The organism is Dactylosporangium maewongense (genome assembly GCF_039531485.1).
GTDB lineage: Bacteria > Actinomycetota > Actinomycetes > Mycobacteriales > Micromonosporaceae > Dactylosporangium > Dactylosporangium maewongense.
Genome location: NZ_BAAAQD010000016.1, coordinates 287175 through 341568, shown reverse-complemented (window position 1 = coordinate 341568; position 54394 = coordinate 287175). Strand labels below are relative to the sequence as shown.

The following is a 54394-nucleotide window of genomic DNA, read 5'->3' as shown; positions in this document are numbered from 1 at the left end:
CCAGGGCGGCGGCGGACCCGGCGGCGAGCAGCCCGGCCGCGGTGACGGCGGCGGCGGACCGGCGCAGCCACGGCCCGCCGGACCCGGCCGGCAGGCCCACGACGCCGAGCAGCGCCGCGGTGCACCCGGCGAGGAACAGCAGCTGGGCGATCGGCAGGTCGGGCAGGTACCGGTAGAACGTCGCCACCCCCTGGTCGGCGCCGAGGTTCCAGGGGTTCGCGACCAGCGGCGAGATCTGCCAGTGCGAGCGGTCGCCGTGGATGAGCTGGACGGTGAGCTGCAGCGCGAGGAACACGCCGACGGCGGCGACGGGTGCGGTGAGCCGGCTCGGGCGCAGCGCCCCGGCGGCGAACCCGGCCGCGGCGAACGCCGGCAGGCTCGCGGCGCCGACGATCGCGGGCCACCACAGCGGCCCGCCCCACGCGCCCTGCGCGGCGGTCACGCCGTACAGGACGCCGACACACACCAGGTAGGCCAGCAGCGCCCAGCAGGTGGTGGCGGCCCAGGCGACGACCTGCCGGGCCCACCGCGGCCGGGCGGTGGAGGTCAGCAGGCCGGTCATGCCGTGGCGGCCCTCCCGCGACCCGATCCACGCGGCGACCCCGACGACGCTCGGCGCGAACACCGACACGGCGGCGGTCTGCATGCTCGTCGCGCGGATGTTCCACAGCGGCGGGTACGCGATGCCGCGCCGGAACGCGACGAGCCAGAACAGCAGGCCGAGCAGCGGCAGCATCCACACCATCGCGTTGCGGCGCAGCTCCAGCCGCAGCAGCCGGGCCGTCACGGCCGCGCCTGCGCCGGGTCGGTGCCCGCCTGCACGGCAGAGGCGAGGACGGCGCTGTAGCCGCGTTCGAGCGGGGCGTCGCCGGCGGCGTCGGTGCCCTCGCCCCGCGCGGTCAGCTCGCCGGGGGTGCCCCGGAAGACCAGCTTCCCCTGCCGCAGCAGCGCCACGTCGGTGCAGGCGGCGCCGACGTCCTCGACCAGGTGCGTGCTCACGATGACGGTGCCGGTCCCGCCGAGGTCGCGCAGCAGCGCCCGGAACGAGACCCGCTGCTCCGGGTCGAGGCCCGCGGTGGGCTCGTCGAGCAGGATCAGGTCGGGCTCGTTGACGATCGCCTGCGCGATGCCGACCCGGCGCAGCATCCCGCCGGAGAGCGTCCGCAGCTTCGCGCGGGCCTGCCCGCCCAGGCCGACCCGTTCGACGGCGGCGGCCACCGCGCGCGGCACGGCGGCGGCCGGCATCTCCTTCAGCAGCGCGAAGTACTCGACGAACTCCACGACCGTGAACCCCGGGTAGTAGCCGAGGTGCTGGGGCAGGTAGCCGAGCCGCCGCCGGATCCGTCGGCGCTCCCGGTGGTCGCCGGGGTCCAGGCCGAGCAACCGGATCCGGCCCGACGACGGCGGCAGTACCGTGGCGAGCATCCGCAGCAGCGAGGTCTTGCCGGCCCCGTTCGGGCCGAGCAGCCCGACGACGCCGGGGCCGGCGGCCAGCGTCACCCCGGCCACCGCCTGGGTGCGGCCCAGCCGCCGGGTCAGGTCCGTGATCTCGACGTTCATGACGCCTCTCTCGTGATCCGGGTGGCGAAGAGCGCGACGGCCGCGCAGCAGGCGGCGACCGTCAGGTACGGGACGACCAGCGCGGCCTCGGTGATTGCGGCCGTCATCCGTCCGGCGGCGACCCGCCCCGACAGGACGGTGATGACCCAGCCGGCGACGCCCGCCGCCACGCCGGCGTTCGCCGAGCGGGCGAGCGTCGCGGCGGCGAGGGCGAGGGCGCACACCGCGGTCATCGGGACCAGCCAGCCGAACGTGACCGCCGTGGCAGTGCCGGACGCGACCGACGCGCCGAGGCCGAGCAGCGCGTTGAGCCCGAAGACGGCGAGGGCCCGGACCAGCAGCACGAGCCGGTCGCTGACCGCCATGCTGCACGACAGCTCCCACGCGGGATCGATGCCCGGCCCGTACGCGTAGGCGATGCCGGCGGCGGCGACCGCGGGTGCGCACAGGGCGACGTACGGCGTCCCGGTCCCGCGCGTCGCCAGGACCCCGGCGGCGAGCACGACGACCGTGGCGATCACCCAGCCGAGCAGCAGCGACGGCGTGGTGACGAGGGCCCGCGCCAGCCCCGCCGAGCGCAGCAGCCGCCCGGCGAGCCGCTCCACGGGGCCCGGCCGTCGCCGCCACACCTGCGCGGCCACGCCGACCCAGACGCGACCCAGGTCGACGTCGTCAGGCTCAGTCACTGTGCACCTCCGCCCTGCAGCGCGGCCCGCAGCAGCCGGCGGATCTGGTGCGCGCGGCTCTTCACGGTGCCCGCCGGGACACCCATCAGGTCGGCCACCTCGGCCACGGTGCGGTCCTCCTCGTACATCAGCCGCCACGTCTCGCGCTGCGGGCTGCCCTCAGGTCCGAGGGTCTCGACGGCCCCGGCCAGCTCGACCCTGGACAGCGCCGCGTCGATGGGGTCGGGTTGCTCCTCGACCGTGGCGAGGACCGTCTCCGGGCGGCCGCGCCGGCGCAGCCACAGGGCGGCCTGCCGCCGGGCGATGCCCCACAGCCAGCCGCCCGCGCCCTCCCGCCGGTAGCTCCCGGCGCCCCGCCACGCGCCGAGGAACGTCTCCTGCAGCACGTCCTCGACGTCGGCGGCGGGCAGCGCCGCGCGCAGCCGGGCGGCCAGCCACGGCGCGTGCCGTGAGAACAGCACCCGCAGCGCGGTGTCGTCGCCGCCGGCCATCGCGGCGATCAGCGCATCGTCTTCCATCACCTACTCTGTTGCGTGTCGGCGGCGTCAGGTTCGCCGATGCTCTCAGTTTTCCGTTCGCCGTTCTTCCGGTTGCCGTCGCAGGTGTCGTACCGACGACGGCGCCAGCGACAGAAGCACGGTGGCGGCCATGACGGTCGCCGCGACCAGCAGCCAGGTGCGCTCGCCGGCCGCCGCCGCGACGGGTCCGGTGAGCGCCAGGCCGAGCGGGCGCATCACGAACGAGCCGACCTGGTCGAAGGCGAACACCCTGGCGAGCTTGTCGGGTGCGACCTGCTGCTGGATGGCCAGGTCCCAGTTGACGCTGAACACCTCCAGGCCGAGCCCGTGCAGGAACGCGCCCGCCATCACCACCGGCAGCGGCACCGGCAGCGCCATGGCGAGGGGGAAGCAGGCGGTCAGCGCGAGGAACGCGGTGCCGGCGAGCAGCATGCGGCGCGGCCGGTACCGCAGGGTGACGACCCCGCCGACCATGAAGCCGGCCATCAGCGCGGCGAGGGCCCAGCCCCAGGCGGCGTCGCCGAACCGGTGGGTCATCAGGACCGGCCCGAGGACGCCCTGCACGCCGCCGTAGACCAGGTGGTAGATCAGCGCCTGGACCAGCAGCGTCCACAGCCACGTGTGCCGGAGGACCTCACGGGCGCCGCCGGCCAGGTCGTCGAGCATCGAGCGGGCCTCGGCCTTGTCCTGCCCCGTCACCCGCATGGCGGTGAAGCAGGCCGCGCCGGCGGCGAACGTCGCCGCGTCCACGGCGATCGCCCAGCCCGGCCCGAACAGCCCGACGAGCAGGCCGGCGAGGCTGAAGCCGAGGATCATCGCCGTGTTCTGCGACAGGCGCAGCACCGACACGGCGGTCGGCAGCGCCGCGGCCGGCACGGTCTGCGGGACGACGGCGCGGGAGCTCGGGCCGGCGACCGCGGCGAGGCCGCCGTTGAGGGCGCTCATGACGGCGAGCATCGGCACGGTCGCCGCACCGGTCGCCAGGCTCACCGCGACGGCGGCCTGCGACAGGCACGAGAGCGTGGCGGCGACCCGCATGAGCAGCGCGCGGGAGAACCGGTCGCCGAGGACCCCGGCGAACAGGGTGGTGACCACGTCGACCAGCGCGTACGCCGCCACGACCAGGCCCAGCTCGGTCGCCGACCCGCCCAGGTGCAGCACCGCCAGGGCCATCGCCACGGGGGTGATCGCCGACCCGAGCCCGATCAGCGTCCGCCCGGTGAGCAGCCACCGGAAGGGCACCGAGTCCCACGGTCTCGTCGGGTTCTTCGCCTGCCTGTCGAGGACGTCCAGCATGTCCCGACGGTATTTCGCTGACGAATTATTTGTCAACGAACTATTCGCCAGCGAACGAATGCTACGATGCCGGGATGGGGCAGGACTTCGCCGACCGTCACGTCGCCCGCTGGCGCGACCACTGGATCGACATCCCGTTCGACGACGCGATCGAGGCCGCCACCGTGCGCCTGGCCCGCATCTCCCGCCACTTCCGCGACACCATCCAGACCGCCGCGGCGGAGGTGGGGCTGCAGCAGTTCGAGTACGAGACGCTGCACCACCTGATGGTCCGCGACACTCCCGGCCACGCCTCACCGCGCGCGCTCGCCGACGACCTGGGCGTCTCCCCGGCCGGCATGACCGGCCGCCTCGACACCCTGGAGAAGGCCGGCTACATCAAGCGGACCCCCAGCCCCACCGACCGCCGCGGCGTCGACATCGAGGCCACCACCGCCGGCGTCGCCATCTGGCGCCGCGCGATGATGCTCCGCGGCCGCGCCGAGGAGGAGCTCCTCGGCGCCCTCTCCGAGCGCGAGCTCGCCACCCTCAACCGCCTGCTGAAGAAGCTCACCACCGCGACGGAGACCCAGTAGTGCCTCTGCGCCTACGGTCCGGCCTGCCGATCGGCCACCGGGGCCGTCGTGAGCTCCTCCTCGGGCACGGGCCTGGCCGGCAGCTCGTCGGGGTTCAGGGCGAGGAACACGGCGCCGGCCACGGCACCGGCGAGCAGCTGGAAGCCGATGTAGAGCGCGGCCGTGTACCACGTGAGCAGGCCCATCAGCCAGACACCGACGGTGACCGCCGGGTTGAACGCGGCACCGGAGATCCGACCGACGGCGATGGCGCCCGCGGCGACGGTGAAGCCGATCGCCAGGCCGTAGAAGGAGTTGTTCGGGTTCGTCTTGCTCGTGGCCACGTTGAGCATGACGTACACCAGCGCGAAGGTGAACAGCACTTCGACCAGCAGCGCCGTGAACAGTTCCCGGCCGGACAGCTGCAGTGAAGCGACGTTGCGCGGATTCACCACCCACCGGGTCACGACGGCACCGACCACCGCCGCGACGGCCTGCGCGACCCAGTAGGCGATCGCGTCGGGCAGCGCCAGCTTGCGCCGGACGAGGACACCGGTGGTCACCGACGGGTTGTAGTGCCCACCGGAGACATGCCCACCGGCATAGACCATGACCATGAGCACCGCGCCGATGGCCAGCGGAGCGAGCGGCGTCCCGGTCAACACACTCGTGCCGACCGTGAACACCAGGAAGAACGTCCCGATGATCTCCGTGATGTAGGCGGCGTGCTTGTGCATGACTGCCCTCCTCGGCACAGACGGGTCTCGCTCCGGTGCCGCGACCCAGACCGGCGGGCAGCCGGAGCGTGCTGACCTCCTGCCCCCGCCGGCCTCAGTTAGGCCAGCCGGCGCTCACGAAGTACCCAGAGCCACTCCCCGCGGTGCTCGCGCCAGCCAGGATCGTCGGTGTCCACGACGCGGGAACCATGGCGGGCGAGTTCGCTGCGCGCCGACGACTTGCCCGTTCCTGACATGCCGGTTATCAGGATCTTCGACATCGGGACGGACGCCACCCCGTCACGGGTGGGTGTTGGTGAGGACGGCGTCGAGGGGGTGGGGGACGCGGTCGAGGTCGACCGTCTCGACGAGCAGGCCGGCGTAGCGCAGCTTGCGGCGGGAGCCGCTGGCGAAGAAGCGGCGCAGCTGCGCCTCGGGTGGGCGGTCGCGCCAGACCGGCTGGTGCTGCATGGTGCGGAACGGGCCGAGGTCGCCGTGCTCGTCCAGGAGGCCCTCGATCGCCGGTACGCCGATCGCGCGGATCAGCTCGTCCTCCAGATCGGCGACGCACACGTGGAACCCCAGCGCCGCCATCTCCGCACGCGTCGCCGGGGTGCCGATCCCTGCCCGGGCGAGGCCGCGCCGGAAGACGTGCTCCTCGCCGGCGTCGCACAGGCCCGCCAGGCGTACACCCTGCGGACCGAACCTCGCCAGGAACCTCGGGACCGCGTGCGCGCCGCCGGCCGGCAGCACCACGACCCGCTCGGCGTCAAGGTCCCGGCCCCGGCGCCTGGCCAGGGCCTCGAGGGCGATCTGGTCGCTGAGGCCCTCCACCAGCAGGATCGCCGCGGCGCCCTCGACCTTCGCCATCGCCCGGGCGGTCGCCACTACGCCGGCCTCCGGGCCGCTCAGCTCCGCGTCGTCCACCTGCTCGATGCAACGCCCGCGACCGCGGTCCGCGCCACCGAATTTTCCGGCGGCCGCCGGTCAGCCCGGCCAGCCCGGCAGGGTCGGCAGGATGCGCTCGGCGATCTGGGTGGCGCGGGCCTCGTCGCCCGGGTCGTGCGACTCGCGGATGATCGCGATCGAGGCGGTGCCGCCGTGGTCGGTGGGGTCCCAGGCGACCAGCAGCGACGCGCTCTTCAGCGGGATGTTCACGATCGGGACGGGGTCGAGGAGCCAGAGCGCCGGGCGGCCCAGCACGGTCCGCGGCTGCGCCTGCTCGAACAGCCCCTGGTAGTCCGCGACCCGCAGCCGGTCGTGCGCCACGTTCAGCCGCAGCGACGCGTATTGCAGCGACACGGTGCACTGGTGGGAGTCGCCGCCCGGGTCGTACGTGGTGCCGATGCCCTTGACCTTCGCCCCCGGCTCAAGGATGTCGAGGAACTCGCGGTGGTCGACGAACGGGCACAGCTCCTGCGACTTGCGCATCTCCGGGTCGGTCGAGTCGACCTTCGGCACCACGTCGGCGTCGGCGCGGGTGGGGTTCGGGTCCCAGCGGCCCGTCATGACGCCGCCCGCATAGACGGCGATCGCCACGGTGATGATGGCCGGCGGGATCCAGCCGAGGAGGGCGCTGCGTCGCATGGCCGGTGAGCCTACTGGAGGGTAACCCTCAGTCGATCAGGCGGTTGATGATCTCATCCGGGTCGGCGTCCTCGGCCTCCGCCTGCACGTCGATCTCCCAGCTGCGGGCCTCGGCCCTCGCGCCGGGCGCCAGGAAGCGTGAACCGCCCGGCGTCAGCTCCATCATGACGCTGTCGTCGCGCCAGTCGGTCGTCACCGTGACGACGCCGCGGTCGCCGTCCGCCATGCACGCCGCCATCCCGCGCAGCACCGTGCACGCCCACAGCAGCGTCGGCAGCCGGAAGTCGGCCCGCGACTCGAACTCGACGACGAGCGCGGCGGTGGCTTCGTCGTACCGCAGCAGCAAACCGTCCTGGACGAGGTCGAGCAGCACGTCGGCATGGTCGCCGTCGAGCCACGAGTCGCACTCGGCGATCGCGGCGGGCAGCTCGTCCCGGTCCTCCTGCCCGCCGGTGACGCCTGCCCACTCCGCCGGCGACCAGGCCGACGCCGGCTCGACCGGCGCGTTCAGGTACGCCCGCAGCCGGGAATGCTCGATCCTGACCGCCGCCGTCACGCAGACTGACTCTGACACGGCGACACTGTAGACCGTCACCCCCGACCGCGTCGCCGGGCACTGGGACGCCTCCGAGGACGGCGGCGTCACCTGGCGCAAGGACTTCGACCTGACCTTCGACCGGCTGTAGCGTTCACTGGCCGGCGTTCACTGGCCGGCGTACGGGTCGGCCCAGTCGAACTGGTCGGCGGCATCGAGACGGGCCAGCTGGTCGGCGCTGAGCGTGAGCGCGACGCCGTCGAGCGCCGCGTCGAGCTGGTCGACCTTGCTGCCGCCCAGCATCGGCCGGAGCCCGTGGCTGAGCAGCCACGCCAGCACCACCTGACCGCGCGCGGCCCCGGTCTCGGCGGCCACCGCGTCCAGGGCGGCGATCCTAGCGGTGTTGCCCGGGTGGTCGTACACGTCGGGAATCGGCTTCATCGGGTTGTCATACGCACCGGACAGCAGCGGCGTGTACGCCCACACGTCCATGCCGTGCTCCTTGGCGTAGTCCGCCTGCTCGTCGCTGAGCACCCCGAAACGGTGCACGACCCCCGGCGGCAGTGTGCCGGGCCGAGGCCGCAGGTAGGTCGCGTTGAGCTGCAGCGCGTCGAACGGCTTCGCGCCGGTCGCTTGTGCGTGCGCGCGACCGCGCTCCACCAGCCACGCCGGGTGGTTGGAGACCCCGAACCGGTCCGCGGCCAGGCCCTGCAGCGCGTCGACGGTGTCCTCGATGCGCACCGACCGGTCCTCCTGGTGCAGCCACAGCAGGTCGACCCGCTCCACGCCGAGCCGCTCCAGGCTCCCGTCGAACGCCTTGCGCACCGCGCCCGGCGACAGCCCCGCCCGCCGCTGCGGCCACGACCCGGGCTCGACCGGCTCGGCGCCGAGCTTCGTCGCGATCCGTACCGTCGTGCCGGGCCGCGCCTTCAACCACCGCCCGATGACCCGCTCGCTGTCCCCGCCGTGCCCGCTCTCACTGGCCCAGAACGCGTAGCAGTCCGCCGTGTCGACCCACACCCCACCCCGCTCGACGAACCGGTCGAGCAGCGCGAACGACGTCCGCTCGTCGATCGTCGTCCCGAACATCATCGCCCCGAGCACCAGCGGCACCTGCGTCACATCGTCCATACCGCCGACCCTGACACCTGGAGCGCGCTCCAGGTCAAGCCACGTGTGATCATGCCGCCGTGGGCTTCGCCACCGACGACCCCCAGGACGCCGACGAGGACGAGGACCGCTCCCCGTTCGTCGAGGACAAGGTGGACGACTTCCTCACCGCCCTGGGCCTGCCCCCGTTCCGCGGCTGACGGACCAGCGGTGCGGTAGCGTCGGGCGGCGTGGAGCCGGACTGGGTGACGGACACGCGGGCGTCGTACGACACGGTCGCGGTCAGCTACGGGGAGATGCTGAAGGACGCGTTGGACGGGCAGCCGGTGGTGCGGCACGTGCTGGCGATGTTCGCGGAGCTGGTGCTGAGCGCCGGAGGCGGGCCCGTCGTCGATGTCGGCTGCGGTACCGGCCGAGTCACCGCCAACCTGCGAACACTGGGCCTCGACGCGTCGGGTGTGGACCTGTCCCCGGGCATGGTCGAGGTCGCGCGGCAGGACCATCCTGGGGTCAGGTTCGACGTGGGCTCGATGACGGGCCTGGACCTCGCCGACGGGTCGGTACAGGGCATCCTCGCCTGGTTCTCGATCATCCACGTGCCTGACGACGCGGTCCGGCAGGCGTTCGGCGAGTTCCGGCGGGTGCTGCGGGACGGCGGGGTGGTGCTGGTCGGCTTCTACGTCGGCGACACCACGGTGCTGAAGACCGAAGGCTACGGCGGCCACCCGATGAAGGTGCACGTCCACCGCCGCCCGATCGAGCGGGTCGCCGGCTGGCTGACCGAGGCGGGCCTCCGCACCGACGTCGAGCTGCTGCACCACCTGACCGACACCGTTACCGGCGGCATGCTCATCGCACACGCCTGACGGCGCCGGCGATGATCTACGCTGATCCTCGTGGGCGCGGCGGAGGGTGGTCGGATTCTCGCAGTTCGCGTCAGCTTGTTGATGGGGCCGCTGGTCCTCATGTTCGGCGTCGCCGCGCTCGCCGGCATCGTCGGCCTGACCGCCGCGCGTGCGGAAGCGGTGTTTCTGTTCGGGACCATCGGCATCGTCGTGCCGATCGTCGTCCTGGCCGGGCGATGGGCCGCCCCGATGCTGGTCGTGGCCGCCGTGGTCGCCGGCTTTCTGGCGTCGGCCGTGCTGTTCACGTTCGTCCCGACGATGGTGCTCTCCGTGCGGGGGCGTCCGACGACAGCGGTGGTTGCGACGAGCACTGACGTCACGGTGCACAGCAGGTCAGGCACCAGCCACGAGTGGCGGTATCAGCTCGTCGACACGGCTGGCCGGCCGATCCCCGGCCGCCTGACCGCGACCGGACCGTACTGGCAGCCCGGCGACCAGGTCGACGTGCTGGTCGATCCCAGTGGGCGGATCGATCCGCACGAGGCCGGCGAGGTCGACGACTGGCCATCATCGGCCGTCATCGCCGGGTCGTTGATCGCCATCACGGCAGGCTTGGCGGTGCTGGCCGCCAGGCGAGGCAGGCGTCCCTCGTAGACAACCGGCCGGCCGGATCGAACCCACCGCAGCAGGATCGCTCAGCGGCGGCGGAAGAAGGTGCGCTTCGGCTGCACGAGGTTCTTGATGAGTGCGTGGATCGTGTCGAACGTGAGCACGGTCGGGTTCCGGTCGGCTGATGCGAGCAGGCCCAGGCAGCGCAGCACGAACTCGCGGGCGCCTCGCTGGTCTGCGGTGAAGACGGGACCGCCCGCGAATCCGGCGGGCAGCGTGCCCCGCCAGCGCACGACGCCGTCAGGGTCCCGGGCGATCGTGGAGGTGGCGATCGCCAGCGGTCGCGCCTCGCCGGGCTCGCCCAGCTCCCGGGTGACGTGGCCCAGGGCGTACGCCCCGCGCGGCTGCGCATCGACGGCGCGGACGTGCTCGGCCTTGGCGGCGGCGCCGTCGGTGATCTGCGTGGTCGCCCAGGACCAGCCCTTCCTCGCCGCGTGCTCGTGGAGGAACGACGTGCGTGTCACCGCCACACCGGAGCGCCGCGCCCACATCTGCTCGAAGTCGGGCCCGATCAGTTCGTCCGACGCCGCACCGGTGGGCTCGACCAGTTCGGGCCGCAACCGCACCTCGCCGAACCTGGTACGCGTCAACCGGTCGGCGGTCAGCCACCATTCCCGGACCTGCTCACCGTCGGGCGTGGACGCCACCAGCTCGTTGTAGAAGAACGCCGTCCCCGGGCTCGTGCGCGACCCCACCGGGAGGGTGCTCGCGCTCCAGTGCTCCAGGACCAGGTCGGCGAGTGGATCATCCTCTGTCACGGCTGACATCTTGCCTGCCGCACGTCCGCGCCGGAACCCCGTACGCCGCGGCTGAAGGCCGAAGCGGCGCCGCGGTCATGACGGGCGGAGCTGCTGTTCGATGCGGAGGAGCTTGTCGGCGTTGAGGTCGGTCTCGTAGCAGGTCGGTGCCGGGTCGGTGAAGAGCTCCGGGTACACGACGATCCGCCGCTCGCCGTCGAGTTTGGCCTCGATCGTGCCGATGACGAGGACCGCGCCGGGTGGGATGCGGTCGGGCTGGATGACGACGCTGTGCAGGGCGTCGGGGTGGGTGCGGCGGTACTCGAAGCTCTGCAACGCCGTGGACAGCGTCGACCAGGTGCGGCCCGCGCCCGGTCCCACAACAGTCGGTCGTCGTCATCCATCACCAATGTTCTGTCCGCCGCCGCCCTCCGCTTCCCGTGCCGGGATCACGGTTGCATGAACGTCGGGCGGCGGCGGTGTCACAGGGCGGCGGGCTGTCTCGTCCCAGAGGGGAGTACAGAGGAATGCGGGACGAGGAGGACGGTGTCATGCGAGTGTTCGTGGCAGGCGGGACCGGGGTCATGGGGCGGCGGCTGGTGCCGCTGCTGGTGGCGCGCGGGCACCAGGTGACGGCGACGACCACGACCGCGGCGAAGATCGGGCTGCTGGAAGGGCTCGGCGCGAAGGGGGTCGTGATGGACGGGCTCGACGCGGCGGCCGTCGGCGAGGCGGTGGCCGCGGCCGCGCCGGACGCGATCGTGCACCAGATGACCGCGCTGTCGCCCGGGCACTCCGGCAAGCCCAACCCGCGGCGACCCGACCGGTTCTTCGCCCTCACCAACCGGCTGCGCAGCGAAGGTATCGACCACCTGCTCGCCGCGGCCGAGGCCGTCGGCGGCGCGCACATCGTGGCGCAGGGGCACGCGAGCATGAACGGCGGGCGCGACGGCGGCTGGGTGAAGACCGAGGACGACCCGCTCGTGGTCGTGGAGGGGACCAAGGCGATCAACCACCTGGAGTCGGCGGTCGTCGCGGCCGGCGGCGCGATCCTGCGCTACGGCGGCTTCTACGGCGCCGGCTCCCACGACGACCAGGTCAACCTGGTCCGCAAGCGGCTCGTGCCGATCGTCGGGCGCGGCACCGGCCACTTCTCGTGGGTGCACGTCGACGACGCCGCGGCCGCCACCGTCCTCGCCGTCGAGCGGCGGGCGCACGGGATCTTCAACATCGTCGACGACGAGCCGGCCCCGGTCGCGGTGTGGTTGCCGTACCTGGCGGAGTGCGTCGGGGCCAAGCCGCCGCGGCGGGTGCCGGTGTGGCTGGCGAAGCTCGTCGCCGGGGACATGGCCGTCGGCGCGCTCGTCGAAGGCCGTGGCTTCTCCAACACGAAGGCGAAGCGGGAGCTCGGCTGGAAGCTGCGGTACCCGTCATGGCGGCAGGGCTTCAAGGAGGCGGTGGCATGACGAAGGTCGAGGAGTTCGAGGAGCTGCGGCCGCTGCTGTTCTCGATCGCGTACCGGATCCTCGGCAGCGTCGCCGAGGCTGAGGACGCGGTCCAGGAGACCTGGCTGCGCTACGAGCAGACGGGCACCCGGCCCGCGTCGGCGAAGGCGTTCCTGTCGGCGGTGGTCACGCGGATCTCGATCGACGTGCTGCGCTCCGCGAGGGTGCGGCGGGAGGCGTACGTGGGGGAGTGGTTCCCCGAGCCGCTGCTCGCCGACCCGTACGACGACCCGGAACGCGCCGCCGAGCTCGCCGACTCCGTGTCGATGGCGGCGTTGCTGCTGCTGGAGCGCCTGACGCCGCTCGAGCGGGCGGTGTTCGTGCTGCGGGAGGTGTTCGGGTTCGGCTTCGGTGAGGTCGCCGCCGCCGTCGGCCGGTCCGAGGCGGCGTGCCGGCAGCTCACCGTGCGGGCCCGCCGCCACATGGACGTCGGACGCCCCCGGTTCGAGGCCGACCGCCGCGAACGCGACGAGCTCGCCGCCCGGTTCTTCGACGCCCTCCACGACGGCGACGTCGACGCGCTGCGCGAGCTGCTCTCCGCCGACGTGCAGATGGTCGGCGACGGCGGCGGCAAGGCACCCGCCCTGGCCAACACGATCTTCGGTGCCGACAAGGTGGCGCGCCTGCTCGCCGCGTACTTCCCGGCGGTGTTCCGCGCCGACCTGGGCGTCGAGCAGTGCGAGATCAACGGCCAGCCCGGCGCCGTCTTCCGCGACGGGAACGGCAACGTCGCCGGCACGGTGTCGCTGGACGTGCTCGACGGCCGGATCCAGACGATCCGCTCGGTGGTCAACCCCGACAAGCTCGCTCACCTGGGCCCGGTCGCGGACGGCTGGGCCCTCGCCCGCGAGGTGAAACGGGCCCGGACGACAGGGGACTGACCCCCGCTGACGTACAGGCGGCGAAGGCGGCTCCCGACGAGCGTTGGGAGCCGCTGACCGGGTTGTGTGAGCTGGATCACTCGCACGCTGACGGGGTTGCCGGGGACTACCCTGCGAGCGCGCTGGATGGTGATCGGCGGCTCCCCGGTCTTCCCCTGAGGAAAGGTCACCGCCATGGCACCGTCGTCATCTCCGGCTCCCTTACCGATCCGATGGGCGGTGATCCTGCTTGCGGCGGTGGTGGCAGCGCTGGCCGTCGGTGGTCTCACCGTGCGTGAGACGGGTAGCTGGCCGGCCGCCCTCCTGGCCGGCGTCGGCGCCGCCGGCGCCACCGTCCCGGCCCTGCATCGGATGCTGGCCGGATGACCGGATGGACGACCGCGTCGGGGTGCATCGCCGGCGACCCTCCGGTCGTCGGGCCGGCACGACCTGAGACGGCGCTATGTTGAGCGGCGTCGCCACGGTGGCGTGGCACCCGTGGCACGTGATCAGGAGCAGCGATGCACGATGACGGCACCGACACCGGGACGACGGACATCGCGCCTGTCGCTGCCCGCCCGGTGGTCGACGTCGCGGCGAAGAACCTGGAGTTCACCCTGTTCTACACCGCTGACCTGCCGAAGCTGGTCGGGTTCCTGGTCGTGCAGGGCGCCCGGCCGGACCTCGCGGCCGACCTGGCACAGCTGGCGATGACCGATGCGTACCGTCAATGGGACACCATCGAGGCGCCCAGGGCCTGGGTCCGGACGGTCGCCACCCGCCATTGGTGGCGGCACAACGACCGGCACCGGCACGAGGTGCCGCTGGACTCGCTGCCCGAGCCCGGCTCGCTGCTGTCGCGCGACGAGGCGGCCGACATCGAGCACCGGCACACGTTTCTGGCGGTGATCGGCACGTTGCCGCCCGGGCAGCGTGAGGTCCTCGCCTGGACGTATGACGGATACCTGCCGACGGAGATCGCGGCCCAGTTGGGGAAGACCCCCGAAGCCGTCCGGTCCGCGCTGCGCGACGCCAGGGCGGTGTTGCGGGAGCGGTACCCGCGCGGCGAGGTGACCCCGTGAACACGCCCGACAGTCGTCTGCACGCGGCATTGCTGGCGGACCTGGCCCACACCCTGCGCCTGGGCGCGGGTCTCGGCTCGATCGTGACGACGGTGGCACCCGCCGCCGGCCATGAGGACGACCGGGGCGCGCACGATCGCCTCGTCGGACACCTCGCGAGCGGTCTGGACGTCCAGCACGGGCTGACCGCGATCCTCGGCGTCGAGGGCGGTCACGCGAGCCTGGTCGACGACCTGTCCGGCACCCTGGACGCCTCGCGCGGCCTCACCGCCATCCTGCGACCGGAGCACGGTCGGGCGCCCGCGGCAGCCCTCGCGGACGTCTACGCCGCACCTGATCCGTGCCGGCTCTCCACCCGCGCCCTCGGCCTTCACCACGCCCTCGACCGGGCGGTGCGCGAGCTGCGCGACGTGCGGGACCACCTCGCCGACGTGCCGCTCGACCTCGAGGACGGTGACTCCGACGCGGACCTGGCAGGCGTGCTCGTCCGCCAGCGGGAGCTCGCCGCGAAAGCGTCCCGGGCGCTCGGGACTGCGTTGACCACGGGCGATGAGGCGGCCAGCCTCAAGGTGACCATGACGTCTGACCTGCTCGACGTGGGCGTGGACCCGACGTTCCTGCCTCACCTGGATGCTCCGGCGGAGGCGGAGTCCACACCCGGCGATGAAGCACACCTCGCCGGCGCCATCGTCGTCGGGTCCGGCGGTGGCGGCTTCAACGTCATCACGCCTTCCGTCGCCCGCCTGGCGGAGCGGTTGTTCTCCCACGGCACGCCGGTCGCCTCGGAGGACGAGGTCGACCGTGGTGCCGTGGCCGAAGCCGGTGACGTGCTGCGGCAGGCGGCGGATGAGCTCGGCGAGCTCAACCTCCGGTTGGCGGACCGCTCCGGAGGCATGGGCGTCACTGCGTGGCGGCAATGCACCGGCCACGTCGACAGCCTGATACAGGCGCTGGACGAGCTCGGTGCGGCGCTGTCCGACTTCCGCGGCGCCGACCTGCGGGCGATGCAGTGGCAGCCGACCCTGGAAGACCTGGACGGCGTGCGCTGGTCCGACGCCACGGCGACCGGAGGTGCGACCCGCTGGCCGGAGGCGATACGGGAGGCCGTTGCGGATCCGCTCGTCTCGCAGGCGACTGCGGCCGTCGGTGTCTACGTGGTCAGGTTCGGCACGGTCGTCGGCACCAGCCGCTGACCTGCCCCGCACCGATCACTGACCGATCCCGCCGTCAGCCCAGGGCGCGCAGGACCATGTCGACCAGGGCGTCGACGTCGGTGGTGGTCATCGGCTCGCCGGTCATGCCCATGCGGTGCAGCAGGGTGCCGACGACGACGTCGATGAAGAACAGGACGCGGTGCTCCGGCTCGTCGAGGGCGTCCTGGAGCACCAGCCGGTACGGGTCCTGCAGCTGGGTGGACAGGACCTGCCGCAGCGCGGGGTCGTTGACGGCGTCGGTGAACACGCCCGCGAAGGCGGCGCCGACGCCCGGTTCACCGATCTTCGCGGCGATCCAGCGGATGGCGTTGGCGAGGACGGCGGACCGGTCGGCGCCGGTCAGGGGCACCGGGCCGAACGCGTCGACGAGGCAGGCGGTGATCAGCGCGCCCTTGGACGGCCACCGGCGGTAGACAGTGGTCTTCGCGATGCCCGCCGCGGCGGCGATCCGGTCGACGGTCGCGTGCGCGTAGCCCAGCTCGTGGACCGTGCGCAGGGTCGCGGCGAAGACGGCGGCGTCGACGCCGGTGCGGGGGCGGCCGGGCGGTCTGGTGGAAGCGGGCATGGCCAAACCATACCCAGTTGTGCTACTCCTAGTATCGATACTTCAAGTAGCGTAATTGAGAGGGCGTGCCATGAGAGCACCGCTGGGCATCCGGGTGTTGCAGACGCTGCGCAAGGAGCCGGACTGGCTGGCGATGCCGGCCGAGGACCTGGACGCCTTCCGGACCGCGGAGAACCGGCGCCGGTCCACGCCGCTGATCCGGGTCGTCACCGGCTTCCCCGCCCGCGGCGTGACGATCCACTGGCACGAGCTGCCGCTGCCCGGCAGGTCGCTGCGGATCCGCGTGTACCGGCCGGCGAACGACGACGCCGCGGACGCCGGGGACGCGCTGCCGCTCGTGCTCCACGTGCACGGCGGCGGGTTCGTCGGCACCGCTGTCCAGAGCGACTGGATCAACAGCCACCTCGCGGCGCGGCTGCCCGCGGTCGTCGTGTCGGTCGAGCACCGCCTCGCCGCCGCCGGGGTCCCGTTCGAGGCCGCCGTCGACGACGGGTGGGACGCGCTGCGCCACGTCCTGGACCACCCGGCCGCGCTCGGCGTCGACCCCGCCCGCGCCGCCGTCTTCGGCGAGAGCGCCGGCGGGCTCGTGGCCGCCCTCGCCGCGATCCGCGCCCGCGACGCCGGCCTCGCCCTGCGGGCGCAGGTCCTGGTCAACCCGTGCGTCGACCTCACCGAGACCGCCCTGGACTACCCGTCGATGACCGAGCACGCCGACAGCCCCACGCTGACCGTGCCGCAGCTGCAGCTGTTCCGCCGGCTCGCCGTGCCCGAAGGCACCGACGCCAGGGCTGTGTCGCCGCTGTACGCCGGAAGCCTCGCCGGCCTGCCCCCGGCGCTCGTGGTCGTGCCGACGCTGGATCCCGTGGCGGACCAGGGCCGCGCGTACACCCGCCGCCTCCGCGAACAGGGCACCCCGGCGCAGCTCACCGAGCACGCCGGGGCCCCGCACGCATTCCTCAGCATGCCGGGCGTCGTCCCGCACGCCAGGGCCGCCCGCGCCGAGATCACCGGCTTCCTCCACGGCCGCCTGACCTGACCGCCGTGGAGGAAGCCGAACCTCACCTCACGCCCACTTCTGGAACATCTGCTTGGTGTTGTTGCGCGCGTTGTTGGCCAGGACGAACCCGACACCGTCCGCGTCCGCCCCGGTCTCGACCGCGAGCGCCAGGCCGGAGAGGTCGTTGGTGATGCGCCAGATCTGCAGCCCGTTGTCGCGGATCAGGACCCACTTCTGGCTCGTCGTCTGGTCGCACGGGTTCTGCACCACCGGCGTCCCGGCCGTCGACCCGAGGCCACCCAGCGTGTCGAGGCACTGGTTGCTGTACCGGTTCTGGATGGTGTACCGGTCGTTGCCGAGCGGCGTGAACTTCCACTGCCCGTTGTAGGCCATGTTCCCGTACTCCGCCGTCACGACCTGCAGGTCGTTCGTGGTGTACGGCGCCGGCACGGCGGCCACCTTGTCGGTGGCGAAGCTGCTGAGGCGTTCCCACTCCCCGTCGGCCGCACGCGCCGGCGCCGACACCGCCACCACGCCACCGGCGGCGAGGGTCACGGCGAACAGCAGTCGCATGCTCTTGCTGACGATCGTCATCACTGACTTCCTTCCGTCATGCCCGCCTGCGGTGGCGGGTCATGACGGCCACTGTCGGCCGCCGACCTTCGCCGAACCTTCGGCAATCCTTCCGCCGGCCCTTGCCCGGCCCGACGGAATGGCATCATGCGGTGATGGAGATCGAGGTGGTGCTCGGGGACATCGTCGACGAACAGGTGGACGCGATCGTGACCGCGGCCAACGAGTCGCTGCTCGGCGGTGGCGGCGTCGACTGGGCCGTGCACCAGGCAGCCGGGCCGCGGCTGGCCGAGGCGGGCGCGGCGATCGCCCCGTGCGACCCGGGCGACGCGAAGGCCACGCCGGCGTTCGCGCTCGACCCGCCCGTGCGGTACGTCATCCACACCGTCGGACCGGTCTGGGACGGCGGCGCGTACGACGAGCCCGCCATCCTCGCCTCCTGCTACCGCCGCTGCCTGGCGGTCGCCGACGAGCTCGGCGTCCGCAGTCTCGCCTTCCCCGCCATCGCCACCGGCGTCTACGGGTTCCCGCCGGCCGCCGCGGCCAGGATCGCGGTCGACACGCTGCGCACCACCCGCACGTCGGTCGAGCGCGTGCGCCTGGTCGCGTTCGACGAGGAGGCCATGGACCTCCTGACCGCCGCCCTCGCCCGGGAGCCGTCGTGACGCTCGAGGTGCCCGCGTGGGCGGGGGAGGTCGCCCGCGGGCTGGAGCGGCCGCTGGTGTTCGCGACCGTCAGCGGCGCGCACCTGTACGGGTTCGCGTCCGTCGACTCCGACCTCGACCTGCGCGGCGCGCACCTGCTCGCCGCGGAGGAGGTCGTCGGGCTGCGGACCGGGCCGCAGACCCTGCAGCACGCCGGGGTCCGCGACGGCGTGGAGCTGGACGTCGTCAGCCACGACCTGCTGAAGTTCGCGAAGATGCTCACCGGCCGCAACGGCTACGTCCTGGAGCAGCTGCTGTCGCCGCTGGTGGTCGTGACGACCCCGGTGCACGCCGCGCTCAAGGCGCTCGCGCCGGGGCTGGTCACCCGGCACCACGCGCACCACTACCTCGGCTTCGCCGCCACCCAGGAGCGGCTGCACGCGAGGACCGGCGAGCTCAAGCCCGCGCTGTACACGCTGCGGGTGCTGCTGACCGGCATCCACCTCATGCGCGCCGGCGAGGTCGAGGCGGACCTGGGCGTGCTCGGCGCTGATCTGCCCTACGTGCCGGACCTGATCGCCGCGAAGCGCGAGGCCGAGCACGGGCCGCTGCCCGACGGTGCCGCCGCGCACCTGGCCGCGGACGTCCCGCGCCTGCGCGCCGAGTTGGAGGCCGCCCGCGACGCCTCACACCTGCCGGACCGCCCGGACCCGGCGGCCGTCGACGCGCTGCACGACCTGGTGGTGCGGACCCGGCTTCAGCCGAACCAGGTCATCGCCTGACCGTGCGCCCTGGTCCACGCGAGGGGTCGCCCGTCGAGGGCCAGCACATTGTGCAGCGTGTCGTCCGGTTCGTCCGGGATCCGCCCGTACGGCAGGACGTCCGCGCCCTCCACGGCGATCCAGTGGCCGGTCAGCCGCCGTACCACATCCGCGAACGCCAACCGGCGGGCCGACGGCACCTGGTAGAGCACCGAGGTGTGGAAGACGACGACGGTCGCGCCGCCGGGCGCCTGCGCCGCCAGGCCCGGCAGGTCGTCGACGAGGTCACCGCGGCGCAGGACGGGCGGGTCGGCGGCGGCGACGGCGGCCGCGGCGCGCAACCGGTCGCGGCGGTGCTGGTGCTCCGGCCAGATCAGCGCCTCCAGCCAGGCGACGTCGGCCGGGTCCGTGACGTCGAGCGGGTTCAGGTCGATGCCGGCCCGCCACACCACCTCCGGCAGCCGCTGCGGCGGTGCCGTGCCGGTGAGCGTGCAGTCGAGCACCGGACCGTCCTCGCCGATGACGTCGCCGCCGTTGTACCGGTAGCGGTACCGGTCCGGGTAGAGCCCCAGACCCGCGGACGCCCCCACCTCGAGCAGCGCCAGGGGCTGCGGCAGTGCGGCGAGGACCGGCAGCAGCAGCGCACACCGCCCCGCCTCGTTCGTCTGCGTGGCCCGCCGCCGCAGCTCGGTCTGCACCGCGGCCCAGTTCGCGACCGTGAAGTCGTGGAACGCACCCGGATCGTCCACCGGCCCGCCGAGCAGCCGCACCACGCCGAGCAGCAGGTTCGGCTGCCGCTTCGGCTCCGGCACCGTCTCCAGCAGCGCCACGACCTCGGCGTCCCGCGCGATGGCGTGGCACAGCCGCTCGTACAACGGCGAAACACCCCGCGCTTCCCTCGCCGCGAAGTCGGTGAACCTCGATGCAGTGCTCACCGCGTGATCGTCGCACGACTCTGTGGCACGATCGAGGTCGTGGATGACGTGTCGCGGGGACCTGTGCTGGTGATCGGGCTCGACCCCGAACGGATCCCCGGCTGGGACCCCGAGCCCGTCGTCGCGGCGATCGCCCGCGGCCAGGCCCACTTCGCCGAGCACGGCATCGAGGCCGACCTGTGCCTCCTCGCCCCCGACGAGGACCCCGCCACCGCGATGACCGAGGCCCTGACCGCCAAGCCCTACACCTGCGTCGTGGTCGGCGGCGGCATCCGCAAGCACGAGCCCCTCCTGCTCCTGTTCGAGCAGGCCGTCAACCTGGTCCGCCGGCACGCCCCGGCGGCGGCGATCGCCTTCAACAGCACCCCCGAGGACACCGCCGAAGCCGCCCTCCGCTGGCTGAAGTGACGACCTGCTGGTTCCGCCCGCTCGGCGATCCGGGCGAGGACCGGGACGTGCACCCGGACGACCTCGCGGCCGTCTACGACTCCCCGGAGGCGGGCCCGGAGTCGGCCTTCCGCTGCGCCACCGCCACGGCCGCGGTGATCGTGTTCCTCGTCGGCGACGCCCACTGCCTGGTCATGCTGCGCTCGGGTGGGACCGACGAGTTCCTGGTCGAGCCCGGCAACGACGACACGTCGGTGCCCCTGTCCGGCGTGCGGACGGCCGTGCCCGCCGGCGCCGTCGTGCCCCGCCGGCGAGGCCTCGAGGCCCTCCAGGGCGTCGACGACCCGGAGCGGCTGCGGGCCGCGCACTCCTGGCGGGCGGTGCCATGCTGGCTGCACGACCCGCTGCACGAGCGGCTCGGCGACGTCGTCGAAGCCCTGATCGACCGTGCCTACGCCGCCCCACCGGACGCGCCCGCCGCCCTGCTCCATGTCAAACACCTCATGCTGTTCCACAACGAGGCACAGGCCAACGGCTTCTCGCCAGAGTTGGCAGAGGACGCCGCCCTCGGCGCGGACCACCTCGACCTGCCCGATCTCGCCGCTGTCATCCGTGAGATCCACGCGGACGAGGATATCGACTGGCGGCGGCTCCACGAGAGGTACCAGGCCTGTTCAGGCCCGTTCGGCGACGACGCCGGGCTGATCCGGGCCGCGGTGGCGCGCCGGTTCGACGCCTTCCCGGGCGAGTTCGGCGCTGACGACCGCATGCCCCAGCCGTAGGCTGCTGCGGTGGTCGATCTCCCGCCGTGTGACGACGTGTGCGGTGCGCTGGAGGAGCACGTCCGGCGGTTCTTCAGTCCCCGTGGCGTCGAGGTGCTGACGTGGGAGGCGGGGCCGATCCGGGCCGTGAACCCGCACTTCCGGGTGCTGCGGGTCGCGCCCGCTGAGCCCGGCGGGCTGTGGGAGTACGTGTCGACGGGCGGCTGGGCCGCCACCGCCGAGCGTGACGACGGTCTGGAGTTCGTCCTCAGCACGCCGGTCGCGACGCCGTGGGCGGTCGAGCTGCTCGCGATGATGGTGTACTACCACCGCGGCGGCCAGCTCGGCCTCGGTCACACGGTCCCGATCGGGGAGCCGTGGCTGCCCGGCTCCCGCTGCGACCACCTGCTGGTCTCCCTGCCGTACCCGTTCGGGCCGGAGCTGGAGCTGTGCCACGTCGGCGACCGCCACGTCGAGTTCCTGTGGCTGCTACCGATCACCCAGGCGGAGCGCGACTTCAAGCTCGCGCACGGTCAGGAGGAGCTCGAACAGCGCTTCGAGGCGGCGGGCCTGCGGTACTGGGACGTGAACCGCGGCTCGGTCGTCTGATCCGGCACCGCCGCGGCCCGGTCCGCTCCTGGCCGGCGCGTCACCGGCCAGGAGCGGGGTCCGTCACCGATCGTCGCGCAGCCAGCGCCAGGCGACCACGCCGACCCAGACCTCGAACGCGAGGGTGCTCACCGCGAGCAGCGGGAACATCGCACCTGACACCAGGGTCGCGCTGCCGGCAAGGCTGAGCACGACGATGACGACGCCCGTGCGGACCAGCCACGGGTTCCTGCCCCCGGCCCGCAGCGCGAGCGCGATGGCCCCCACGAAGAACACCCGGGCGAACACCGAGAACGCCAGCCCGAACGGCGCGACCGAGTCCCACCCCGCGAGGATCCGCAGGTCCGCCCCGGTGGAGGCGGTCTCGAGGGCCACGTCGTGCAGCATCCCGCCCAGCGGCCAGATCAGCGCCAGCAGCGCACCGGCCGCGACCGCGACGGTGGCGAGGGCCCCGCTGCCGTCGGCCCGCCGCAGCCGCACGTGCACCGCCCCGAGAAACCCGAGCAGCAGCGTGCCCGCGGCCATGAAGGCGAAGTTGCCGATGCGGTACAGCTGCGCGGCGTCGAAGACGCTCTGCCCGCGCTCGATCGCGGGGTCGCTCTGCGAGCCGGCGTGCGGGAGGACGAACACCGTCATCGCCACCATCACGAGCAACTGGCAGACGGTGAAGGCGATCCCGAAGCGGGTGCTGGCACGGGTCATGTCGGCGGCCGGCGCCTGTGGACGGCCGGTTTCGGTCAAGGTCATGGTGGTTCCTCAAGGTTCGTCGGAAGGTCCGCGAGGTGCGGATGCCGCCACGGTACGAACGGCGCCGGCCGACCCGCATCGACCCACGGGCTGCTCCGACGATCAGCCCGTGGGATGAGGCCCGCGCCGCTGGTCATGGCTTACGCTCGCCGCGTGAACCCCAGGTTGGACCGGCTGCACGTGACACGGTTGGACGTCGTCCTGACCGCCGTGCTGACGGTCGCCGGGCTCGTCCAGGCGCTGGTGCTGCCGTTCGCCGCGCCGGGGGTCGGCGAGCTGTTCGTCGTCGGGTCGACGCTGCCGCTCGCGTGGCGCCGCCGGCACCCGGTCGAGGCGGCCGCGGTGTCCAGCGCGTTCTGGCTCATCACGATGGACGGGTTCCCGCTGCTGGGCTTCGTCACGGTGCTGCTGCAGTTCTACGCCCTCGGCGCCTACGGCGCGCCCCGCGCGGCGGTGTGGGCGGTGTCGGTGTGGGCGTGCGTGACGGGCGTCGTCGGCACGCTGCTCGGCCCGGAGGTGCCGACGGCGGCGATCGGCTCGGTCCTCGTCGTCGTCGCGCCGGTCCTCGCCGGGCGCATCGTGCGCCGGCAGCGGCAGCAGCACCAGGCACTGCTGGACCTGGCCCGCGAGCTGGAAGCGGAGAAGCGCAAGGTGCAGGAGGCCGCGGTCAGCGAGGAGCGGGCCAGGGTCGCCCGCGAGCTGCACGACGTCCTCGGCCACGAGCTGACGCTGATCGCCGTGCAGGCGGAGGCGGCGTCGGCGGCGCTGCGGCTCGCCCCCGACCGGGCCGCCGCGCCCGTCGAGGCGATCCGCGAGACCGCGCACCGGACGCTGCGGGAGATCCGCGCCGCGCTGGACGTCGTGGCGCCGCCCACCGACCCCACCGACGCGACCCCCGCCGGCCTCACCGACCTCGCCCGCCGGGCCCGGGACGCGGGGATCGCCAACTCGCTCACCGTCACCGGCACGCCGTGGGCCGGAAACACGTCGGTATGGCTCGCGGTCCACCGGATCGTCCGCGAGTGCCTGACCAACGCCGGCCGGCACGCACCCGGCACGCCCGTGACGGTCGACGTGCACTGGGCCCAGGACACGGTCACGGTCACCGCGGCGAACGCCGCCGGCCCGCCGCCACGGCCCACGGAAGGCGGCCGGACCGGCGACCGGGAGGGCCGCGGCATCGCCGGCATGCGGCACCGGGCCGAGCTGCTCGGCGGCACGTTCACGGCGTCCAAGGGTGACGGGCGCTTCGAGGTACATGTGACGCTGCCGCAATCAGGAGCGGCCGCATGACCAGCGTCGTCATCGCCGACGACCAGGTGCTGGTGCGGCACGGGCTGCGGCTCATCCTGGAGCTGGCCGGCTTCGAGGTGGTCGCGGAGGCGGCCGACGGCGCTGAGGCGGTCGCCGCGGTGGCCGCGCACGGGCCCGACGTGGTGCTCATGGACCTGCGGATGCCGGTGATGGACGGCGTCGAGGCGACCCGGCGGATCGTCGAGGACACCGGGGGACGCACGCGGGTGCTGGCGCTGACCACGTTCGACACCGACCAGCACGTCCTCGACGTCCTGCGGGCCGGTGCGGCCGGCTTCCTGCTCAAGGACGTCACGTCCGACGGTCTCAGCGACGCGATCCGCCGCGCCGTGGCCGGCGAGCCCGTCCTCGCGCCGAGCGTCCTGGCCCGCGTCCTGGACCACTTCGCCGCCCGCCCCCCGGAGCAGTCGTCGCCGTCGTCGCCGCCGCCCGGCCTGCGCGAGCTGAGCGACCGCGAGCTGGAGGTCCTCGGCCGCATCGGCGCCGGCCTGTCCAACATGGAGATCGCCGCCGACCTCGTCATCAGCATGGCGACGGTGAAGACCCACGTCCGCCACATCCTCGCCAAGCTCGACGTCAGAGATCGCGCACAAGCCATCGTGGTGGCCCACGACGCGGGCCTCCGCCACGACCCGACCCGCTCCGCCCGCGGTGCGTGACACAGACGCGACGGACGCGAGGAGCGGCAACCCGGCCGACACCAGCATGATCGGCGTGCCGATCTACCTGGCTGGGTACCCGACCGCGATAACACCGAACGTCAGCACCTGGGCCGGCACTCCTAGGAGGGGCGGCCCGCTGCCGTTGCGTCAGGGCACCGTGTAGCCGTCCACCGGTGCGGCCTCCTCCGGCGAGCGCTGTGCGGCCGGCGCCCACGACCCCCACGTGACGTACTGCGGCCGGTGCGGCTGCACCATGAACCGCTCGCTGCGCGGATCGGCGAGGCTCGCGAGCCCGGCCAGCGTCGCGACGATGCCGACCACGACGGCCACGATCATCGGGACGACTACGGGGTCGAAGCCGGTCGGCCCGGTGGTCTCGGCCCAGACCACCCACCCGACGACGTAGATCGTGCACAACTGCAGGGCGAGCAGCAGCAGGGCCAGCACCACCGCCGCCGCGGCACGGGCCAGCTGGGCCGCGCCGCGGCGGCGCTGCCGAGCCGTCGTCGCCGCCGCGCCCGCACCCGCGGCGCAGGCGAGGACGCCGACGGCGGCGGACACGGCCATGGCTGCGCCGACCGTGTCGCCCGCGGCGACGCTCAGCGCGGCGACGCCGGCGCTGCCCGCGGCGCCGGACCCGCCGCCCACCCGCAGCCACACCGCCGCGCCCCGCAACGACGCCGGCAGCTCCGGCACGGCCACCGCGCTGGCCACCGTGCCGGCCACGGCGCCGGTCTCCGGTTCTGCCAGAGGGGCCTGCGTTCCGGCGAAGGCCCGGCGGGCCGGCGGGATGCCCAGGCTGACTGCACCCGCCACCAGCCCGAGCACGGCGAGCAGCGCGCCCAGCCCACCGACCCACCGCGGCGGCCCGATCCACACCTCGTGGTCCCAGTTGAACAGCACCGTCAGATGCCCCATGTAGAACAGCACCGCCACACCGATCCCCATACCGCAGAGCCACACCAGCGCGCAGCGCCCCGCGTCCCGGCCGGCCAGGGCCAGCGCCGCCCCCGCCAGCAGGCCCACGACGAGCAGGCCCGCGGGCAACATGAAGGCCAGCGCCTCGGCCGTGAGCGTCGGGAACAGGTGGCGCACCACCCTGGCGTCACGCACGCCGACGTAGGTCGCGTAGAGCAGGATCGAGAGTCCGGCGACCGCGGTCCCGGTCGAGGCCAGGCCGAGGACGATCGGCGGGCGCACTGTGCGTGGCATCTGCGCAGGCTACAGCCGGATCTCGTAGATCAGTTTGAAGGGCGTCTGCGCCGTGCCAGAAGTGGCTGAAGCCGGCCTCGGTCGCCGGCGCACGGGTCGCCGCCTCACCCGCCTGCGCACCGAGGGAATGGCCCGCGTCCGCCCGGTCGGACAGGGCCGTGGCCACCCCGGTCCGGGTGATGCGGGCGGCCCCAGTTCGGATCGCCTCGGCATACGCCGCGGACCCGTCACAGCAGACGACCTGCACCCCGGGACGCTCACGCACCCACCCGGCCAACTTGTCCGCCTTCCGGTCGGGCAGCACGAGGCCGAGCTGGGCGCCTTCCCGGCCCGCTGGCGCGACGCGTAGCAGCGGCCGGCTACCGCATGAGCGGGAACGTGGTCCAGTGCCGGCCGTCCGACGACTGGTACAGCGCGTACGCCATCGTGTCGAGCGCGAAGTACCCGTCGCCGCTGCGGTTCCGGCGTACTGGCATCGCCGTCGGTGAGAGGCCGTCCAGGTCCGCTGGGGCGAAGTGGCCGTTGCGCAGCTCGAGGTAGTTGAGTTCCGTGCCGACCTGCAGCGTGCGGGACGTGCCGACGAAGAGGGTGCCGTCCGCGGCGACGAACGACCTGTAGAAGCTTTCGGTGCGGGTGTACGCGATGACGTCGCCGGTGCGGGTCCAGCTCCCGTCGAGGTGCTTCGAGTAGACGTACAGCTGCCCCCTTTCGGGGTCCTCGTATATCTCGCGGTCCTCGACCATCGCGTAGAGCGTCGTGCCGTCCGCCGACGACTGGACCGAGATGCTTTCGTTGCAGTCCTTGGTGCACGGCAGATCGGTGAACGCGTGGGTCTTCCATGTCCGGCCCCGGTCGTCGGAGAACGCCACCGCCGGCCGTCCGGTGTTCTGTGCCCGACCGGCGACCACGATGCGGTCGCCGCCAGGCTGGATCTGGCCGAAGGGATCGACGACGTTGTACGCCGACGGCATGATCAGGTCCGGTTGGTGCGCGAGCGGCGAGATCCGGCGGGTCTGCGGGTCGACCGCGGACAGCTTGCACGGAGCCAGCGCGACGTGCGCGCGGCACAGCACCGCGGCTCCGGCGGGCACGGCCGGTACCGTCGCCGATTCGTCCGCCAGGTCGGCGAATGTGCGGCCGCCGTCGGTGCTCAGCCGCATCGGCGGTGAGTCGTCGCCGCTCGAATTTGCCCTGGTGAGCACGACACCCACGCTCAATGCCGTCACGTCCTGCACCGCGAGGCTGCTGCGCGCGGTCCAGGTCCGGCCGCCGTCGTCGGTCCCGAAGATCGTGTCCGCCGCACGGGCGTACGCGTGCTGCGAATCGGCCACCTCCGCCCAGCCCACTGTGACGGTCCGCGTGGAGACGGACGGGGACGGCGAGTTGTCGGCGGGCGGCGGGGCGGTGTGCCGCTCGGGCAGCCACACGATCGCGGCCCCCACTGCGAGGATCGGGACGGTCGCAAGCGCGGTCGCGACCACCGTCCGCCGTCGGTGGCGCCGCCGCCCGGCGTCGAACAGCGCATCGGACGTGGCGCGCGGCGCCGGTGCCGGCGAGCCCGCAAGGTCGTCCAGCAGATGCCTCAGTTCTGACACGACTCCTCCTTCAGCCCCGCGCTGAGCCGCTCCCGCAAGGCACTGAGTGCCTTGGCGGTCTGGCTCTTCACGGTCCCCTCCGAGCACCCGAGCACCGCGGCGGTTTCGGCGACGTCAAGCCCCTGGTAGTACCGGCAGACGATCGTCGTCCGCTGCCGCGGCGGCAGCTGCTGCAGCGCCGCGGCGAACACCATCCGGCTCGCGCTCGACTCGGCGCCCTCGCCGCCGACGGCCCCGTCCGGCACATCGGCGTACGAGCGCTCCCGCCGCCGCCACGACCTGCGCGTATCGGCGAGAAAGGTCCGGACCAAGCAGGTGCGCACGTACGCGTCGAGCAACTGCGCGTCGCGGATCCGATGCCAGCCGGCCGCGACCTTGATGAACGTCGACTGCGTCAGGTCGTCGGCCCAGTGCCAGTCGCCGCACAGCAGATACGCCGTGCGGCGGACCACGATGTGCCGCGCCGCGAAGTACTCCCCGAACCGCCGCCGGGCGTCGTCATCCAGTCGCATCCCGCCTCCTCGGCGTTAAGTGCCTGGATCACCCCGATGCGTTGCCCGCCGCCACAAAGTTTTTCACCGGAAGTCCGGCGTGATCATAGACTCAGCCGCGAAGCTCTGCCCGGTGACGCCCGGCACCATGACGGCGGCATGAGCGTGCACCTGATCAAGTCCGGACGCGCCATTGACACCGGCATGTTCGGAGAATTCTTGGCGCCCACCCGATGGCTTACGCTGACCATCCCAGCGTTGCTGAGATGGTCAGCTCGGCGGCAACCGGAGCTATTTGGTTAGTCGATTAGGGCGTTGAGCTTGTCCAGCATCCACACCGCGGTGATCGCGGTGGCGACCAGGCCCATCCCGTGGCCGGGATAGCCGAGGTGATAGGCGATCGCGTCGACGGCGGCGCCTGCGGCGGCGCCGATCGACATTGCCACAGTGGTGATCAGCGCGGTGCGGGTGGTCCAAGGCTTCCTGGGCATCAGGTCCTCCAACAGATCTGAGTCGGTCTAGCTTGCGACTCCAGTGGACGTCCAGATGGCTGTTCACCAAGGTGTGTAACGAACATGGCTTCGCTCGGATGGCCGTGACCAGGGCGAATGCACACATGTCCACCCGCCTGCACTGAACACAACGAACGCGGTGAACAGAGCCGATAGTCTGCCTGGCGTGAAGGTCGAGGCGGTGCAGTGAAGATCGACCCAGTCCCGGTCGGCTACCACCGAGAACTGCTGACCCTGCTGACCACCCTGCGAGCCAACTGCGGAAATCCGCCATTGCGCGCCATCGCAGCGAAGGCTGGCAGGTCGCTGACCTGGGTGAGTGAGGTGATAGGCGGCCGCAAAATTCCCAGCGGTGACGCGGCCGCCGCCATCGCGAAAGCGCTCGGCGCAACCGTCAATGAGCAGCGACGGGCGCGCGCCCATGCTGAGGCAGCCCGCGAGGTGAGACAACAGACCCACGAGCGCTCCACCGCGCAGCAATTGCCGCGCCAAGCCCGCGGCGCCGACGTGAGTTTGGCCGACAAGCTTGAAGTGCCGAACGCCATTACCGGCGGCATCTTGTTCAACACAGTCGTGCAGGGCAACGCCGTGACGGTCATGCTGCCGGCGACGGTAGCGCAGGCGTTGCGTGGTCTGCCTCCGACATCGTCAACGTTCACGGGTCGCGACCGGCACCTTCGGCTATTGCTACAAGCCCTCGCTCCCGATGCTGAGGGCGGACCGGTGCTCGTCTCGGCCGTGGCAGGACTTGCTGGCGTTGGCAAGACCGAACTGGTAGTGCAGATCGCGAAACGCGCCGTAAGGAAGACCGGCTGGTTTCCGGGCGGGGTTTTGTTCGTCGATATGTTCGGCTATGACTCGCAGCGGCAACTATCTGCTGGCGCCGCGCTACTGGGCCTGCTGCAAGCATTCGGGATGCGCGGTGAGCACATCCCTGCCGACGAAGCCGACCGAAGCCTATTGTTCCGCAGTGTGCTGGCCGCTTACGTCGAGCGCGGACGGCGGATCCTCCTTGTGATTGACAACGCCGCCTCCGCCAATCAGGTAATTCCGTTGCTGCCGAGCGACGGGGTCACAGCGACGTTGATCACGTCGCGACATACCCTCGATGTAGGCGCTCGCCTGCACGATCTGACCGAACTGAACCACGCCGCTTCCGTGCAACTGTTGGCTCGCCTGCTGGATCAGGCCCGTGGCCCGGAGGACACCCGCGTTCAAGACGAGGCTGATGCGGTTGCAAAAGTCGCCGACCTCTGCGCAGGACTGCCGTTGGCGCTAAGGATCGCGGCGGCGCTGCTCGCCGACCACGCCACCCGGCCGGTAACCTCGCTAGCGCGTACGTTAGCTGCCGAGCACACTCGCCTCGATCGCCTTGCTCGACAAGACCGAGCAGTGAAGGCCGCGTTTGACCTATCTTACGAAAGCCTCGACCACCGGCAGGCGTTGCTGTTTCGGCTGCTGCCAGTCAACCCCGGCCCGGATGTCTCAACCGAAGCCGTGTCTCACTTGGCAGACCTTGCCGTCTCCGAGGCCGAACAGATACTTGAGGATCTTGCTCGCGCTCACCTCATAGAACCAACATCCACCTGGGGCAGATGGCGGCAGCACGATCTGGTCCGGCTTTATGCCCGACAAGTATCCGGCCGAACTGACGAGATCGCCACTGCGACAGCGAGGTTGCTCCGCTACTACCTATCAGCCGCTCGTGCGGCTGACGAACATCTTCTGGCTCTGCCTGAGCAGCCAGTGACACATCACTTCAACAGCCGAGAGGATGCCTTAGCATGGTTTGACGCCGAGTGGCTTAATCTAAAGGCTGCGGTGGACCTCGCCGCCACTGTCGACCAACCGAGTACTGCTGTTGACTTGGCCGCCACTCTTGGGTGCTATCTGCCCTTGCGTCGGAGGTTTGCGGAATGGACCGCCATCGGCGCTGTTGCAATCCGGCTAGCCCGCCAAGTTGGCGATCCCCATCGAGAAGGTTTAGCACTAAACAATTACGGCATCGCCCTTCGTCAAACGCGACGATTAGAAGAATCGATCGTCGCCCACCAGGAGGCGATAAGCGCCTTCCAGCGATGCGACGAAACGGTCGGCCGCCTCGGGGAAGCAAGGGCCTGGAACCATTTCGGCGTAACTCTTCATGACCTGCGACGTTTTGATGACGCTGTCAGCGCTCACCAGCAAGCCATTACCCTTTTCCAGAAGGTCGAAGACCATCGCGGCGAGGGATGGGCTTGGTGCCACCTCGGCGAAGACCTGCGTGAGAACGATCTCTACGAGGAAGCGCTCACCGCCCAAGAGCGGGCCGTTCGCCTCCTCGCAGGAATCGGCGAGCGTAGCGGCGAGAGCGCCGCGCTCATCGGCATGGGATTGGCGCTTCACGACTTAAAGCGTTTCCCTGAGGCCATCGACGCTCAGCAACGAGCCGGCGCCATCTGCCAGGAGGTCGGAGACCGCCAGACCCTTGGGTATACACTCAATAACATTGGCCTGACGCTGGCCGAGTTGGAGCGCTTCGACGAGGCCATCGAAGTATATCAAGGCGACCTTGCAATCTGCCGGGAACTTAGTGATCCCCATGGCGAGGCAGGGGTGCTCTACAGCATCGGCCGTGTACTGAATGCAATGCAACGCTTCGACGAGGCCATCGATTTTTTTCAGCAAGCCGCCATACTATTCCATGAAACCGACGACTGTTACTGGGAGCGCATCGCACGCTCCATGCTCGGCTGGGCCTGGGTCCAAGTTGGACGTTTCGACGAAGCCCGGAACACCTGGCTGATGGCTCTCGAAACGATTGCCGACGTCAGCGACGAGGACGATGACGCGACGACCCTGATCAGAAAATGGCTCGACGACCCGCCGCCACCATAAACACTTTGACTGATCTCGAACATAGGCGTCTCAATAGACCGTCCTGCAGTGACAGTACCGGTCTCGAGGCCACCCACAGTGGCGACCGCGGCGGCGACGGTGCCGGATCGGCCTGTGGCTGCATCGCGCATCCCGCCACACCGAAGGCCATCACCGACATGCTGACGAACCCGGCCAGGCGACACCGTAAGGGGGTAGGGATTTAGACACTCGAGCAGCGTAATCGCGGCAACTGCTGCGTGGGGCCGTCTGGCCGCTCCAGCGCCTCGCGGACGGCGGGTCCAAGCCGTTATCGGCGCACCCGCACAAGAACACACCCGGAGGTCAGTCCGTGTGGCAACGGATTGTGCCGCAGTAGCGGCCGGAGTACGCCGACATCGCAGCACCATATGATCGGCAAGCAGCGCCATAGAGGTCACCCTTCCTTACCGTGCGTCACGCCGATCGATGACACCAGCACCCGCGCAGCGGCAGATCAGTGCGGACATTTCAAGGTCAAAGCGGTGATTGATGAGGATGAGCCGCCGTATTCCGGGTAGCTCAGGCCAGGAGCAGCGCGGCTGCAGACCGAAAGTCAGCGAGGGTCTTCATGCTGTCCAGCCCATCGAGATAGCACTGGTACGCGGCGCCAAAGTGCGCGGCGGCGCGGTACACGACGTCGGTCTCGCTGGTCGCTCTAACGGTGAGCGTGTTGGTCCAGTGGGTCATCCAGTCATCGCGGACCGTTGCGAGACTGACGACCATCTCGCCAGGTCGCAGGATGTCAGCCAGCACTGGACGGTCCGGGGCGTTGAGCGCGTCGGCGAGCGCGTCGAACCGGTCGCCGTCGAGGCCGAATACCGTCACCTGAGCGCGATCGCTGGCGAAGACGGCACCGTCCAGCCGGGTCAGGTCATCGAACGAGGCGAGCGGAAACAGTCCCGCGAAACCACCATGGTCGATTTCCCACTGATCCGGCGGCGGATGAATCCGCACACTGGCCCTGGCCGGCACGAACCCCAGGTCGCCGTCGGCGACGTCCAGGTCGTACTCCCATCGCACCAACCGCATCGCATCCCGGTCGACACCGAGTCCCACCGCGGCATTGTCACGGTCCCAGTGAGGGATTCCGCACCGGTGCAGGCCTTCGGTGACGGCCCAGGCCACGGCCCGCCACACGGCCAGCCGTTCGCCGGCGAAGTTGCCGATGCAATACAGGTCCATCGGGTTGAGCTCCGGATCGTCCGGATACGGCGCCAGATCTTGAAGTCCGCGCCACACCTCGTTCACGAGCGTCGAATCCGCCCGCGCGGTGTACGTATGCAGCCCGTCCCGGAACGCATGCTCAAACCGCAGGAAAGCCCACGAACCGCTGGTGCCGTCCGCGCTGCCCATTGTCCGCCTCCACCGTCCAAGGTGTGTCCCGCTACGACGGCGCCGAGTCTGCCACCGTGACAGGACTACGACGATCCAGTTACCTACCCCGACAGTCCCGGTCATCGGCAGGACATGAAGCCTCGGCCCCCGGTGCGTTGCTGACGTTCTGTGACGACCGCCCAGCAAGCCATAGCGCCCGACCGGCGGCAGAAGCGGACGTCAAGATCCTATGGTTGACTGCTCACCGACACGTTGGCGCATCGCGCAAGGCATGATGATCGGATGCGCAGTGTGGAAGAACTGATGGCGACGCCAGATCCGGCGTGGCCGGCGCTGGAGGCGGAGCTGCTGGCTAATCCGCAGATCACCATTCTGCCGGCTGCTGCTGGGGCCGGTAAGGACTGCTTGTACCGGCTGCAGGTTTCTGTCCGGTCGCGGCTCGGCGCTTTGGCGTTGCACACAGGCGGGTTGCTCGTCGACGACGGCTGGCTGAGGGTGCTCGGCGGCGGCGATGAGGCTGGCCTGCCGTCATTGGCGCAAGCCGACGGCTTGCCCGGCGATGGTCGGCCGCCCGCTTCGCTCTTGGTGGGTCATGACGTCCTCGGCGGGAGGTTCGAGGTCAACGGCGCCGATCCAGCGGCGCTCGGTCGTCCCGGAAACGCCGGCGAGGTGTGCTACTTCGGCCCCGACACGCTGACATGGGAACCCCTCGGCGCAGGTCACGGCGCCTGGCTGTCATGGATCGCCGAGGGCGGTACAGCGCAGTTCTACGCGTCGCTGCGGTGGACGGACTGGCAGGCGGAGACCCGCGCGCTGCCGCTGTCGCACGGCATCACGGTCTACCCGTTCCTGTGGTCCCGCGAAGCGCACGAGGACCTCGCCGCAACCACCCGTGGTCCGGCCCCGATAGTCGAACTGTTCTCGTTGCAGGACGAGTTCGCCGCTCGATTTGCCGAAGAACCAGACGCCACGGCGTTGCACATCCGCGTCGACTGAACAACCGCCCCGACGATCCGACGTCAACCTGCGCGGCAGCCGCCCACCACCAGAACGGCAAGCCTCCGCCTCACGAACGGTGACGCGCCGGGCGATGGCGGCGCCATTGACGGCGACGCCGTCACTGGTGGTGACCAGCACGGTTCTACCGACGCGCAGCAGTCGCGGCATGTCCGCGCATCCGATCATGGTGTTGGTGCTCGGGGCATGCTGGCCGTCCCGTTGGAGGACGTGCTGATGTTGGGGCTTGGGGCTGCGCGGCACGTGACCCGTCAGCGGGTCAGGCATGGATTCGCGCGCCGGGCGCCGGAGTGCGCTGCCCCGGCGCAGGCGACCGCGCCGCACTCAGCCTCGACCGCGCCGTGCTCGCATCCCCGGGCACGCCGGACTGACCCGCCCGGGCCTCGGCGGCGGCGGGCAGCGTTCGTGTGCCGGTACCCTCGCCGGGTGACCTCCAACGACGACCCGGCCGACGGGCACGCCCGATTCCACCAGCTCAGCGCCGCCGTGCGGGAGAGCGGGCCCGATGACGACCCGGCGCTGCTCGCAGCTCTGCTCGCCGAGCCTGACCGGATCATGGCGGAGTCGGTGCTGACGTCTCTTGTGGACAGCCGGGCCGAAGGGCTGGGCTCGGCGGCGTCGTTCACCACGTGGGCGGAGCCGGTGCTGGACGCGGTGGGCGCCGACGGGTTCATCGCACGGCGGGTGCAGGAGTGGGGGCTGTTCAAGACGCTGCAGTCCGGCGAGTCGGTGGATCGTGAGGCATTGGCGGCCGCGTCCAACTGGCTCCAGCGCAAAGTGGTCGAGGAGGCCGACTCAGCTGCGGTACTGGCGGTGCTGGGCGAGACCGGCCGCACGAAGCGGGTTCGCAACCTCGCGAAAACCCGCGCCGGACGCCTGCGATCCCCGGGCGGGTGACCAGCCGACTCGGCCGCACCCCGGCCCAGCGTACCGGCCACCGACCTGCACCGGCGCCCTCCGGACCCTGCCCCGGAGCGGCGTTGGTCACGCCCTGTTGGCGGTGCTGGCTGCGCCGCCGCGGCGGGACGCTTGACCGACCCCGTACCAGCCACGCTCCGCGATGGCACGCCTCGTGGCGATGCACCACAAGCCGCGCGCTGACGGCGGCATGACAGGATGGTGTGAAGCTCAAGCCAATCCGGTCATTCAGCCTCACGTGATACAGCGGGGATGTGGTGGAACGTCGGTATGCCGAATATCGGCCCGTGACGCCGTGGCGCAGGTTCCGACATCACGTCCAGTTGTGCCGCAGCGTGCAACTGAACCTGATCGGCTGGTCGACGATCGCGGTGCTGGCTCTGGCCGGCGCGGGAGTTGGATACGCCGGCTGTCGGTCTGCTGGTCTGCCGGTCGGACCCGGCCTAGCCGGAGGTGCCGCGACGGTACTGGCCGGTCTCCTCGTGCTGGATCGCTGGCGGTGGGCCCGGCTCCGTGGACACGGAGCAGCCGAACGCTGACCGCCACGCCGCTGAACCATCACTCCGCGGCGCGTGGATCGCGGCAGAAGACTGCGCCCGGCCTTGGTGTGGACATCTCGGTGCCACAGGATAGCTACAGCGCGATCGGCCGGTACTTCAGGATCTCCTCGACGATCGCCTCCGGCGACGCGTCGTCTCCCAGGTGTGGCGGTGGATGGTGGATGACGTCAGACGGCGCTGGATGCACAACGTTGACCTTCAAGAGATAGAGGTAGTACTCGTGTTCACGATCTGACTCCAGCACTCGCCGCACGATTTCGGTCAGCTCCTCGCGAGTGATGTCAATGAGCTTGGGCCAAGCAGGCCAAGTCGCCATCCGAGCGAAGTCCTGCGTGGAGATCGACCCGTGATAGCTGAGGAAGTCGTAGAGCTCGAGCGTGCTGCCCGTACGCGCATTGAAGGCGGCGATCGCTGCTTCGGTCGGTTCGCCGCGCCAGTGCAGGTCCTCGATCTGTTCGATCGCGGCACAGAGCTCGGTCAGCAGCTCTGGCGGGGCGGCCACTCACGACCCGCGCTGCGGATCGGATCACGATTGCCTGCATATCAAACATGAGCGAGCACCCTCATCACGCCATCATGTCCATGACCCATTAGTCTCGCGTGATGATCGCCGCGCCGCGCCGGGTTCCGTCCGGCGTCGATCGGGACGTTTTGATGCGATGCTATGGCTATCGCTTCACGCGGGCAGGAACGGTCAAAGGAAACGATCCGTCCGACGCGCCCGCCGACCTCGCTGCGGCTCACGGCGCCGGGTGGCCGGTGCGTGAACCCGAACGGTGGAGCGCAGGTGAGATCGTAGAGCGGGCCGTCGAAGCGGCAACCGCGCTCGATGAAGGTGCGGTGCTCGCAGCGTTCGTCGCCGGGCTGGGCAGCGCCCCGCGCGGACGCCAGACGATCATCTCCTACGGCTGGGCGCGTTTCCTCAGGGCCGCGGCGCGGCACGCGGGCGGCGTACCCGATTGCGGACTTGATCCGGCCTCGGATGTCGATGTGACCCAGGTGTTGCTGCGGCTGTCGCTCGGCTGGGCGTGGAACGAGATTCCCGCCGGCTACCTGCCGGACCTGGAGGCTGCGGCAAGCGAAGGACTGCCCGAGCCGGACGCGGAGGACCGCGTACGGCTGCGTGCCCTGCTCGACCTCATCCGCTCATCGCCGGCGGGAACCACCCCGAGTGAACTGGAGAAACAGCTCGCCCGGGCGAAGCTCGTGCCCGGCACCGACAAGTACCAGCGGTACGGCATCCTGATCGGACTTTCGGAGTTCGGGATACTCCCCAGCCCGGTCCTGCCGTCGATGTGGGACCAGTTCATCCCTACCGCCGAGCGGCACGCAGCGTATCGCCTCCTACGAGGCGCGCCGCGGTCAGACATCACGGTCCCGCTCGCGGGATGGAGGGGCGGCATCGACGAGCGCCGCGCCGCACGCATGCTGGCGGTATGAGCGACAAGCGTGCGGATGCGCATTCTCAACTCGGCATCATCAGATGCGCTGTCATCGGCATGTGCGAGCGTCCAGGAGATGCGGCAGACGACAAGCGAGCCTACGGACCGTGATGGCCGTACAGTTGGCCAGCGCGCACGGTCGGCGGCATGAGCGCGCATCTGATCAATAGAATTGGCGGATCGGGCGCGCTTTGCTTGACGCGCGCGTGGCCTTCGACAGTGCCGCTCAGCGGGCCCTCTTCGTCCCGCGCTTGCGGGGCGGCGTCAACAGGTCGGCGATGGCCGCGATCGCGGACGGCACCAGGCGGTAGTACGCCCAGACGCCGCGCTTGTCGCGCTCGAGCAGGCCGGCCTCGGTGAGGATCCGAAGATGATGGCTCACAGTCGGCTGGGAGAGACCGAGCGGCGCGGTGAGGTCACTCACGGACGCCTCGCCCTCCGGAGCGGACTGGATCAGACTCAGCAGTTGCAGCCGGGCCGGGTCGGCGAATGCCTTCAGTACTCCCGCGAGCCGCTCGGCATCGGCACGCGCAATCGGATCGCCGACAAGTGGCGAGACAGCAGGCGTAGCAGTTGTCGCAGTTCCCACGCCTTCCATAGTTGCACTAATACCATCGATAGGCCGGTGGAACAGGGGTCAGAACCTCCAACTGCGACCGCGAGACCGGGTCCAACGTTGCACAGTTGGGCGTCGGGTCCGGGCACGGACGGCGGTGAAGCCGCAGGTCACACGCGTGGCGATCATTGATCGCCATCCTGGACCGTGGCGAGCGCTTCACGGCTAACGGCTAGATGAGTAAGCGTGATCGAGCAGGTTCAACGCCGGGGCGCGCAGTCTGCTTACATGACTTTGGACCCGTTGATGAGCCGCCGGGGCGGAGACAGCGCCAGATTCGTCGACGGAATCAGGAGCGTGGTAATGGTGCGTGCGATGACCCCGGGCGGTCTGGCCGCGGCGGCCCTTCGGGACGAATTGTTTCCTGGCGAGGCGCGGTCGTTGGGGCGAGGCTGGGTTGCTTGGGTGGTGGCCGATCTTGAGTATCGGGCCGTGGTCGACCGCGCAGGCGGGAACAAGCGTTGGCATATGTTCGTCGGAGACGCTCGTCTCGGCCCTGCGATGGCGGACTACGGAGGTCTGTCGGTCCCCCTCGACCCGGTCGGCATAGGCCTGGGCTGGCCGGAGGGCAGCCGGCTGGACCCAGACCAGGCGGTCGCCGTGCGGTCGCTGTGCCGTGACGTGCTGTCATTCGCCAGCAACCGGCGCGAGCTTGCGCTGCTGCTGATGGCTCAGGAAGAGGTCCGTCACGGCGATGTCGTCGCCTGGCTGCCGGCCGGTAACTGGCCGGGCCGACTGGCACAGGCGCTGGTCATCGCGACGGATCTCGACGACCAGCCGTTGGCCGACACGATCCGACATCTGATCAGGACCCCAGGCGCACGAATCGTCAGCCGACGCCCTCACTACCGCCCCGACGTGACACAACCCGAGCGCGACCGCCCGAACGCCCTGTATCTGGACCGCGGTGACCTCGAACAAGACGTTGAACGAGAAGGCCGGCATTGGCTGGCGCGATATTGCAAGGTACTGAATCGGATCATCGATCTGTGACGCAGCCGGTCTCGGCCAGAGGACTGCACCGTCCTCGCGTCAATCGGCAGAGAGATCGGGCTGAGGGAGGTAGCGGCGAGCAGCCATCTCGGGTTTCGCTCGCCACCCCGAGGTCGCGGGCCGCCTCGCCGAGCTGGCCCTGGGCGAGGCTGCCGGGCTCGTGCCGGACCTGGCCGGCCCGCGGGCGTACGGCTTCGACGAGCTCATCCGCTCCTACCTGCGCGCGACGGGCCGGCGCCGCCCGCTGCTGCGGATGCCGATGGGCGGCGGCGCGACCGCGTGATCCGGGCCGGCGCCAACCTGGCCGCGAACGTCCAGCCGCGGCCTTCAGCCGGGTAGCCCACGGCGAGCGTCGCGGGCCACCCCCGACCATTCCTCGTTGTAGGGGGCGGCCGCGGTCGCCGACCTTCGCCTCGCCGGACCGGCACCGGTGTCCTGGCCTGCCGGGATGAATGTCCCTGGCGGGTCGGGACGATCGCGTGGAACCGTACGCGACGCACCGCCCGGGCCCGCGCCGACGGCCGGTTCCGAGCGACCCTCGTGCCCATACCCCGGCCCCGAGAAGACGAGGAGGTCCGCGAACCATGAGTGACACTCGGTTTGCCGCCCCGCACACGTTGCGGGCGGCCGGCATCTTGATGTTGAGCGGCGTTCTGTGCCTGGCCGGTTGCACGAACAATCGACTGCCGGCCGAGCCGCAGACCAGCCGCCCGGCATCGCCCGGCAGCAGCCCCGTGCCGCCGGGACCGGACGTTCCCCGTCTGCCCGCCGGCCTGGTCTGGTTCAACTGGGAAAACGCCAGTGTGAGCGTCTACGACCCGGACGACGGCCACACCGTGTACCAGGCGCCGGTAAACGGCGGGGAGAACCTGGTCGGGCTGACGGTTGCGGCCGACGGCGGCTCGGCCGTCGGCGAAGACCACTGCGGCCTGCTCGTCTTCCGCTGGGCCGGGCACCAGTTCACCAAGGTCGCGCAGCACCCGAGGCCCGGCGATGGCTGTTACGGGTTCATCGAGTACCGCGACGGCCGGTTCTGGGCCGAGTCCGGCCACGAACCGCAGGGCAACCCGCAGGTGTCGCTGGACCCCGCGCAGCCGCAGACGCTGCGCGCGGAGGCGACCGTAGACTCCCTCGTGACCGGCGACGTCACCGTCACGGGCCTGGCCGGGTCGCACAGCACCATGACCGCGAGCAGCCGGCGGGCCGGGACGATCGACATCTCCGGCGACGACGGGTCGGGCCGGCCGGTCTCCTACGTGTGCAGGTTCCCGTTCGACCACACGATGGTGCTGTGCACCGCGACGCTGGCGCTGAACCTGCCGGAGGACGGCTGGGCCGAGCCGTGGGGCAACGTGGCGGTCGCCAGGGTCGACCTGGCGGCGAAGGTGGTCACTCTCGAACAGGTCATGCCGCCTTCGACGACCGCGGTGAAGCAGATGTTCATCTCGCCGGACCGCAAGGAGATCTTCATCCAGATCAGCGGCGGCTGGTTGCGGGTCGACCGCGCCAGCGGCCAGGTGCGGCGGGTGGCGTCGCGGCTACCCGCCCAGGAACTGCAGCCCTGGGATGACACCCCGTGGCTGGACTGGTTGTGAACCGGCCAGTTGACCGGGACCGGCTCGACGCGGCCTGGGCCGCCCTCAGCTTGACCATCACCTAGACGGTCTATTCCAAGGGGTCAGTGGTCGTAGGCGATCAGTGATCGCATGATCGCTGGTCGGTGTGCCAGTTGTGCCAGATCGCTGCGGTCATGGCCAGGAGGCGTTGCAGGACGCGGACGGCTGCGCCTGCAGGGGTGCGGCCGCCGTGCCGTTCGAGGTCGAGTTGGTTCTTGAGGGTCTGGTTGACCGACTCGATGTTCTGGCGGACGGCGCGCAGGATGAGCCGGCCGGGGCGTGGTGCTTCGTTGCGGTATGCGGGTCGGATGACGTCGATATCCGTTTCGTTGAGCCAGGTCTCGGTGATGCGGTCGCGGTAGCCCTTGTCCACGACCAGGATCAGGCCGCTGGGGTGGTGGAACATGGCTGGTTGCAACGAGACCAGATCGATGAGGACGTCACGTTCGTCGACTTTCGGATTGGTCAGGGCGAACGCGACGGGGAGCCCGTGGATGGTGGTGACCAGGTGCAGGCCGCAGGCCCCAGAATCGGCGGGAGTGTGAGGCGCAGTAGCCGTAGCCGGCCCAGCCGGCAAGGTCGGAGCGTTTGACGGTCTCGCGTGAGGTGCCGCACTGCCCCGGGGTCGAGTCGGCGATGCGGATGGGGTGTTGCCACAGGTCGGTGTCCGCGGCGAGGACGGCGATGAGGTGCGCGATCTGTGGGCAACGGCCTGATGATTGCCGGAGGCTGAGGCGCAGGCGACTCCGTCACGCCTGCGTGCATTTGGGGTGGACGGTCGCCGGGCTGAGCAATAGCTTGCGGATGATGATCACGCTGACCACACAGCCTCGGCTCGAGGCGCCCACCGCCACCGTCCGCGCTTCCTATCTCACCGGTGAGCAGGCGGACTGCTTGGCCAGCGGCTTCGACACCGGCTGGCTGGGGCCAGCGAGCGAGGACTTCGATGGATATGTGGCCTCGTGTCAGGGCGTTCAGCGACGTTGGGACGTGCCGTTCTCTACCTACTGGTACATAGCGGGGGAGCATTACCTTGGCACGTTAGTGATCCGACACGAGCTCACCCCGGCGTTGCTCGGTGACGGCGGGCACATCGGATATCACGTGTCGCCGGCGTGGCGGCGACAGGGGCACGCCACCCGGATGCTTGCCGCCGGCCTGGCCGAGGCGCGGCGGCTCGGCTTCGCCGAAGTCCTGCTGACTTGTGATCCGGCTAACGAGGCGTCGCGGAAGGTCATCGTGGCCAACGGTGGCCAGCTCAACGAGACGCTCGGTGCGGAGCTGCGTTACTGGATCGACCTCGACCCGGCACGTCACTGATCCGGGAACCAAGACGTCGATCTCGCCCGGAGATGCCAAACGGCGACACGACCTCACCGGCTTCACGCCGCACACCGCGGTGGGCCTCCAGCCAAGATCGACGCTTGGGCCTTGACGAGGGCCTGATCCTTGATCGGGTGCACTGATCTCGGCAGTTCAGCGCGCCGGACGCCGCACGACCTCATCACGCGGCGTAACGGACGCGGTCGAACCCGCGCTCGCCCTCGGCGGCAGAAGAGGACCCCTTCAGCCGAATCTCGTTTCGCCCACGGATCGCGGCTATGAGCGTGCACCTGCGAGGCGCGTCTCCGATACGGTTGTGGGATGCGGCGGGTCACCGATGAAGCGGTTCTGGCAGTCGGCAGGCTGACGTTGGCCGCGACAGAGCTCGAGTATGTCCTGGCGTGGATCGGAGCTGATCAGGCGGGCGGCGACCAGGCGGCGGTGTTCGCTGTTACCGGGGAGCCGTTGCGAGCCGCGCGCGGGTCGGTCCAGTTCGCGCCACCGCAGAACAGGGACGAGTTCATCGGACTGGTCGACGCTGCGGGATCGTATTTGGCGCAGAGTCAGGCCGCGGTGCGGGCGATGTGGTTCGACAACAGCACGGTCAACGCGGCGACCTTCGATGAGATCGCCGGGCTGTTGCTGCGCTGCCGGGATCGGCTGCAGGTGCTCCTCGACGAAGCGGGGCGCGCATCCACCGTGTAGGTCATGGCACGGAAACGCGGTCGGGCAGCCGCGCCTCGCAGACGCACGCACATCGGCAGATCCGGATGCGTATCGGCTGCGGTGGGGTGCCTGCGGGGGTGCAGTCAGATGGTCGGCGGCCGGCTGCGGTGAGCGGCCGGACGGGGGTCGGTTTGGCGGTGGTGTCCCAGCCAGGGTGCGGGGACTGGGGGTGCGGCTGGCGCGATGGCGCCAACAGCCCGGGCGGCCGGCGTTGTCGCGGACGTCCGCACGGCGACCCGGCAGATGATCTTCACTGAAGACGGTCGGCGCCGGCCTGGATCACGATCCGGGGACCCTGCTTGATCTTGGCCGGCGCCATGGCACCCAGTCCAAGATCCAGACCAACCGGCACGAACGGATCCCTACCACCACGCCCCGGCCTGGACCGTTGCGAAACAGCGGATCCCTTTCGGAACACAACAGGTCCACAGTGGACGAATCGCGAGAGGCGGTTGATCTGCGTTTCCGCAGGTCAACCGCCTCTTGATGTTGCGCGCCCGAAGGGACTCGAACCCCTAACCTTCTGATCCGTAGTCCGCGCGCAGTCGAGTCCAGCTCACAGCCTCGATCAGCGCCGACCCGATAGCCCGATTACTCCATAATCGTGTAGCTCGTCCGTCCACTGTGGATCGACTCAAGTTTGGCAGATCAAGACGCGCCGATCGCGGCAGACATCCCATGTCTTGATCTCGAAGCGCGCTCAACGCGGATCATCGTATGGTGGCATCTCGTCGGCGAAGGTGCCGTAGGGAGCGCCGCCGGAGGTGTAGCCCGCAACGAAGAACGGCCTGCCGTCCAGCACGATCCACCACTCGTCATGGACCGGGCGAGTGGCACGCTCGACGGTACGGCAGGGGGTCGCTGGTGGGCGCTGCGCCCACTGCTGCGCCGAGTCAGGCAACGCGAACCCGAGCGCGGTCAGGTCGTCGTAGGCCGTGTACTCGTCGACGCCGTACCGCTTGGCGTAGTGCTTCACCGTGACCGCCGACCCGGAGCGGATCCACGCCCGTGCCGAGTCCCGGCGTTGCCGCTGGCGCATTCGGTGCCGGCGCGGTTGCATGCCCGGATGCTACCGGCGGCCGGTGTCCGTCCTACCGCATGCTGGACGACGCCGGATCGCGGGTCCTGCTCGCCCCGATAGTTACCAGCCTGCCGAGCGCCATCGGCGGCTACTTCCGTGCACCTGATCAATTGGTGGATTGGGCGCGCTTGTACCGGCGCGGTCGGTTGCTTGGCGCGCTCGTGGCCTTCGACAGTGCCGCTCAGCGGGCCCTCTTCGTCGCCCGCTTGCGGGGCGGCGTCAACAGGTCGGCGATCGCCGCGATCGCGGACGGCACCAGGCGGTAGTACGCCCAGACGCCGCGCTTGTCGCGCTCGAGCAGGCCGGCCTCGGTGAGGATCCGAAGATGATGGCTCACAGTCGGTTGGGACAGACCGAGCGGCGCGGTGAGGTCACTCACGGACGCCTCGCCCTCCGGAGCGGACTGGATCAGACTCAGCAGTTGCAGCCGGGCCGGGTCGGCGAATGCCTTCAGTACTCCCGCGAGCCGCTCGGCATCGGCACGCGCAATCGGCTCGCCAGCAAGCGGCGAGATGGCAGGCGTAGCAATTGTCGCAGTTCCCACGCCTTCCATCCTTCCACCAACGCCGTCGGTGGGCCGGTGGAACCCTGCGCTTGCCGATAATGACATCCGCGCTGGTCAGAGGCGATGTCAGGCCGTCAGCGGATCTTGGCCCGTTCGAGTAGGTAGTCATACATAGCCGCCGAGGTGCGAGATGACGCTGCCTCGTACTGCTGCGACTGGCGTACCTCGGCGTGACGAACGCCCTCGCGATGCTGCGGCTGCTGCCGATGAGCGACCGGGCCAAGGATGTGGAGATCCGTGCGCCACGAACGCGGCTGGAGGTTGCGATGTAGAAGATCGTGCTGATGGTCGCGGTGCTGCACTGGTGATGGAGGTGGGCCCTCCGGGATCGCCCTGCAGGGGAGGTCTCCAAACCGCCGCAGGCTGCTTCGGTGAATGAGCCGGGGGGTGGTGAGCGCTGCGGAAAGGTGGGCGGCCGAATTCGATCTCACAAGAAGTTCTGCGGCCAGTGATCTTGAAGATCGCTTAATGCAACAGCGCCCTACCGCGCGGTGTGAACCCGCGACAACTCGGGGGCGTACTCGCCCTGCGGCGGTTCGACAGTGGCCTGTGTCGATGCCGACCGCTCCAGGAAGCGCAGCAGCTCGACCGGGAACGGCAGCACCACCGTTGAGTTCTTCTCAGCCGCCACCTCGACCACCGTCTCCAACAGCCGCAGCTGCAGCGCGGTCGGTGTCTGCGCCATCGTGGCCGCGGCCTCAGCGAGCTTGCGCGATGCCTGCAGCTCACCGTCCGCGGTGATGACCCGGGCGCGCCGCTCACGCTCCGCCTCGGCCTGCCGGGACATCGAGCGTTTCATCGACTCCGGCAGCGAGACATCCTTGATCTCCACCCGGTCGATGTGGACGCCCCAATCGATCACCGGGCTGTCGATCATGACCTCCAGGCCCTGGTTGAGCCGCTCGCGATTGGTCAACAGCTCGTCAAGGTCGCTCTTGCCGATGATCGAACGCAGCGACGTCTGCGCCACCTGGAGAACCGCGAACATGTAATCCTGCACGTTGACGGCGGCCCGGACCGGGTCCACGACCCGGAAGTACACCACCGCGTCGACCGTGACGGTCACGTTGTCGCGAGTGATGCCATCCTGCGCCGGAACCGGCATGGTGACGATCTGCAGGTTCACTTTCTGCAGCCGGTCCAGCAACGGCACGATCAGGGCCAGGCCCGGCCCGCGGGTCACCTCGCGCAGACGCCCGAACCGGAAGATCAGACCGCGTTCATACTGCCGAACGATCCGGGCGCTGGCCAACAACCCGGCCACCGCCATCATCACCACGACAATAAACATCAAAACCATGGCAACACGCGCCATCCTTGCATCTCCACCCAGCTTAACGCGGTGTGCCACCGCAACGCACCGCGGTGATGACTGACCAACCGCGCCGAGCAACGGCGTCGCCCTGAGCCACTGCCAAACCGGACTGAATTGACCAGCGACTCGTCGTTGAAGCGATCTTCCCGTTTCCATGGGCAGGGCAAGGCAGCTGGGAACAGCACGCAAAGGACATAGCCTCGACCAGGCGATCGAGGCTATGTGCGTTTCATGGTTAACGCTGAGCTATTCGCCCGTCTCGCCTGAGGACTCACCACCTTCTGCCGCGGCTGCTGCTTCGGTGGGTGCCTGCTTCGCCTCCTCCTCTGTCGCCACTTCCTCAGCCTGGGCCTGCTCGGCCGCGGACTCGGGCTTCTCGGTCGGCGCCGCGGACACTTCCTCAGCCTGGGACTCCGGGGCCGGTCCTTCGACCGGCTCCTCCTCGGCGGGTGCCTCGGTCTGCTCGCCTTCCTCCGCGGCTTCCGCGGGGGCCGGCTCAGCCTGCACGGACTCTGCGCCCTGCTCCTCACCGCCACCTTCTGCGCTGTCGGAACCCTCCGTTTCCGCCGGCTCGGTCGAGGGCTGCTCGTCCTGACCGCCCAACTCGCCGGCCCGGGCCGGCTCAGCCTCGGGCGCCTGCATGACGTCGCTCATCTCATGTCACCTCTCCACCTGTTCGTGTCCACCTGTTCGTGGTCGATAGGAAGTCTGGGGCGACGCTCACGAGGACGTGTTGCTGCATGCGTGACGGTCAGGCGTTGCACGCTTAAGCGGAGCCACTCCTGCGGCTCGGTCACCCGAGACCGGCACGTCCGCCCGTCGCGGGCCGCGGCCCGCAGCGGCATTGCGTACCGCGTATGGCGTTGCAATTCTGACGTTACTCCGTGTGATCCGAATGTATTCAGTCAGCGCTGGCCGGGTCCGGCATAGCACGGCACGTGCCTGCGGGACGATCGAGGCGCACCGTGCCGGAACGGGCTACTACGTCTGTTCCGCCAGAATCGCGTCGTCGAATGCTGCTGCGGTCGGTTGGGTCTGCTCAGGCATGCATGTTGAGCTGCTCGGTGGTGCGGAACAGCAACGACCACCGACCACATCAGGGCCGCGACCAGCGCCCTCCTGCCGTCGAAACCTTGCCGCCCGTCACCGATCTCGCCAAGGTCCTGGTCCACCGCGGACTTCCACCGGCAAGCGACGACGAGCTTACGAACAAAGATCAACCACCTACACGGTCAACCCCCACTCTGCTGGGCGCACAGAAACGGCTCAATGATCGGCAACTGGCGGTGCTGGCCTGGGTCGGCGCCGGTTGCCCCGATGGTGTGATGACCGGCGCACGTTTTAGGACGACCGCGGTCGCGCTGCAGAACCGGCGGCTGCTGACGGTCAGCCAGCGCGGCGGCCGGTGGGCCGCGGCGCTCACCGGCGACGGCAGTCACTGTCTGGCCCATGGCGCGTACCCGCCCGGGCCGTCAGCGGCTGGCGCGCAGCCAAGGCCGCCAAACAGCCCAAAATCACGACCGGAACTGCACATGGCAGCACGTTCAAGACCGCTACGGCGAGGTCGCCCGCTGGGGGCAAGCCGGGGCCGGCGCAGCGGCTCGTCGACGAGGTCCAGGCCGCCGGCGCCGCATGAACCTGACCACCGGCCGCTGGTCGACCGTCACCGTCAACGCCGTCACCAACCTCACCGCCGGCCAGGCCACACCAGCCGAACTGGCCGACGGGCTGCGTGGACACTGGACCATCGAAGTGCTCCACCATGTGCGTGACGCGACCTTCGCCGAGGACGCCAGCCAGATCCGCACAGGCAACGCCCCACAAGCCATGGCCACCCTCCGCAACGTCGCGGTCAGCGTGCTCCGACTGGCCGGCACCACCACGATCGCCCGAGCCCTCCGCGCCAACGCCAGAGACCCCGCCGACCGCCGCAGGTCCTCGGCCTACTGACATAGCGCAAAGCGGTGAAATACCTACCTTGCAAAGGCCATAGAACGCACCGTCAGGGCCGAAGATACAGCGGCGCAGGGTGTGGGTCCGGCGAAACTCGTCGTGCAGCGCCCGCCGTTCCGCCTGTTCGGCACCGGTTTAGTCGGCGGTCCTGAAGCCGTACATTGCGACCTTGAAGGGATCGATCTGGTCCGCGCTGGTGTCGCCTTCGAGGACAAACCCGAACCATGCACGCAGCGCCGCCTCGCCGAGCTCGCAGCCCTTGAGTCTGCAGAGCACTTACTGCCCCGAACCCGGCGATGTCCAGATCCAAGGCGCTCACTCCCGGGATTCTTGTCGACCGGCTCGCACGAGCGGCCCGGCTGCGACGGCGCCCAGAACCAGGACCACCAACAGCTGAATGCCCTCGTGCCCGAAGCCGCCTTGGCCAAGCAGCAGCGCGGTGGTCAGCGGGACCAGCACGAAGTTGTTGCCGGCGTGTGCCAGGCAGGCCGGCCAGATGCTGCGGCTGCGGGCCCGCAGCCAGGCCAGGATGACCTCCTGGCACAGGATCCACGCCGTCCACCCGACCAGGCCCAGGGCCGGATGCCGGAACTCGGCGTAGCCGAGCAGCGCGAGCGGGTAGTGCCAGACCGCCGCGATCAGGCCGGCTGACAACGCGGCGCGGCGCGGGCGGCCGGGACAGATGCGCAGCAGCAGATAGCCGGTCCAGCCGAATTCCTCGCCCCAGAGGGCGACGGTGACGATCGGCGCTACCGCACAGAGCAGCAGCGGCACCGACCAGACGGGCACGCCGGGAACCAGGTCCGCCATCGGGCCGACGGACGGCTCCCACCGCCCGGATGCCGCGGCGACGCCGACCACCGCGGCGGCGACACCAAGTGGGCCCAGCCAGGCCAGCAGGTAGTACCGCCAGGCGGGGCGCAACCGTAGCCGGGAGCCGGCGTCCGCAAAACCCTCGCGGGTGACCCAACGCCGGACCACCAGCGCCGCGGCCGCCGGCGCGAACGCGACCGGCACCTGCACCAGCGGGTTCACCAACGACCAGCCGAGCAGCAGGCGGGCCACCACTTCCCAGCCCCAGGCGACACCGTACGACATCAGGAGAAATGCCGTCAGACCCCGCTTCCTCGCCCGCTCCCCGAAGCTCGTCGATCGGGCATCGATCATGGCGGTCGGCTCCCGTCGGGTCAGCTCGCGTGCTCAGCGAGGCTCGGAGGCTTCCGCGTACGGATACCGGCCACCGCTGCCGCCACGGTGAGCAGCAGGCAGGTGACGCCGATGCCGAGCAGCGGGAGCCATGGGATGGTGATGGGCACGGGGAAGCCGGCCAGGTCGGCCGTGATGGCGCGGCGCACGAGCCAGCCCAGCAGCACGGTGGTGGCGCCGCCCAGGAGCAGGCCGGTGCCGCAGACGAGAGCGGCCTGCCAGATGGCGGCCCGCCGGACCTGGTCGGGGATCGCGCCGACGAGCTGGATCAGGTCGCGTTGACGGCGCCGGTGTGAGGCGCCGATGAGGGTCGCGTTGACGATCGCGATGGCGGCGTAGACGCCGGCCGGTCCGAGCAGGATGGTGAGGCCGAGGTTGTTGGCCCGGCGGGTCCGCGCCGTGGTGGCGTCGATCCAGTCGCCGGCGTCGAGGATCCGGCTGTCGCTGCCGGCGAGCGTGCGCTTCAGGGACTCTCGCGCCGTGGCGGCGTCGGTGCGCGGGACGACGAAGACGGTCCCGGTCGCGCCGCCGGTGGCGGGTGGCAGCAGGTCGGCGGGGATGGCAAGCTCGCCGTACAGGTCGGGTGCGTCGGGGATGACGGCGACGACGCGCAGCGGGACCCGGTCGCCGTCGATCCAGACCACGAGGGTGCCGCCCAGGCCGATGCCGGCGTCGGTGACCCACGTGTTGGTGACCGCGACACTGCGTCCGTGGAAATCGTCGAGGGTGCCGCGAGCGGCGGTCAGGCCGCGGGCGGCGACGGCGGTGGCGGGGTCGATGATCTCGACCTCGTCGCGCTCGCCGGGGCGGCCGTTGTCGTCGCGTTGGAGCATGACCTGCCGGCGTGCGTCGGCGATCGCGACGGCCGTGTCGGACTCGACCGACGCGGCCGCGGCCGGGCTGCCCGCCTCGACGACGAGCGGCGCGTGCAGCCGGGCCCGATCCTGCGCGGTCGTCCAGTCGGCGGTGAAGCTGAGGGCCAGCAGCAGCGACCCGGCGATGGCGGAGATGGCCACGACCGGGGCGGCGACCGCCGCGGTGGCGCGGGTCGCGGCGCGCACCTCGTCGCGGGCCATCCGGGCCGTCACGTCCCGGCTGAGGCACGGGCGGGCAAGCAGGGCGGCGAGCCGCGGGACGACAGCGGGTCCGATGCTCATCAGGCCGATCACGACCACCTCGGGCAGCAAAATGGCGGCGATCAGCGCGAACAGCGGAGGCAGGTCGGCGGCGGCGATGACGGCGGCCACCACGCCGCCGAAGCACAGCGCCGCGACGGCGAACTGGATAATGCTGGGCCGGGTTCGCTCGATCGCGGCCTCCCGCAGGGCGGCGCTGGGGGTGATCCGGGCGGCGCGGCGCGAGGATCGCCAGGCTCCGAGGAGCGCGACCATCGCACCGGTGGGTGCGGCGACCGTCCAGGCGATCCACGGGCTCGGGGGCTGCAGGTCGAGCGTGGTGACCCCGATGGCCCGCACCAGCCAGAGCACCGCCGGGGCCAGCGAAGTGCCGAGCAGACCCCCCACCGTGGTGGCCGCGGCCGCGACGACGGCGGACTCGCCCAGCAGGAGCCAGCGCACCTGCCGTGGCGTCGCGCCGACCAGGCGCAGCAGGCCGAGCTCACGCCGGCGGCCGGCCACGACGAAGCCGAACGTGCTGCCGACCACGAAGAGGGCCATGAACGCCGAGAGCGCCGACATCATGCCGAACATCGCGGCCAGGTCGTCGAGTTGTGCCCGCTGGTCGGCGGTGACGCCGGCCCGGCCGCTGGTGGCGTCGACGCTGCCGATGAGCGTCACGGTGACGGCGATGAGGATGACACCGAACAGCAACGCGACGAAGGCACCCAGGTAGCCGCGCCATGAGCTGTGGACGGTCTGCCTGGCCAGGGTCAGCATCGTCGGGGCCCGCATCATCGCTCCAGGTCGTGCATCATCGCGGCGATCTGACCGGCGTCAGCGCGCGCGAGGTGACCGACGATCTGCCCGTCGGCGAGGAACAGCACACCGTCCGCGTACGAGGCGGCCAGCGGATCGTGGGTCACCATGACGACGCTCTGACCGCCGTCGGCCAGCGACCGCAGGAGTTCGAGCACGTCGCGTCCGGTACCGCGATCCAGGGCGCCGGTGGGTTCGTCGGCGAACAGCACGTCGGGCCGGCCGTGCAGCGCCCGGGCGATCGCGACCCGCTGCTGCTGGCCGCCGGACAGCTCCGACGGCCGGCGCCGGGCGTGCTCGGAGAGGCCGACGTGGGTCAGGGCGGTCCGCACGGTGGCCGGGTCGACCCGGCGTCCGGCCAGGCGGGCGGGCAGCGCGACGTTGTCGAACGCGGTGAGGGCGTCGAGGAGGTTGTAGGACTGGAAGACGAACGCCATCGAGGTACGCCGGAAGCGGGTCAGCTCGGTCTCGTTCAGCTTGTCGAGCCGGGTGTCGCCGACGATGACGCGCCCGCCGGTCGGCCGGTCGAGGCCGGCGGCGAGCTGGAGCAGGGTGGACTTGCCGGAGCCGGACGGTCCCATGATCGCGGTGAACGTGCCACGCTGGAACACGTGGGTCACGCCGCGCAGCGCGTGCACCGAGCCGGCGCGCGAGCGGTAGGTGCGGGTGAGACCGTCGAGCGTGACGGCCGCCGAGGATGGCTGATGCATGCCCTCAGTGCACCCGCGGGCGCGTGCTGCCACACGGGCTTGGACGCGACTTCGGGGGTAGCGCGCACGCTACCCCCCGCGGCCGAGGTGGTCCGTAGGATTGGCCCATGAGCGACGCCTGGACTGCTGTGCGCGGGCGCCCCGCACGGTTCCTGGCGTCGGCGTGGCCGTGGCGCTCTCTGGCGTACGTGGGCAGCACTGTGCCCGTCGGCCTCGGCTGGCTGATCCTCCTGCTGGTGGTCCTCGGCGTGGGCGTGGCCACGATCGTGGTCGTCGCGGGACTGTTCGTGCTCGCCGGCGTTGCGACGCTCGTCCGCCTCGCCGCCGCGGGTGAGCGTCGCCGGCTCCGGCTGGTCTTCCCCGGGCGGCCGGTGGACCGGCGACATGCGCTGCCCGATCGGGGGCGTGGCCGCGCATCGTGGCCCGAGGCGGGCGTCACGATCCTGCTGGCGACGGTGTTCTGGCTCGTGGACGCCGCGGTGGTGGTGCTGCTGTCGGCTCCGGCCGTGCTGATCCTCGCTCCGGTGCTGGTCCGTTACGACGGTGTTGAGGTCGCCGGGTGGCGGGTCGACAACGCCGGTGAGGCGTGGGCCGCGGTGGCCGCCGGCCTCGGCACGCTGGTCCTGCTGGCATACGCGATCACCGCGCTGGCCTGCGGCCAGGCGGCGTTGGTGCGGCACCTGCTGGACCCGCCCGAGGCCCGGCTGGCCGAAGCGGTCCAGCAGCTGCGCCGGTCCAGAAGCGGGCTGGTCGACGCGTTCGAGACCGAACGCCGCCGCATCGAGCGCGATCTGCACGACGGCGTCCAGCAGCGTCTCGTCGCGCTGACCATGACACTGGGCAGCGCCGAGCTGGACCTGCCCGACGGCCCCGGCCTCGACCTCGTCCGCGAGGCACACCACCAGGCCGAGCAGGCCCTCGCCGACCTGCGCACCACGATTCGGGGCATCCACCCCCAGGTGCTGACCGACCACGGGCTCGCCGCGGCCGTCCACGAGATCGCCGGCCGGTCAGCCGTGCCGGTCCACCTCGACCTCGCCCTGAACGGCAGGCTCCCGCCCGCGGTCGAGGCCGCGGCCTACTTCTTCGTCAGCGAAAACCTCACCAACATCGCCCGCCACGCCCGGGCCCGATCGGCACAGGTGCACGCGTGGACCGACGACGACGCCCTGATCGTCTCGGTCGTCGACGACGGCGTCGGCGGCGCCGACCCGCGGGCCGGTACCGGCCTCGCCGGACTGCGGGCCCGGCTCGACGCCCTCGACGGCGACCTGCGCATCACCAGCCCCGCCGGCGGCCCGACCCAGGTGAGGATGACGTGCCCGATCCGCTGACGCCGCGGCCGAAGACGCTGCGGATCGTGGTCGCCGAGGACGCGGCCCTGCTCCGAGAAGGGCTGGTGCGGATCCTCGAACGCGCCGGGCACGAGGTCGTCGCGGCCGTCGCCGATGCGCAGGCCCTGCTCACGTACGCGGGCAACTGCCGCCCTGACCTCGTCGTCACTGACATCCGCATGCCACCCACCCACACCGACGAGGGACTGCGCGCGGCGGCGACAATCCGGGCCGCTCATCCCGGCATCGGGATCATGTTGCTGTCGGCCTATGTCGCCGACGCCTACGTCGGCGAACTGCTCGACTCAACCCCCGGCGGGGGCATCGGCTACCTACTCAAGGACCGGGTCGGCCACGTACGCGACTTCCTCGACAGCATCGACCGCGTCGCGGTGGGCGGCACGGTCATCGACGCCGAGGTTGTCCGCCAACTCGTCGGCCTCCGGCACGCCGACGGTCCGCTCACGGGCCTCACCGAACGCGAACGCGAGGTTCTCGCGCTCATGGCCGAAGGCCACACCAACCACGCGATCGCCGACAAGCTGTTCGTAAGCGAGGCGGCGGTACGCAAGCACGTCGGCAACATCTTCGCCAAGCTGCCGCTCGACCCGCATTCAGATCGCCGAGTCTCGGCCGTTCTCACCTACCTGCGCGGCTGACCGAGCGCCACATCGCGCGGCCTACTGGAAGTGAATCAAGGCGGCCTTCTTTCACGTCGACCTCCCCTTTGCGGCGATCCAAGTATGTACCGCGCTACCCGCCCCGCCGAGGGCGCGGCGCGACTGACGTCCGTAACCGAAAGACCCGGCTGCACGTCCAGGTAGCGCACGTCCAGATAGCCGTGCGGCCGCACGGGCGGCGACAGCGTGCTGAGGTGGTACTCCAGGTCTGCCGCGGTCGATGGCGCCTCCAGCACCCCTTGATCCAGTTTGCGAACGTCATGTCGACCGGGGCGTTGTACCTGCCAAGAATGCCATCCGGGCAGCTCAGGCGGCGTGATCGTATTGGTGAAGGACGCCACCGAGGTGGCCACGCCGGTGGATGTTCAGCCGGACGAGTTGGTCCGGGTCGGTGATCGGTTCGGGCAGCGGCTTCAGCGGCCGGACATTCACGATCCCCTGATGCGGTCGGTGTAGGTTGTAGAACCGCTTATGCTCCCGCAGCGTATACACAGAAGCCGCTGGTTCCAGATCAACGTGCAGTGAGGAGCGCAAGCCAGCCGGCGATACCGCAGAACACGAAGTAGATCAGACGCAGCGGCATGCGTCATGATGATGCCCGACGTCATGGCCGAACGTCGCATCTGCCCATGTCAACCACGGTGACGGGCTTTGGAACCCCGACGGGTCCGTATGTGACACGTCGGACGAGCGCTTCGAACGGTCCGCGGTGGCCGGCGTGGCGCATGCGGTCGGCGAGGACCACCGTCACGATCCAGGTTCCCGTTGCGAGCAGCGCCGTGCCGGCGACGTCCAGGGTGCCGGAGAGGTCGAGCAGGAAGGGCGTGAAGGCGATGGCCCAGATCACCGACTGCATCAGGTAGCAGGTCATCGACCGTTGGCCCGCGGCGGCGATCGCGTCGGTGACCGGCCGTCGGCGTCCGGGGAGCCAGGCCGCGATCAGCGCCAGCAGGGCGGCATAACCGAAGCCGCCCAGCATCCCGGTCGTGTCATGCAGGGAGCCCAGCAGTTCGAGCGTCGGTTGGTTCGGCGGCGTCACCATGCCGGCGAGAATCAGCGAGACCGGCTGAGCGCCGAGCACCGCGGCACCGATGCCGATCGACGCTGTGACGCCCAGAAGCATGCGGTGCCGCTCCGGGTGCTCGAGGATGCGCCGGCGGCCCGCCCACAACCCCACCATGAACGGGCACATAAAGCCCAGCGGGCCGAGGGACGCCACGAAGAGCGCCGCCAGAGCTCGTTCGGCCACCATGGTGCCCGCGTCCGGCGGAAGCATTGCGGCGTCGGGTCCGGCCAGGCTGATGACGAGAGAGTCGTCGCTCGGCAGGGAGGTGAGCACGAAGAACGCGAGCGCTGTCAGCACCAGCCAGCGGTCGTGCCAGCGCACCGCCCATGCTCCCAGGAACAGCAGCACCCCGTAGGCCGCGAGGATGTCACCGACGTAGAACAGCAGCGCGTCCAGCAGACCCACGACCACGAGTGCAGCGCTGCGCCGCCATAGCAGCCGGCGCACCACCCGAGGTCTCGATGCCTCGTGGCGGCGGACGATCTGGGCGACGCCGTACCCGAACAGCAGCCCGAACATCGGGAACGCACGGCCGTCGACGAAGGTCGAGATCAGCCAGGTGACGGCCGCGTCGAGACCCGATCCGTTCTGCGGGTAGCCACCCAACACCGATGGGCCGGTCAGGAAGTAGTGCGAGTTGGCCAGCGCGATGAACAGCAGCATGAACCCACGCGCCAGGTCTGGCGCCAGAGCGCGGGCCGCGGGAGTAGTCGGCCCGGGTGATCGCGTGGGCACGTCGGCTGTCATGCGGTTACCGTACGGGCCGGTGACCGGGCTCCGCAGTCGCCGAATGTAGATCCTGAAGCATGCCATCGCACCCCCTGCGTCGCCATTGGTCGCTGGTGGCCGGGCTGACCTCAGGGCCTT

62 protein-coding genes and 1 pseudogene (1 of these 63 running past the window's edge) are annotated in these 54394 nt (G+C 70.7%); 29 read left to right on the top strand and 34 right to left on the bottom strand.

All coding sequences use genetic code 11. The features are described 5' to 3' along the window. The 5 genes in view from ABD332_RS36095 to ABD332_RS36075 are tightly spaced (at most 45 nt apart) and all read right to left on the bottom strand, a layout consistent with a single transcriptional unit that may run on beyond the window. Positions 1-787, bottom strand: the 5' portion of a protein-coding gene (locus ABD332_RS36095; protein WP_344507247.1) for a hypothetical protein. The gene continues 614 nt to the left of window position 1, outside the view; 787 of the gene's 1401 nt are visible here — the first part of the coding sequence; its start codon is at positions 785-787; its stop codon lies beyond the left edge, outside the window. Then, a complete protein-coding gene (locus ABD332_RS36090; protein WP_344507245.1) occupies positions 784-1560 on the bottom strand; it encodes an ATP-binding cassette domain-containing protein in 777 nt (258 codons plus the stop codon). Before ABD332_RS36090 ends, ABD332_RS36095 begins: the two co-directional genes overlap by 4 nt. Next, positions 1557-2246, bottom strand: coding sequence for a hypothetical protein (locus tag ABD332_RS36085; RefSeq protein WP_344507243.1), 690 nt, complete (start codon positions 2244-2246; stop codon positions 1557-1559). Before ABD332_RS36085 ends, ABD332_RS36090 begins: the two co-directional genes overlap by 4 nt. Next, positions 2243-2764 carry an RNA polymerase sigma factor gene (locus ABD332_RS36080; protein WP_344507241.1) on the bottom strand — a complete coding sequence of 174 codons (522 nt, stop codon included), beginning with the start codon at positions 2762-2764 and terminating at the stop codon, positions 2243-2245. The genes ABD332_RS36085 and ABD332_RS36080 overlap by 4 nt, the downstream gene beginning before the upstream one ends. A 45-nt stretch (positions 2765-2809) precedes the next feature. After that, complete coding sequence (locus ABD332_RS36075) at positions 2810-4060, bottom strand: MFS transporter (protein WP_344507239.1); 1251 nt, start codon at positions 4058-4060, stop codon at positions 2810-2812. Between the two features lie 74 nt (positions 4061-4134). Between ABD332_RS36075 and ABD332_RS36070 the strand changes: the two genes are divergently transcribed. Then, entirely contained in the window at positions 4135-4635 is a 501-nt protein-coding gene (locus ABD332_RS36070) for a MarR family winged helix-turn-helix transcriptional regulator (protein ID WP_344507237.1), read from the top strand. Between the two features lie 11 nt (positions 4636-4646). Here ABD332_RS36070 and ABD332_RS36065 read toward each other — a convergent pair whose 3' ends face one another. The 6 genes from ABD332_RS36065 to ABD332_RS36040 form a co-directional block, all read right to left on the bottom strand. Next, the gene (locus ABD332_RS36065) at positions 4647-5351 is read right to left on the bottom strand and encodes an aquaporin (protein WP_344507235.1); all 705 of its coding nucleotides are present in this window, start codon (positions 5349-5351) and stop codon (positions 4647-4649) included. A 98-nt stretch (positions 5352-5449) separates the two neighbouring features. Further along, positions 5450-5611 carry a hypothetical protein gene (locus ABD332_RS36060; RefSeq protein WP_344507233.1) on the bottom strand — a complete coding sequence of 54 codons (162 nt, stop codon included), beginning with the start codon at positions 5609-5611 and terminating at the stop codon, positions 5450-5452. Positions 5612-5630: 19 nt separating this feature from the next. Then, positions 5631-6257, bottom strand: a complete 627-nt coding sequence (locus tag ABD332_RS36055) for a TOPRIM nucleotidyl transferase/hydrolase domain-containing protein (protein WP_344507231.1) — start codon at positions 6255-6257, stop codon at positions 5631-5633. A 60-nt stretch (positions 6258-6317) separates the two neighbouring features. After that, a complete protein-coding gene (locus ABD332_RS36050) occupies positions 6318-6917 on the bottom strand; it encodes a hypothetical protein (protein ID WP_344507229.1) in 600 nt (199 codons plus the stop codon). A gap of 28 nt (positions 6918-6945) precedes the next feature. Further along, positions 6946-7491 carry a hypothetical protein gene (locus ABD332_RS36045; protein ID WP_344507227.1) on the bottom strand — a complete coding sequence of 182 codons (546 nt, stop codon included), beginning with the start codon at positions 7489-7491 and terminating at the stop codon, positions 6946-6948. 129 nt (positions 7492-7620) lie between these two features. Next, a complete protein-coding gene (locus ABD332_RS36040; RefSeq protein WP_344507225.1) occupies positions 7621-8583 on the bottom strand; it encodes an aldo/keto reductase in 963 nt (320 codons plus the stop codon). Positions 8584-8792: 209 nt separating this feature from the next. Here ABD332_RS36040 and ABD332_RS36035 point away from each other — a divergent pair, with 209 nt between their 5' ends. Both ABD332_RS36035 and ABD332_RS36030 read left to right on the top strand, forming a co-directional pair. Continuing rightward, positions 8793-9428: a class I SAM-dependent DNA methyltransferase gene (locus ABD332_RS36035; RefSeq protein ID WP_344507223.1), complete on the top strand. Its 636-nt coding sequence runs from the start codon at positions 8793-8795 to the stop codon at positions 9426-9428. Between the two features lie 81 nt (positions 9429-9509). After that, positions 9510-10061, top strand: coding sequence for a hypothetical protein (locus ABD332_RS36030; protein ID WP_344507221.1), 552 nt, complete (start codon positions 9510-9512; stop codon positions 10059-10061). A 41-nt stretch (positions 10062-10102) separates the two neighbouring features. On the opposite strand, the gene ABD332_RS36025 is transcribed toward ABD332_RS36030, so the two are convergent. Together ABD332_RS36025 and ABD332_RS36020 are read right to left on the bottom strand one after the other, a co-directional pair. Continuing rightward, positions 10103-10834: a hypothetical protein gene (locus ABD332_RS36025; protein ID WP_344507219.1), complete on the bottom strand. Its 732-nt coding sequence runs from the start codon at positions 10832-10834 to the stop codon at positions 10103-10105. A 75-nt stretch (positions 10835-10909) separates the two neighbouring features. Beyond that, the gene (locus ABD332_RS36020; RefSeq protein WP_344507217.1) at positions 10910-11194 is read right to left on the bottom strand and encodes a hypothetical protein; all 285 of its coding nucleotides are present in this window, start codon (positions 11192-11194) and stop codon (positions 10910-10912) included. 170 nt (positions 11195-11364) lie between these two features. Here ABD332_RS36020 and ABD332_RS36015 point away from each other — a divergent pair, with 170 nt between their 5' ends. The 5 genes from ABD332_RS36015 to ABD332_RS35995 all read left to right on the top strand — a co-directional run bounded on the left by ABD332_RS36015 (position 11365) and on the right by ABD332_RS35995 (position 15453). Further along, positions 11365-12279 (top strand): NAD-dependent epimerase/dehydratase family protein, encoded by a 915-nt coding sequence (locus ABD332_RS36015; protein ID WP_344507215.1) that lies wholly within the window; start codon positions 11365-11367, stop codon positions 12277-12279. Then, positions 12276-13199: an RNA polymerase sigma-70 factor gene (locus tag ABD332_RS36010; RefSeq protein WP_344507213.1), complete on the top strand. Its 924-nt coding sequence runs from the start codon at positions 12276-12278 to the stop codon at positions 13197-13199. The genes ABD332_RS36015 and ABD332_RS36010 overlap by 4 nt, the downstream gene beginning before the upstream one ends. Before the next feature lie 219 nt (positions 13200-13418). Continuing rightward, positions 13419-13565 (top strand): hypothetical protein, encoded by a 147-nt coding sequence (locus ABD332_RS36005; RefSeq protein ID WP_344507211.1) that lies wholly within the window; start codon positions 13419-13421, stop codon positions 13563-13565. A 134-nt stretch (positions 13566-13699) separates the two neighbouring features. Next, on the top strand, positions 13700-14260 hold the full coding sequence (locus ABD332_RS36000; protein WP_344507209.1) for an RNA polymerase sigma factor: 561 nt from the start codon (positions 13700-13702) through the stop codon (positions 14258-14260). Beyond that, positions 14257-15453, top strand: coding sequence for a hypothetical protein (locus tag ABD332_RS35995; RefSeq protein ID WP_344507208.1), 1197 nt, complete (start codon positions 14257-14259; stop codon positions 15451-15453). The genes ABD332_RS36000 and ABD332_RS35995 overlap by 4 nt, the downstream gene beginning before the upstream one ends. Positions 15454-15487: 34 nt before the next feature. On the opposite strand, the gene ABD332_RS35990 is transcribed toward ABD332_RS35995, so the two are convergent. After that, positions 15488-16039, bottom strand: a complete 552-nt coding sequence (locus ABD332_RS35990; protein WP_344507206.1) for a TetR/AcrR family transcriptional regulator — start codon at positions 16037-16039, stop codon at positions 15488-15490. Positions 16040-16109: 70 nt separating this feature from the next. On the opposite strand from ABD332_RS35990, the gene ABD332_RS35985 reads away from it, so the two are divergent. Next, complete coding sequence (locus ABD332_RS35985) at positions 16110-17075, top strand: alpha/beta hydrolase (protein WP_344507204.1); 966 nt, start codon at positions 16110-16112, stop codon at positions 17073-17075. A 27-nt stretch (positions 17076-17102) separates the two neighbouring features. Here the strand turns inward: ABD332_RS35985 and ABD332_RS35980 are convergent, their stop codons facing one another. Then, positions 17103-17630: an RICIN domain-containing protein gene (locus ABD332_RS35980; RefSeq protein ID WP_344507202.1), complete on the bottom strand. Its 528-nt coding sequence runs from the start codon at positions 17628-17630 to the stop codon at positions 17103-17105. A gap of 134 nt (positions 17631-17764) precedes the next feature. Between ABD332_RS35980 and ABD332_RS35975 the strand changes: the two genes are divergently transcribed. Both ABD332_RS35975 and ABD332_RS35970 read left to right on the top strand, forming a co-directional pair. Next, positions 17765-18274: a macro domain-containing protein gene (locus ABD332_RS35975; protein WP_344507200.1), complete on the top strand. Its 510-nt coding sequence runs from the start codon at positions 17765-17767 to the stop codon at positions 18272-18274. Beyond that, positions 18271-19035, top strand: a complete 765-nt coding sequence (locus ABD332_RS35970) for a nucleotidyltransferase domain-containing protein (RefSeq protein ID WP_344507199.1) — start codon at positions 18271-18273, stop codon at positions 19033-19035. The genes ABD332_RS35975 and ABD332_RS35970 overlap by 4 nt, the downstream gene beginning before the upstream one ends. On the opposite strand, the gene ABD332_RS35965 is transcribed toward ABD332_RS35970, so the two are convergent. Further along, positions 19011-19949: a DUF2332 domain-containing protein gene (locus ABD332_RS35965; protein ID WP_344507198.1), complete on the bottom strand. Its 939-nt coding sequence runs from the start codon at positions 19947-19949 to the stop codon at positions 19011-19013. The genes ABD332_RS35970 and ABD332_RS35965 overlap by 25 nt on opposite strands. A 39-nt stretch (positions 19950-19988) precedes the next feature. On the opposite strand from ABD332_RS35965, the gene ABD332_RS35960 reads away from it, so the two are divergent. From ABD332_RS35960 to ABD332_RS35950, 3 genes are read left to right on the top strand one after another with little or no spacing between them, the layout of a single operon-like run. Further along, a complete protein-coding gene (locus tag ABD332_RS35960) occupies positions 19989-20357 on the top strand; it encodes a hypothetical protein (protein WP_344507196.1) in 369 nt (122 codons plus the stop codon). Then, on the top strand, positions 20354-21118 hold the full coding sequence (locus ABD332_RS35955; RefSeq protein WP_344507195.1) for a hypothetical protein: 765 nt from the start codon (positions 20354-20356) through the stop codon (positions 21116-21118). Before ABD332_RS35960 ends, ABD332_RS35955 begins: the two co-directional genes overlap by 4 nt. A 9-nt stretch (positions 21119-21127) precedes the next feature. Beyond that, a complete protein-coding gene (locus ABD332_RS35950; protein ID WP_344507193.1) occupies positions 21128-21706 on the top strand; it encodes a suppressor of fused domain protein in 579 nt (192 codons plus the stop codon). Between the two features lie 63 nt (positions 21707-21769). On the opposite strand, the gene ABD332_RS35945 is transcribed toward ABD332_RS35950, so the two are convergent. Next, positions 21770-22453, bottom strand: a complete 684-nt coding sequence (locus tag ABD332_RS35945) for a hypothetical protein (RefSeq protein ID WP_344507191.1) — start codon at positions 22451-22453, stop codon at positions 21770-21772. A gap of 153 nt (positions 22454-22606) precedes the next feature. Here ABD332_RS35945 and ABD332_RS35940 point away from each other — a divergent pair, with 153 nt between their 5' ends. Then, entirely contained in the window at positions 22607-23746 is a 1140-nt protein-coding gene (locus tag ABD332_RS35940; protein ID WP_344507189.1) for a sensor histidine kinase, read from the top strand. Beyond that, on the top strand, positions 23743-24426 hold the full coding sequence (locus tag ABD332_RS35935) for a response regulator (protein ID WP_344507187.1): 684 nt from the start codon (positions 23743-23745) through the stop codon (positions 24424-24426). The genes ABD332_RS35940 and ABD332_RS35935 overlap by 4 nt, the downstream gene beginning before the upstream one ends. Positions 24427-24576: 150 nt before the next feature. Here ABD332_RS35935 and ABD332_RS35930 read toward each other — a convergent pair whose 3' ends face one another. The 4 genes from ABD332_RS35930 to ABD332_RS35915 all read right to left on the bottom strand — a co-directional run bounded on the left by ABD332_RS35930 (position 24577) and on the right by ABD332_RS35915 (position 28218). Then, positions 24577-25641, bottom strand: coding sequence for a hypothetical protein (locus ABD332_RS35930; RefSeq protein WP_344507185.1), 1065 nt, complete (start codon positions 25639-25641; stop codon positions 24577-24579). A gap of 359 nt (positions 25642-26000) precedes the next feature. Continuing rightward, entirely contained in the window at positions 26001-27236 is a 1236-nt protein-coding gene (locus tag ABD332_RS35925) for a beta propeller repeat protein (RefSeq protein ID WP_344507184.1), read from the bottom strand. Then, a complete protein-coding gene (locus ABD332_RS35920; protein ID WP_344507182.1) occupies positions 27224-27748 on the bottom strand; it encodes a SigE family RNA polymerase sigma factor in 525 nt (174 codons plus the stop codon). Before ABD332_RS35920 ends, ABD332_RS35925 begins: the two co-directional genes overlap by 13 nt. Before the next feature lie 278 nt (positions 27749-28026). After that, positions 28027-28218, bottom strand: a complete 192-nt coding sequence (locus ABD332_RS35915; protein WP_344507180.1) for a hypothetical protein — start codon at positions 28216-28218, stop codon at positions 28027-28029. Positions 28219-28425: 207 nt separating this feature from the next. On the opposite strand from ABD332_RS35915, the gene ABD332_RS35910 reads away from it, so the two are divergent. Further along, positions 28426-31116, top strand: a complete 2691-nt coding sequence (locus ABD332_RS35910) for a tetratricopeptide repeat protein (RefSeq protein ID WP_344507178.1) — start codon at positions 28426-28428, stop codon at positions 31114-31116. Between the two features lie 540 nt (positions 31117-31656). Here ABD332_RS35910 and ABD332_RS35905 read toward each other — a convergent pair. Next, a complete protein-coding gene (locus ABD332_RS35905) occupies positions 31657-32490 on the bottom strand; it encodes a hypothetical protein (protein WP_344507177.1) in 834 nt (277 codons plus the stop codon). A 264-nt stretch (positions 32491-32754) separates the two neighbouring features. Between ABD332_RS35905 and ABD332_RS35900 the strand changes: the two genes are divergently transcribed. Together ABD332_RS35900 and ABD332_RS35895 are read left to right on the top strand one after the other, a co-directional pair. Further along, positions 32755-33468 carry a DUF2625 family protein gene (locus ABD332_RS35900; RefSeq protein WP_344507176.1) on the top strand — a complete coding sequence of 238 codons (714 nt, stop codon included), beginning with the start codon at positions 32755-32757 and terminating at the stop codon, positions 33466-33468. Between the two features lie 447 nt (positions 33469-33915). Continuing rightward, positions 33916-34386: a hypothetical protein gene (locus ABD332_RS35895; protein WP_344507175.1), complete on the top strand. Its 471-nt coding sequence runs from the start codon at positions 33916-33918 to the stop codon at positions 34384-34386. A gap of 654 nt (positions 34387-35040) precedes the next feature. Here ABD332_RS35895 and ABD332_RS35890 read toward each other — a convergent pair. Then, a complete protein-coding gene (locus ABD332_RS35890; protein ID WP_344507174.1) occupies positions 35041-35469 on the bottom strand; it encodes a bacteriocin immunity protein in 429 nt (142 codons plus the stop codon). A gap of 101 nt (positions 35470-35570) precedes the next feature. Between ABD332_RS35890 and ABD332_RS35885 the strand changes: the two genes are divergently transcribed. Beyond that, complete coding sequence (locus tag ABD332_RS35885; RefSeq protein ID WP_344507172.1) at positions 35571-36407, top strand: hypothetical protein; 837 nt, start codon at positions 35571-35573, stop codon at positions 36405-36407. 228 nt (positions 36408-36635) lie between these two features. Here the strand turns inward: ABD332_RS35885 and ABD332_RS35880 are convergent, their stop codons facing one another. Continuing rightward, positions 36636-37007, bottom strand: coding sequence for an ArsR/SmtB family transcription factor (locus ABD332_RS35880; protein ID WP_344507170.1), 372 nt, complete (start codon positions 37005-37007; stop codon positions 36636-36638). A gap of 204 nt (positions 37008-37211) precedes the next feature. Here ABD332_RS35880 and ABD332_RS35875 point away from each other — a divergent pair, with 204 nt between their 5' ends. The 3 genes from ABD332_RS35875 to ABD332_RS35865 all read left to right on the top strand — a co-directional run bounded on the left by ABD332_RS35875 (position 37212) and on the right by ABD332_RS35865 (position 39613). Continuing rightward, positions 37212-38018, top strand: coding sequence for a hypothetical protein (locus ABD332_RS35875; protein ID WP_344507168.1), 807 nt, complete (start codon positions 37212-37214; stop codon positions 38016-38018). Between the two features lie 160 nt (positions 38019-38178). Next, the gene (locus ABD332_RS35870; protein ID WP_344507166.1) at positions 38179-38301 is read left to right on the top strand and encodes a hypothetical protein; all 123 of its coding nucleotides are present in this window, start codon (positions 38179-38181) and stop codon (positions 38299-38301) included. 301 nt (positions 38302-38602) lie between these two features. Further along, positions 38603-39613 carry an SMP-30/gluconolactonase/LRE family protein gene (locus ABD332_RS35865; protein ID WP_344507164.1) on the top strand — a complete coding sequence of 337 codons (1011 nt, stop codon included), beginning with the start codon at positions 38603-38605 and terminating at the stop codon, positions 39611-39613. Between the two features lie 83 nt (positions 39614-39696). Here ABD332_RS35865 and ABD332_RS35860 read toward each other — a convergent pair. Then, positions 39697-40338 (bottom strand): annotated as a pseudogene (locus ABD332_RS35860) (transposase); the annotation flags it as partial. 103 nt (positions 40339-40441) lie between these two features. Between ABD332_RS35860 and ABD332_RS35855 the strand changes: the two are divergent. Continuing rightward, positions 40442-40954: a GNAT family N-acetyltransferase gene (locus ABD332_RS35855; RefSeq protein WP_344507160.1), complete on the top strand. Its 513-nt coding sequence runs from the start codon at positions 40442-40444 to the stop codon at positions 40952-40954. A gap of 324 nt (positions 40955-41278) precedes the next feature. Then, positions 41279-41662 carry a hypothetical protein gene (locus ABD332_RS35850; protein WP_344507158.1) on the top strand — a complete coding sequence of 128 codons (384 nt, stop codon included), beginning with the start codon at positions 41279-41281 and terminating at the stop codon, positions 41660-41662. Between the two features lie 721 nt (positions 41663-42383). Here ABD332_RS35850 and ABD332_RS35845 read toward each other — a convergent pair. From ABD332_RS35845 to ABD332_RS35830, 4 genes are all read right to left on the bottom strand, one after another. Beyond that, entirely contained in the window at positions 42384-42743 is a 360-nt protein-coding gene (locus ABD332_RS35845; RefSeq protein WP_344507156.1) for a hypothetical protein, read from the bottom strand. A 202-nt stretch (positions 42744-42945) separates the two neighbouring features. After that, positions 42946-43317 carry an ArsR/SmtB family transcription factor gene (locus ABD332_RS35840; RefSeq protein WP_344507154.1) on the bottom strand — a complete coding sequence of 124 codons (372 nt, stop codon included), beginning with the start codon at positions 43315-43317 and terminating at the stop codon, positions 42946-42948. A 493-nt stretch (positions 43318-43810) separates the two neighbouring features. After that, positions 43811-44644: a slipin family protein gene (locus ABD332_RS35835; RefSeq protein ID WP_344507152.1), complete on the bottom strand. Its 834-nt coding sequence runs from the start codon at positions 44642-44644 to the stop codon at positions 43811-43813. Between the two features lie 246 nt (positions 44645-44890). Next, positions 44891-45298, bottom strand: a complete 408-nt coding sequence (locus ABD332_RS35830; protein WP_344507150.1) for a hypothetical protein — start codon at positions 45296-45298, stop codon at positions 44891-44893. Positions 45299-46276: 978 nt separating this feature from the next. Between ABD332_RS35830 and ABD332_RS35825 the strand changes: the two genes are divergently transcribed. Beyond that, the gene (locus tag ABD332_RS35825) at positions 46277-46594 is read left to right on the top strand and encodes a hypothetical protein (RefSeq protein ID WP_344507148.1); all 318 of its coding nucleotides are present in this window, start codon (positions 46277-46279) and stop codon (positions 46592-46594) included. Positions 46595-46732: 138 nt separating this feature from the next. Here the strand turns inward: ABD332_RS35825 and ABD332_RS60205 are convergent, their stop codons facing one another. The 4 genes from ABD332_RS60205 to ABD332_RS35810 form a co-directional block, all read right to left on the bottom strand. Then, complete coding sequence (locus ABD332_RS60205; RefSeq protein WP_425552341.1) at positions 46733-46873, bottom strand: DUF6928 family protein; 141 nt, start codon at positions 46871-46873, stop codon at positions 46733-46735. A 39-nt stretch (positions 46874-46912) separates the two neighbouring features. Continuing rightward, on the bottom strand, positions 46913-47695 hold the full coding sequence (locus ABD332_RS35820) for a CPBP family intramembrane glutamic endopeptidase (RefSeq protein WP_344507146.1): 783 nt from the start codon (positions 47693-47695) through the stop codon (positions 46913-46915). 89 nt (positions 47696-47784) lie between these two features. Beyond that, positions 47785-49713 carry an FtsX-like permease family protein gene (locus ABD332_RS35815; protein WP_344507144.1) on the bottom strand — a complete coding sequence of 643 codons (1929 nt, stop codon included), beginning with the start codon at positions 49711-49713 and terminating at the stop codon, positions 47785-47787. After that, on the bottom strand, positions 49713-50447 hold the full coding sequence (locus ABD332_RS35810) for an ABC transporter ATP-binding protein (RefSeq protein ID WP_344507142.1): 735 nt from the start codon (positions 50445-50447) through the stop codon (positions 49713-49715). The genes ABD332_RS35815 and ABD332_RS35810 overlap by 1 nt, the downstream gene beginning before the upstream one ends. Before the next feature lie 107 nt (positions 50448-50554). Between ABD332_RS35810 and ABD332_RS35805 the strand changes: the two genes are divergently transcribed. The 3 genes from ABD332_RS35805 to ABD332_RS35795 all read left to right on the top strand — a co-directional run bounded on the left by ABD332_RS35805 (position 50555) and on the right by ABD332_RS35795 (position 52917). Then, the gene (locus ABD332_RS35805) at positions 50555-51781 is read left to right on the top strand and encodes a sensor histidine kinase (RefSeq protein ID WP_344507140.1); all 1227 of its coding nucleotides are present in this window, start codon (positions 50555-50557) and stop codon (positions 51779-51781) included. Positions 51782-51798: 17 nt separating this feature from the next. After that, positions 51799-52440, top strand: a complete 642-nt coding sequence (locus tag ABD332_RS35800; RefSeq protein WP_344507269.1) for a response regulator — start codon at positions 51799-51801, stop codon at positions 52438-52440. Between the two features lie 348 nt (positions 52441-52788). Then, positions 52789-52917: a hypothetical protein gene (locus ABD332_RS35795; RefSeq protein ID WP_344507138.1), complete on the top strand. Its 129-nt coding sequence runs from the start codon at positions 52789-52791 to the stop codon at positions 52915-52917. Positions 52918-53065: 148 nt separating this feature from the next. Here ABD332_RS35795 and ABD332_RS35790 read toward each other — a convergent pair whose 3' ends face one another. Next, positions 53066-54190, bottom strand: a complete 1125-nt coding sequence (locus ABD332_RS35790; RefSeq protein WP_344507136.1) for a DUF418 domain-containing protein — start codon at positions 54188-54190, stop codon at positions 53066-53068. Between the last annotated feature and the right edge of the window lie 204 nt (positions 54191-54394).

What these genes read in the sequence shown, in the direction of transcription:
- ABD332_RS36090 (WP_344507245.1), bottom strand. Translation starts at nt 1,560, where the DNA reads ATGAACGTCGAGATCACGGACCTGACCCGGCGGCTGGGCCGCACCCAG.
- ABD332_RS36080 (WP_344507241.1), bottom strand. Translation starts at nt 2,764, where the DNA reads ATGGAAGACGATGCGCTGATCGCCGCGATGGCCGGCGGCGACGACACC.
- ABD332_RS36075 (WP_344507239.1), bottom strand. Translation starts at nt 4,060, where the DNA reads ATGCTGGACGTCCTCGACAGGCAGGCGAAGAACCCGACGAGACCGTGG.
- ABD332_RS36070 (WP_344507237.1), top strand. Translation starts at nt 4,135, where the DNA reads ATGGGGCAGGACTTCGCCGACCGTCACGTCGCCCGCTGGCGCGACCAC.
- ABD332_RS36065 (WP_344507235.1), bottom strand. Translation starts at nt 5,351, where the DNA reads ATGCACAAGCACGCCGCCTACATCACGGAGATCATCGGGACGTTCTTC.
- ABD332_RS36060 (WP_344507233.1), bottom strand. Translation starts at nt 5,611, where the DNA reads ATGTCGAAGATCCTGATAACCGGCATGTCAGGAACGGGCAAGTCGTCG.
- ABD332_RS36050 (WP_344507229.1), bottom strand. Translation starts at nt 6,917, where the DNA reads ATGCGACGCAGCGCCCTCCTCGGCTGGATCCCGCCGGCCATCATCACC.
- ABD332_RS36040 (WP_344507225.1), bottom strand. Translation starts at nt 8,583, where the DNA reads ATGGACGATGTGACGCAGGTGCCGCTGGTGCTCGGGGCGATGATGTTC.
- ABD332_RS36030 (WP_344507221.1), top strand. Translation starts at nt 9,510, where the DNA reads ATGGGGCCGCTGGTCCTCATGTTCGGCGTCGCCGCGCTCGCCGGCATC.
- ABD332_RS36015 (WP_344507215.1), top strand. Translation starts at nt 11,365, where the DNA reads ATGCGAGTGTTCGTGGCAGGCGGGACCGGGGTCATGGGGCGGCGGCTG.
- ABD332_RS36010 (WP_344507213.1), top strand. Translation starts at nt 12,276, where the DNA reads ATGACGAAGGTCGAGGAGTTCGAGGAGCTGCGGCCGCTGCTGTTCTCG.
- ABD332_RS36000 (WP_344507209.1), top strand. Translation starts at nt 13,700, where the DNA reads ATGCACGATGACGGCACCGACACCGGGACGACGGACATCGCGCCTGTC.
- ABD332_RS35990 (WP_344507206.1), bottom strand. Translation starts at nt 16,039, where the DNA reads ATGCCCGCTTCCACCAGACCGCCCGGCCGCCCCCGCACCGGCGTCGAC.
- ABD332_RS35985 (WP_344507204.1), top strand. Translation starts at nt 16,110, where the DNA reads ATGAGAGCACCGCTGGGCATCCGGGTGTTGCAGACGCTGCGCAAGGAG.
- ABD332_RS35980 (WP_344507202.1), bottom strand. Translation starts at nt 17,630, where the DNA reads ATGACGATCGTCAGCAAGAGCATGCGACTGCTGTTCGCCGTGACCCTC.
- ABD332_RS35975 (WP_344507200.1), top strand. Translation starts at nt 17,765, where the DNA reads ATGGAGATCGAGGTGGTGCTCGGGGACATCGTCGACGAACAGGTGGAC.
- ABD332_RS35945 (WP_344507191.1), bottom strand. Translation starts at nt 22,453, where the DNA reads ATGACCTTGACCGAAACCGGCCGTCCACAGGCGCCGGCCGCCGACATG.
- ABD332_RS35935 (WP_344507187.1), top strand. Translation starts at nt 23,743, where the DNA reads ATGACCAGCGTCGTCATCGCCGACGACCAGGTGCTGGTGCGGCACGGG.
- ABD332_RS35930 (WP_344507185.1), bottom strand. Translation starts at nt 25,641, where the DNA reads ATGCCACGCACAGTGCGCCCGCCGATCGTCCTCGGCCTGGCCTCGACC.
- ABD332_RS35920 (WP_344507182.1), bottom strand. Translation starts at nt 27,748, where the DNA reads ATGCGACTGGATGACGACGCCCGGCGGCGGTTCGGGGAGTACTTCGCG.
- ABD332_RS35915 (WP_344507180.1), bottom strand. Translation starts at nt 28,218, where the DNA reads ATGCCCAGGAAGCCTTGGACCACCCGCACCGCGCTGATCACCACTGTG.
- ABD332_RS35905 (WP_344507177.1), bottom strand. Translation starts at nt 32,490, where the DNA reads ATGGGCAGCGCGGACGGCACCAGCGGTTCGTGGGCTTTCCTGCGGTTT.
- ABD332_RS35900 (WP_344507176.1), top strand. Translation starts at nt 32,755, where the DNA reads ATGCGCAGTGTGGAAGAACTGATGGCGACGCCAGATCCGGCGTGGCCG.
- ABD332_RS35885 (WP_344507172.1), top strand. Translation starts at nt 35,571, where the DNA reads ATGATCGCCGCGCCGCGCCGGGTTCCGTCCGGCGTCGATCGGGACGTT.
- ABD332_RS35880 (WP_344507170.1), bottom strand. Translation starts at nt 37,007, where the DNA reads ATGGAAGGCGTGGGAACTGCGACAACTGCTACGCCTGCTGTCTCGCCA.
- ABD332_RS35865 (WP_344507164.1), top strand. Translation starts at nt 38,603, where the DNA reads ATGAGTGACACTCGGTTTGCCGCCCCGCACACGTTGCGGGCGGCCGGC.
- ABD332_RS35855 (WP_344507160.1), top strand. Translation starts at nt 40,442, where the DNA reads ATGATCACGCTGACCACACAGCCTCGGCTCGAGGCGCCCACCGCCACC.
- ABD332_RS35850 (WP_344507158.1), top strand. Translation starts at nt 41,279, where the DNA reads ATGCGGCGGGTCACCGATGAAGCGGTTCTGGCAGTCGGCAGGCTGACG.
- ABD332_RS35845 (WP_344507156.1), bottom strand. Translation starts at nt 42,743, where the DNA reads ATGCAACCGCGCCGGCACCGAATGCGCCAGCGGCAACGCCGGGACTCG.
- ABD332_RS35840 (WP_344507154.1), bottom strand. Translation starts at nt 43,317, where the DNA reads ATGGAAGGCGTGGGAACTGCGACAATTGCTACGCCTGCCATCTCGCCG.
- ABD332_RS35835 (WP_344507152.1), bottom strand. Translation starts at nt 44,644, where the DNA reads ATGGCGCGTGTTGCCATGGTTTTGATGTTTATTGTCGTGGTGATGATG.
- ABD332_RS35830 (WP_344507150.1), bottom strand. Translation starts at nt 45,298, where the DNA reads ATGAGCGACGTCATGCAGGCGCCCGAGGCTGAGCCGGCCCGGGCCGGC.
- ABD332_RS35825 (WP_344507148.1), top strand. Translation starts at nt 46,277, where the DNA reads ATGAACCTGACCACCGGCCGCTGGTCGACCGTCACCGTCAACGCCGTC.
- ABD332_RS35820 (WP_344507146.1), bottom strand. Translation starts at nt 47,695, where the DNA reads ATGTCGTACGGTGTCGCCTGGGGCTGGGAAGTGGTGGCCCGCCTGCTG.
- ABD332_RS35815 (WP_344507144.1), bottom strand. Translation starts at nt 49,713, where the DNA reads ATGCGGGCCCCGACGATGCTGACCCTGGCCAGGCAGACCGTCCACAGC.
- ABD332_RS35810 (WP_344507142.1), bottom strand. Translation starts at nt 50,447, where the DNA reads ATGCATCAGCCATCCTCGGCGGCCGTCACGCTCGACGGTCTCACCCGC.
- ABD332_RS35805 (WP_344507140.1), top strand. Translation starts at nt 50,555, where the DNA reads ATGAGCGACGCCTGGACTGCTGTGCGCGGGCGCCCCGCACGGTTCCTG.
- ABD332_RS35790 (WP_344507136.1), bottom strand. Translation starts at nt 54,190, where the DNA reads ATGCTGCTGTTCATCGCGCTGGCCAACTCGCACTACTTCCTGACCGGC.